Origin of the sequence: Chitinophaga cymbidii (genome assembly GCF_007992715.1) — a bacterium.
In the GTDB taxonomy this organism is placed as follows: domain Bacteria; phylum Bacteroidota; class Bacteroidia; order Chitinophagales; family Chitinophagaceae; genus Chitinophaga; species Chitinophaga cymbidii.
Window position 1 is genome coordinate 1669903 of the sequence record NZ_BKAU01000001.1, and the last position, 56553, is coordinate 1726455.

Sequence of the window (56553 nt, forward strand, 5' to 3'; positions counted from 1 at the left end):
CATGATCATCCCCAGGATGGTGAAGATGTTCAGCGTGTTGTTCGTCAATGCCAATGCCAGCAACGCCCCGATGATGGACAGCGGGATGGAGAACATCACCACGAACGGATAAATATAGTTGTCGTACAGCGCCACCATGATCAGGTATACCATCACGATGGAGATCAACAGCGCCACGCCCAGTGTGGAGAAGGAGTCGCCCTGATTCTCCGCGTCGCCGCCGAACACGTAGGATACACCGGCGGGCTTCGGCAGCTTTTCGACCACGGCGCCGAACTCCTGGGTCACGGTGCCGGAGGGGCGGCCCATTACCTGGGACTGCACGGAAACGGAAGTGTTCTTGTCACGGCGCTCCAGGTGGCTGGGGCCGGAACCTTCCGTTACGTTCGCGAACTGCGCCAGCCTGATCAGCTCGCCGCGGTTGTTCACGAAGTCGATGTTCTTCACATCGTTGATATTCTTACGGTTGAAATCATCGAACCGGATATTGATATCATATTCATATTCTCCCTGGCGGAACTTCACTTTGGAATCGTCCGCGGTACCGCTGAAAGCGGTCTGCATCGTACCACCCACTGTTTCCAGCGTGAGGCCGAGGGCGGACATCTTGTCGCGGTCCACCTGCACATTGATCTCGGGGTTCCCGTCTTCTACAGACAGCTTCACTTCGCTGGAACCTTCGATCTTCGTCAGTTCACCCATCGCCAGCTTGGCAAAGCTCATCACGCTGTCCAGGTCCGTACCCATCACCACCAGCTCCACAGGTGCGCGCTGCGCGGTACCCAGGATGCTCACCGGCGTTGTTTTCACTTTCACGCCCGGCAGTTGTTCTTTCAGTTCTTTCTTCACTTGTGCGCCGAAGATGTCCGCAGCGGGACGAAGGTGTTGGTCTACCAGCATCACGGTGATCTCCGCTTTGTAGGCGGTGGACTGGGAAGTACCAAAGCCGTCTTCAGAGGTCTGGCCCACGGTGGTGATCAGTGAGGTCACTTCCGTTTTCTTGTCCAGTATCTGCTCCGCTTTGCGGGTAGCGAGGTTCGTTTGTTCCAGGGAAGCGTCTTTCGGCATTTCCAGCATGACGATGAACTGCCCGCGGTCGCCCTGCGGAATGAACTCCCCGCCGATATAGCCGCGGCCCACCAGCTGGAAAGAAGCGATCAGCAGCAGCACCGCACCCACCAGGGTAATGGTCTTGTGCGCCAGCGCCCATTTCAGCATACCGGTCATCCACTGCGTGAATTTGTTCAGCTGCTTTTCGAACCAGAGAATGAATTTTTCAAAAAGGTTCTTGCCGGTGAGATGTTCGAGCTTGCCGAAGCGCGAAGCCAGCAGGGGCACGATCATAAAAGATGCGAGCAAGCTCAGCATGGTAGAGATCATCACCACCACGCAGAACTCCCGGAGGATCTTGCTCACCAGTTCATTCGTCAACGAGATAGGCAGGAACACCACCACAATTACCAGCGTGATGGAGGTAACGGTAAACCCGATCTCCTTCACACCGTCAAACGCCGCACGTACTTTGTTCTTGCCCATCTCCATGTGACGATAAATATTTTCCAGCACCACAATGGCGTCGTCCACCAGGATGCCCACTACGAGCGACAGGCCGAGGAGGCTCATCAGGTTCAGCGAGAAGCCGAATAATTTCATGCCGATGAAGGTAGCGATGAGGGACGCCGGGATGGAGATCATCACGAAGATCGCATTCCGCAGGCTGTGCAGGAACAGCAGCATCACCGCCGCCACGAGCAGGATCGCGATGATCAGGTCATGGATCACGGAGTCCGCGGATTCCAGTGTGAACACGGAAGCGTCGTTCGCGATCTTGATCTTCAGCTGGCTGGATGCATATTCTTTTTCGATGGATGCGATCGCTTTCTGCACTTCTTCACTTACGGTCACCGCGTTGGCGTCCGTCTGTTTCTGCACCTGCATCGCGATAGCGCTCTGGCCGTCCACACGCGCTACTCTTTCCGCATCTTTCTGACTATCCTGCACGTCTGCTACGTCCATCAGGCGCACCTGCGTACCGGTAGATGTAGTGGTCAGCACAAGGTTGCGCAGCTGCTCCACATCCTTGTATTTACCGGCAAGGCGCACGAGTATCTGTTGTTCTGTTGTTTTTACTTTACCGGTGGGGAAGTCCAGGTTCGCGTTGGTCACGATCTGGCGCACCTGCAAAATGGACAGCTTGTAGGCTTCCAGCTTTGCGGGGTCGATGTTGATCTTGATCTCTCTTTCCTGACCGCCGATGAGCGATATCTGCGCAACGCCCGGCAGGCGGGAGAGCTGCGGCTGGAGCTTTTTGTCCACCAGGTCAAAGAACACGCGGTCATCCATTTCCGCGGTGGCGGAAAGCGTCATGATCGGCAGGTCGTCCAGCGAGAATTTATTGAGGGACGGCGGTTTCGCATCACCGGGAAGGTCCGCCAGGATGGCGTTCACTTTCCGCTGCGCATCCTGCAGGGCAATGTCCACATCCGCATCATTATTCAATTCTACGGTCACGATGGACAGGCTTTCGGAGGATTTGGAGGTGAGTTTTTTGATCTTCTCCATGGAAGCCACCGCGTCCTCGATCTTTTTGGTAACGGTGCTTTCCACTTCCTGCGGCGAAGCGCCGGGATACACGGTAGCGATGGTTACGATCGGGGAAGAGAACTTGGGCAGCAGCTCATAGTTCAGCGCCTTGTAGCTGATGAAGCCCAGCAGCGTGAGAATGGTGAACAACACCACTACTACCGTCGGTCTTTTTATCGAAATCTCTGTAATCTTCATTGTAATTGGTTTGTATCCTACTTTTGCAATACGGTCACCTTCGCGCCTTCCGTGAGGTTGATCTGACCGCTGGTGATCACGGTCTCGCCTTCATTCAGTCCTTCCCTGATTTCCACTTTATCGCCGAAGATCCTGCCGGCCACTACCTTGCGGACCTTTGCGATATTATTGTCCATTACATATACCTGGTTGCTGTTCACACCGCCCACGAAAGCCGTGCGGGGGATCAGCATGGCGGCGTCCTGCTTCGGCATGTCAAAATGCGCGGTGCCGTACATGCCGGCTTTCAGCGATTTGCCATTCACGTTCGCTACTTCCATTTCCACGGGATAGCTCAGGCTGGCGTCGCCTTTGGCGGCGATGAAGGTGATCTTGCCGGTGTACGTTATCTCCGGATACACGTTGCTGCTCACTTCCACTTTATCGCCGGTCTTCAGGTGGATCACCTGCTGTTCCGGTACGGTCACCCGCAGCTTCAGGCGGGATACGTCCACGATGTCGAACATCTTGGTGCCGGGAGAAAGGTAGGCGCCCAATTCTACATATTTGGCGTTGATGGTGCCGGAGATCGGCGCTTTCACGTGCGTGTCGCGGATGCGGCGGCTGGCGGCTTCGTACTTGCTTTTCGCCAGGTCGTATTGCAGGCGCGCGTCGTCCATTTGCTTCTTTGTTACGCCACCCGTCCGGAAGGCGCTTTCATATCTTTCCTTGTCCACTTTCAGTTGTTCCAGGTTCACTTTGGCGGATTGCAGATCAGTTCCCACGATCTCGTCATCTACCCGCGCCAGCGCCTGTCCCTGTTTCACAAAACTTCCCTCATCCACATACAACTGCGTAATGCGGCCGGACACTTCGCTCATGAAGGTCAGTTCGCGGAAGGGCTCAAAGTTGCCGTTCGCGGCGAATTGCTGTTCAAATTCCGTGCGGACCACTTTTTCGGTCAGCACCGGCACATCGCCTGTATTGCTTTGTTTAACGTATTCCGTTTTTTCCGTGTTCGCCTTTTTGTTGGCGTTCAGTTTCCAGATGATGGCGGCAAGGACCGCTATTGTTAAAGTGCCGTAGATTAAAACTTTCTTCATGGCTTGCGTTAGTTTAAGAGTGATGGCAGGTTACCGTTGGATTTGATCAGTTCCAGTTCTGCGAGTTTGTATTGCAGGAGCGCTTCATTGTAGCTGTTCTGTGCTTCTGCCAGCGAGGTTTCCGCATTCAGCAGGTCCGTGAGGCTGGCGAGGCCCAGGTTGTAATTATTTTGTGTAGAGTAGTACACCTCGTCCGCCAGCGCTACGTTTTCCTTTTGCGTTTTGATGGTGCTCAGGTTATTCAGCATTTGCAGGCGGGCGTTCTCGTAGGAAGCGTTCAGGTTGATCTTGTTCTCTTCCAGCTGGCGGGCCACTTTCTGCAGTGTGTAGTTCGACTGGTTCACGCGGGAGCGCCTGGCAAAACCATCGAAGATGGGGATGCGCAAGGTTAAGCCTACAGAAGCCATGCTGAACCAGTTGGCGGTAGAGCTGCTGTTGAACAGGTCGAATTTATTGGACATCCCGTTGTATGAATAGTTGCCCTTGAAAGCGAGGCTCGGGAAGTATTCCGCGAGATAGGCTTTCTTCTGGTAGGTTTGCAGCTCTTCTGTTTTCTTCAGCAGGCGTGTTTCTGTTCTGTTATCCAGGTTGAAACCTGCAAAGTCCGCCGTGCCGGCCGCTTTCCGCTCAATATCACTCAGTTCCAGGGAAGGAAGGCCGATGGGCGTTTCAATGGGCATGCCCATCTTTTGCTTGAGCTGGTTTTCCTGTACTTTCAGCTGGTTTTCCAGCTGGCTTTTTTGTGTTTGATAGTTGACGAGGTTCACCTTGATCCTGTCCAGGTCGATCTTTTTGGCAAGGCCGTTCTCGAACTGGCTGTGGGTGGTGGATACGAGCTGCGTCAGCTTGATGATATTCGTGTCCAGCACATGCATGCGTTCTTTTTTCACCAGCAGCTGGTAATAAAGATTGGCCACGTCGTAGATCACGTTTTCTTTTGTTTGCTGCGTCTGGAGGGCGTAGTATTCCTCGCCGGACTTCGCGGCTTTCAGGCCGGTGAACACGCTCTGGTTAAAGAGCTGCTGGTTCAGTTCCGCGGAGGCGGAGGCGTTCCAGGTGGTGCCGGCTTCCACGAGGGTGGTCTTGCCCGGTTCGCCGGTGAGCTCCCCCGGCAGCACGAGCACCTGTTTCTTCAGGTTGTCCGTAAGGTTGCCGTTGGCGTTCACCTGCGGCAGAGCCTGCGCGCGGACCTCGGCGGTCTTCTGCCGGCCGATCTCTTCTTCGAGCCTGCTCACCGCCAGCCGCTGGTTGTTGTTCACCGCGTACCGGAGGCACTCCTGCAAGGAGAGTGTTTTCGTTTGTGCGTTAGCGTTATACATCCCCGCTGACGTTACCAGCAGGAAGGATACGATCCATCTTTTCATGTTTCTATACAATTATGGCGACTGTTTTAAACGATCTGGTGATGCGCGGCGAGGTATTGTTCGGCGAGCCGGTGCCCTTCGGGCGTGGCAATGCCGTGAATATAATGTTCCGTTACCTCGTACATCACTTCATGGATGTCAAACTCCGTGGCGGGGAAGTGGAGGGGGTTGAACGCAGAGTCCAGCTGCATCAGGCGCATGTGCGCGATGATGTGAATGCGGATGTTGCTGCGGTACAAGCCCTCGCGGATGCCCCGTTCCAGGTTGTCCTTGATGGTTTGTGTGATAAATTGTTGCTTAAAGTCTGTGATCTTCTTCCAGGCTGTCGGATGATATTTTTCCAGCTCGAAAAGCAGGATCGGGTTGATGCTTTTCACCAGCAGTTCTGTTTGCCGGAGGGACAGCACCAGTTCTTCCACTGCATCGTGGCCTTCGGCGCAGGCGGTTTTCATGCTGGTGCAGTGCGTATTGGTCAGGAACTCCGTGAAAGAGTCCACCAGTTCAGACTTGTCGGCAAAATGCTCATACACCGTTTTTTTGGAGATGCCGCATTCGCGGGCAATGTCCTGCATGGTGATGCTTTTGATACCGTAAGTCCTGAACAGGCGAAGCGCTGTTTCCAATATTCTGTCGCGCATCTTTTATTTTTTTAACCCTTTGATAAATATCCCGGTCAGCAAAGTTTGCCACTCGTGTATCTTCTCAAATTCTTCTTCGGAAATATCGTCTGTGATGGCGCTGTGCGATAAAACGGACAGGCGGAGCCCCATCATGGAATGAATATATAAGGTAGCCACCTGTTCCGGTTGATCTGTATGCAGCTCTCCGTTTTCCACGCCTCTGCGGATGATGCCGGTCACGATGCCGGTTTCCCGTTGGCGGGCGGCCTCGAATGTTTCGGCGGTGTTCAGCATGTTCTTCTCACGGAGCACCTTGAACAGCTCCAGGCGGCAGAACTTTTTCACAAAAGCCTGGCGGGTGAGGATCAGGCCCATCAAAGCAGCTTCGGCAGTCGGCGCTTTGGCTGCTTCTTTTTCCATCTCGTCAAAATAAAACTCGGCCACTTTTTCCAGTACCGCTACATGCAGCCCGTTCTTATCGGGGAAATAATAATATAAAGAAGCCTTTGAGCAATGCAGATCATCGGCGATCTCATTCATGGTGGTCTTCGACGCACTATAATGAGAGAACCTCTTCAGAGCCGCTTCAATGATCCGCTCGCGCATTTCATCCCTGTTATCTGTACTCATTAACTTTTTGACTTTTTTAGTTTCAAAGTCAAAATTATAACGAAATATTGAATTTGGTAAAAGCAGTTGACCATTTAACGGATTTTTAACTTTTGGATGACAAAAAGCGTTCTGGAAGTTTCCTCAGTTTTTCAGGTTGATAATCAGTTGGTTACAAACATATGTGTAAAAGGAACAAAAAAGGCGTTTCTTTCGAAACGCCTTTAAATATTATGTGTAAAATATTCACAATTACTGTAATTGCTCCAAAGTAGCTTTCAGTTTGGCCAGCATTTCGGGGATTTCCGATTTTACGCAGGTGCCTACGCTCAGGCGGTACCAGGGAGAATTTTTTGCGGAGCCGAAAGCATAGAACGGTACCACCGCCAGCTTCGCTTCATCGAGGATGTAGGAAGTAACGGCGGCCTGGTCTGCCAGTACGGTGCCGGCGGCGGTCTTCTTCCCTACCAGGTCCAGCTTAATGGTCAGGTAGATAGCGGCCTGCGGCGCAATGGCATCTACGGCGTGACCGGCTTTTTTCAGCGCGTCGAAACCTTCGTAGATCTTTACCAGCCTTTCTTCCACTTCACTTTTGAAGTGCGTGAGGTATTTATTCACGGCGTCTTTCTGCACGAGGTATTTGGCGGCGGCCTTCTGTTCAGCCATCGGGCTCCAGGCACCAACGTGGGAAAGGATCGCTTTCATCTTCGCCATTACGTGTTTGGGACCGAGGGCCCAGCCCACACGTACGCCGGTGCCGGCGAAAGCTTTACTCATACCGTCGATGAAAACGGTGTAGTTCTTCATTTCGGGGCGGAGCGATACCGGGTTGTAGTGCTGCGTTTCCCCGAAGGTCAGCACCCAGTACATCTGGTCGAACAGTACATACAGGGGTTTTTCTCCTTCCCCGCGGGACTTGTTCTCTTCCAGCACCATATCACAGATCTCTTCCAGTTGTTTTTTCGCGAACGTGGTGCCGGTGGGATTCTGCGGAGAGCAGAGGGCCAGCAGGGTGGCGCCTTTCAGCAGGGGCTTCAGTTCCGCCGCGGTAGGCATGAAGTCGTTTTCCACTTTTGTTTCCAGCACTACGTGCTCGCCTTCCAGGAAGTGCGTGTAGTGGTTGTTGTTCCAGGACGGCGTGGCGTAGATCACTTTCTCGCCGCGGTCTACGATCGTGCGGTAGGTGGCGTAGATAATGGGACGGCCGCCGCAGGAGATCACGATCTCGCTGGCAGGGTCGTAGCTCAGCCCTTCGCGTTCGGCGATGAACTCGCCTACGGCTTTGCGCAGTTCGGCAATACCGTCAGCCGGCGGGTAGTTGGTATATTTATCCCTGTACGCCTGGATGATCTCGTTTTCGAACTCCGCAGGGATCGGGAACACCTTGGGGTCAAAGTCACCGATGGTGAAATTGTAGATCTTTTCACCCTTAGCCTGCTTTTCCTTGATCTCCCCGGCCAGTTTGATAATTTCGGAACCTATCAGCGTTTCGGCTAAATGAGACAGTTTCATAACCCCAATTTTTAGTTTTTAATGAATGATGATTTTTGCGCGGCAAAAGTAACCGTTTTATTAATAATTTGAAACAATCCAGCCATATCTTTTCACTATCTTCAACCAAACAGCCATTTTAATCGATTCCATTCAACAATTACCCCTGATTCTGCATTTTTAAACAACTATGATGGCGGGATCGAATGCCGGGTATGTTCACAAAAGCGCATGAGGTGGATTGCTAAAAGATTTTATCTTTGTTTACTTACATTTGCAACAATTATTAAGTAACCTTATGAAGTTTATCGTTTCTTCCTCTACTTTATTAAAACAATTACAACAGATCAGCGGTGTTATCAACTCCAACACGGTATTGCCCATCCTGGAAGATTTCCTTTTCCTGATCGACAAGAACGAGCTCACCGTTGTAGCGACCGACCTGGAAACCGTTATGAAGGTAAAGCTGGAGGTGGAAGCCAAAGAAAGCGGCCGCATTTGTATTCCCGCCAAAATACTGATGGATTCCCTCAAGAATCTGCCGGACCAGCCGCTGACCTTTAATATCGATCTCAATTCCTTCGGCGTGGAGATCACTTCAGACAACGGCAAGTACAAGGTAATGGGCGAAAACCCGGAGAACTTCCCGAAAGAACCCGCCGCCGAAGACGCCACCAACTTCACGATGACCGCCTCCGCGCTCATCACCGCCATCAACAAAACACTTTTTGCTGTCAGCAACGACGACCTCCGGCCGCAGATGACCGGCGTGTTCTTTGAGCTGCATCCTGAAAATATCACCTTCGTGGCCACCGACGCGCACCGCCTCGTGAAGTACATCCGCACAGATGTGAAATGCCCGCAGGCCGATTCCTTCATCGTTCCCAAGAAACCACTGAACCTCCTCAAATCCGCTATCCCGGATAACGAAAGCGAGATCAGGGTTTCCTACAGCGGTAACCACTTCTTTGTGTCGCACGACAATGCGCAGATGATCTGCCGCCTCATCGATGCCCGCTTCCCGGACTACAAGGTGGTGATCCCGAAAGAGAATCCTTACCGCCTTACACTGGTGAAAAGCGATTTCCAGAACGCGCTGAAACGGGTGAGCGTATTCGCCAATAAAAGCACCAACCAGGTAGCCCTCAGCATCAGCGGCAGCGAACTGCAGCTGTCCGCGCAGGACGTTGACTTCTCCTTCGAAGGCAACGAGCGCATGAATTGCCAGTACAGCGGAGAAGACATGCAGATCGCCTTCAATGCAAAGTTCCTCATTGAAATGCTACACGCCGCGGAAGGAGATGAGATCACGATAGACCTCAGCGCCCCCACCAAAGCAGGCATCCTCCGGCCGGTGGAAAAAGCCGAGAACGAAGACCTCCTGATGCTGGTCATGCCACTACTCCTCAACAACTAAAAAAATATGCCATCCCGCTGCCAACAACAGCGGGATTTTTTTATCCCCCTTCGCCTCTCCAGACACGCCGCACCCATTAGTTAAACTTATATATTACCAAATCGACATATCTGTTCAACCCCTCCAGATAATTAACAATTTGTTATTATATAAAGGCTTCTATCAATGAATTGCTTGATTTTCCCGCAACAAAAAATCCGCTGAAACCCGCCACAATTGGGCAAAAAGTCGTAATTTTTCTTTGTAATTGTAACTGATACCTGTTCTAACCCTAGCCTACCTACGAAATACCCCTTAATAACATGATCGACTTTTTTGAACATATACCGTCGTATTACCGTACGGCCATCCTGGTTGCCGGGCTGGTGCTCCTCTGGGTTATCGAGGGCGCGATCCCCCGCTTCCGGTTTACCGGTAACAAATACCGGCACGCCGGCACCAATCTGTTCTTTACACTCACCACAGCGGCGGTGAACCTCGGCTTTGCCTTTCTTATTGTAAAAGCTTCCCAATGGACCACCGCGGAGCAGTTCGGCCTTTTATACTGGATGCCCCTGCCCCTCTGGCTGCACGCCCTGCTGGCCATCCTGATGATGGACTTCATCGGCGCTTACCTCGTACATGTTATTCAACATAAAGTAGCCTGGATGTGGCATTTTCACAAGATCCATCATACGGACAAAGAAGTGGACGCCACCACGGCGCTGCGGCATCACCCGGTGGAAAGCGTTTTCCGCGTGGGCGCGCTGTTCCTCGCCATCGTCACTATGGGCGTACCGATCTGGATGGTTATGCTCTACCAGAGCCTGTCCGCATTGATGAGCCAGTTCAATCACGCCAATATTCATTTACCGCACTGGCTGGACAAAGCGCTGAGCTGGGTCATTGTGTCGCCGGACATGCACAAGGTGCATCATAGCCGCTACCAGCCTGAAACGGATTCAAACTATGCCAATATTTTTTCGATCTGGGACCGCCTCTTTGGTACGTTTGTTACAGTGAAAGATACCACCAGCCTGCAGTACGGGCTGGATGAATACCAGGATGCGCGGTATAACCAGGTAGGTCCCTTGCTGAAAGTGCCTTTTGAAAATGTTTAGTCATTTATTTTATCACCTATATAATCGATTCAACATGCCACACACAACCAGTCTCCCTAAAATTGCGGGATATGCATCCATCTTCATCGGTGTGCTGTCTGCCGCGTTCTCTTTCGTGACCAATTCTCCGGAAGCGGCCATGTACCTGGGCGGCGGCGCAGTGATCGCCTGCCTGATCTCCGGTGTGATCGCCCGCAAGAACATTGATGAATTGCAAATGGCGGTAGCGGGACTTTTTCTGTCTATCGTAGGTTGCGCAGTAGGCGCATGGCAGGTGTATAATTTCTAGCCTGTAATGTGCGGGGCTACAAGTTCCTCTTTTCGGGTGCCGGCGTAAAAACCGTAACCTGATGAAGAAAACCTCCCGAATCCGGATCGGGGAACTTGCCACGCAACTTTAACTTATTTCTTCCCTTTGCGCTGCCGCGTGAACTTCTCCAGGTAACCCGGTACGGCGCTGGTAGGGAAAAGCACCAGCACACTATCGTTCAGCGTCTTTACCAGCATGGTATCGATCGCAGGGGCCGGATTCTCTACACCTTCCGCGTGGCTCCACAATATCAGCGTATCATGAGCAAGTTTCCATTTGTCGTACAACAGCGTATGCATGTTGATGGATACCGCTTTGCCGTTCTTCCGGAGGTCCATTCCCTGCAAAATGCTGTCAATCCCCGGCACCGGCTGCATCCACCTGCCCGGCAGTAACGTTGAATCCACTTCCGTTTTTGTTGTATCCAGTAATGTTGCTACGGAATCAGGCTCCTGCATGCCGGGATTCTCCGGGAACGTCTGGCTGTTCTCCTGCACAGTATCAGTTTCTTTTGCCGCCTGCTGTTTAGGTTGACAGGCCGCCAATATCAGCGTCAGGCCGGCGATCACACTGGGTTTGATCATACTGGAATGTTTACGGGTCAGTTACAGATGCCTCAAAGATAATGCTAAATGCCGGTCCGCATTTGGAATTTGAAAAACAAGGCGGTAGATTTACACTGCTTTAGGGGTGTTCCGGGCAACCGGAACTGAGATGATACCCTCAGTCACCTGATGCAGTTCACACTGCCGTAGGGAAAAGTAAAACTGAACTCCTTCTCATCTACATCCTTAAAGTTTATTGTTTCACCTAAACTCCTTGCAAACATGGAAGTGCTTGTAAACAATAAACTTTATGCGGTGCAGCCGGAAACAACCGTTACTGCACTCTTACAGTTTATTCAACTCTCATCGCTCAATGGCATTGCCGTCGCCATTAATCAACGGGTAGTCCCGAAGCCCGACTGGCCGGGCACGCAGCTTCATCCGGATGACCGTGTAACCATTATCCAGGCTACACAGGGCGGTTGATTTTTTTGTTGACCGGCTTCCGGTTTACAATTAAGCATCCTTGCGTCGCACTCTTCAGCGTCACGCGCAATATTCAGCGCGGAAAAACTTTCCATTTATCGCCGCCACACCACGCGGCACAATCACTATTATCATGAAAAACAGCATCAGCCGGGAACCATTTCCCGCCTCCAGGAAAATTCACGTCAGCGGCTCCCGGCACAACATCAGCGTAGCCATGCGGGAAATAACGCTCACGGATACACGTTTACATGGTCGCCACGGTGAAACCGCGCCCAACCCTCCGGTGACCGTATACGATACCAGCGGTCCATACACCGATCCTGAAGCCCACATCGACGTGCGCAAAGGCTTGCCCCGCCTCCGCGGGGAGTGGATCACCGGCCGCGGCGACGTGCAGCAGCTGGAAGATTTTACCTCCCGCTATGGCCGCGAAAGACTGGCCGATCCCGCGCTGCAGCACCTTCGCTTCGAACATCTGCGCCTGCCATATAAAGCCAAACCCGGCGGCAACGTATCACAAATGCACTACGCGCGCAAAGGCATCATCACACCGGAGATGGAATACATCGCCATCCGCGAGAACCAGCGCGCGGAGGAACTTTTTACGGCAGACAACCAGCTCTGGCATCAGCATAAAGGCAACAACTTCGGCGCCGGCATGTCCACCGGCTGGATCACACCGGAATTTGTAATGCAGGAAGTCGCCGCCGGCCGCGCCATTATCCCCTCCAATATCAATCATCCCGAAAGCGAGCCCATGATCATCGGGCGTAACTTCCTCGTAAAGATCAACGCCAACATCGGCAATTCCGCCGTTACTTCCGGCATCGAAGAAGAAGTGGAAAAAGCCGTATGGGCCTGCCGCTGGGGCGCCGATACCATTATGGACCTCAGCACCGGCAAACACATCCACGAAACCCGCGAATGGATCATCCGCAACAGCCCCGTGCCTATCGGCACCGTGCCCATCTACCAGGCGCTGGAAAAAGTGAACGGCAAGGCGGAAGACCTCACCTGGGAGCTTTTCCGCGACACCCTGATAGAACAGGCGGAGCAGGGCGTGGACTACTTTACCATCCATGCCGGCGTACTGCTGCGGTATATACCGCTCACGGCTAAACGAATGACGGGGATCGTTTCCCGCGGAGGTTCCATCATGGCAAAGTGGTGCCTCGCACATCATAAAGAAAGCTTCCTCTACACCCATTTTGATGAGATCTGCGAGATCATGAAAGCCTACGATGTGGCGTTTTCCCTCGGCGACGGCCTTCGCCCCGGCTCCATCGCAGACGCGAACGACGCCGCGCAGTTCGCGGAGCTGGAAACGCTCGGCGAGCTGACCAAAGTGGCCTGGGAACAGGATGTGCAGGTGATGATCGAAGGGCCGGGCCATGTGCCCATGCAGCTCATCAAGGAGAATATGGACAAACAGCTGAAGCATTGCCACGAAGCGCCCTTCTACACCCTCGGCCCGCTGACCACCGATATCGCACCGGGCTATGATCACATCACGTCCGCCATCGGCGCGGCCATGATCGGCTGGTTCGGCACCGCCATGCTCTGTTACGTAACGCCCAAGGAACACCTCGGGCTTCCCAACCGCGAAGACGTAAAGCAAGGCGTGATCACCTACAAGCTGGCGGCGCATGCGGCGGACCTCGCCAAAGGGCACCCCGGCGCCCAGCACCGCGATAACGCGCTCAGCAAGGCCCGCTTCGAGTTCCGCTGGGAAGACCAGTTCAACCTTTCCCTCGATCCCGATACGGCGCGCAGCTACCACGACGAAACACTGCCCGCCGAAGGCGCAAAAGTGGCGCATTTCTGTTCCATGTGCGGCCCTCATTTCTGCTCCATGAAGATCACGCAGGAAGTGCGCGAATTTGCCGCCGGCAAGGGCGTGGACGAGCAGGAAGCCCTGAAGGCCGGGATGGAAGAGCAATCAAAGGCTTTCATCGGGCAGGGAGGAGAGATCTATTCATAATGTGCCCTTAACATGCAACATATGATCTGGGTCATCACATCACCGGAACGGATAAACGAAGAAGCCATGCGCATCAATCATCTCATGTCTGAGGTGGACGTACTCCTGCTGCGCAAGGCCGGCTGGACGCCGGGTGAATACGCCGTACTCCTTGAACAGGTACAGCCACGCTACCGCCGCCGCATCATGATCGCGGAGCAGCCTGATCTGTTGCAGGAATACGGATTGATGGGACTGCACATCAGCGAGCGCACCCGGCTGGGAAGTACGCCCGAACGCCTCGCACGCTATACCGCACTCGGTTCGCCGCTCAGTACGTCCATTCATCAACCGCATTGTCCCGGTAAGATGTGGCGGCATTTGCTGTTAGGCCCGGTGTTCGACAGCATTTCCAAACCGGGATATACTGGTAAAGCAGCGCAGATGACCAACATCCCTGCCAACGCGCTGGCCATCGGTGGAATAGCGGCATCCAACGCGGGGGCCGTCAGTGCCATGGGGTTCAGCGGCGTGGCCGTGCTGGGGGCTATCTGGCAGGGGAACGGCGACCCGGCGGAGATTTGCCGGAGTATTAAAGCAGCGTGGAATGAGGGGCGGCGTGGTACCGCAACGGAACCGTTTACCCATACGGGCTCGCGATAATGCCAGCCATACGAAAAAAGGCGCAGCCGAACGGAGAAAAACAAATACGGGTCATCCTCCAACAAAAATGAGGACGATAGCAGTAACAGCATTAAAAAAATCAACGACCAGCATTCCATGGAAATGACAATGCACAAACCATACGTGATGAGCCTCGCGGGCCTCGACCCCTCGGGCGGCGCCGGCCTGCTGGCGGATATCAAGACCTTCGAGGCGCAACGCACTACCGGCCTCGGCGTCTGCACCGCATTGACCATGCAAACGGACGATGAGTTCCTCGGTGTTGAGTGGATACCGCCCCACCGGATCATCGCCCAGGCCACGCCGTTGCTGGAGAAATTCCTGGTACAGTTCTGCAAAATAGGACTGGTGGCGCATCCCGATGTACTGCTGGAAGTTTTACCCGCCCTGCGCGCCGTCCGTCCCGGGCTGCAGTTCATCCTGGACCCGGTGCTGAAAGCCTCCGCCGGATACACTTTCCACGCAGCGCTCATCCGGCAATGGGAAGCGGTGCTGCCATACATCTACCTGCTTACGCCCAACTACGAAGAAGCCATCGCCATGAGCGGAATGCCCGACGGAGAACAGGGCGCAAAAAAAATGGCTGCACACTGCGCCGTGCTGCTGAAAGGCGGTCACCGTCCGGATAAACCGGGCTGGGATAGTCTGTATAACGGCAACGGACACACGGATTTTCAGCCGTTGTCAACAGATGCCTTTCCGAAACATGGTTCCGGCTGCGTGTTGTCCGCCGCCATCACGGCATCGCTCGCCAAAGGCATGCACTTGCAGGAAGCCTGCGCGGCGGGAAAAAATTATACCCTTCATTATTTACAAAGCAGCCCCGCACTGTTGGGGCATCATCATTTTTAACATGGAACATCTTTTATACATCTCGCAGCAAACAGCCACCGCTTCGCATACGGACAATATCCGCGCCGCCTGCGACGCTGGGTGCCGCTGGATACAGCTGCGGGTAAAATCTCCGGACAATGCGCTCCGCGAACAGCTGGCACACGAAGCCAAAACCATCTGCGATGAATACGGCGCGCTCCTCTCCATCAACGATCATCCGGCCCTGGCCGCGGCAGTCAATGCCTACGGCGCCCATGTGGGTAAAGACGACATGCCGGTGCAGCAAGCCCGCGCCGTCGCCGGCACACACAGCTGGCTCGGCGGAACGGCCAATACGCTCGATGACGTGCTGACGCATGTAGCTGGTGGAGCGGATTACATCGGCATGGGGCCTTACCGGTTCACCACCACCAAAGAAAAATTGAGCCCGGTACTCGGATTGGAAGGCTATCAGCAAACAATCGCGCATTTGCGAAAGATGGACGTTCACATTCCGGTTGTGGCCATCGGCGGCATCCTGCTGGAAGACATTCCGGGGTTAAAAGCAGCGGGCGTCAGCGGCATTGCTGTATCCGGACTGATCACCCATGCGGTGAACAAAAAGCGGGTGGTAGAACAGATCAAACAGTTATGGATGGACTGAAAGCGGCGCCTTCCCGGGAAACGCAACAGCAATATTCACCTGGACGCAGAAGCCATGCGCACATCCGACCGGCACAACGCCTCGATGCACATGCTCTGTCTATTTTCAAACAGACTCACAACACGCAATCTTATGCAACAACTGATCATTGCCGGCCGAACCTTCGGCAGCCGGCTTTTCACCGGCACCGGCAAATTTGGTTCCGTCAGCACGATGGAACAGGCGATACTCGCCTCCGGCTCGGAACTGGTAACGGTAGCGCTTAAACGAATTGATGCCGGCAAACCGCAGCAGGACGATATGCTGCAGCACCTGCAACATCCGCATATTCACCTTTTGCCCAACACCTCCGGCGTACGCACGGCAAAAGAAGCGGTATTCGCGGCGCAGCTGGCGCGCGAAGCGATGGACACCAACTGGATCAAGCTGGAGATCCACCCCGATCCGAAATACCTGCTGCCGGACCCGGTGGAAACGCTGGAAGCGGCCACAGCATTGGTGAAACTCGGTTTCGTAGTATTACCCTACGTGCATGCGGACCCTGTGCTTTGCAAACGGCTGGAAGAAGCAGGCGTTGCCGCGGTAATGCCGCTCGGCGCTCCTATTGGCAGTAACAAAGGCTTGCGCACGCTGGATTTCCTGGAGATCATCATCGCGCAGAGCAATGTGCCGGTGGTGGTGGATGCGGGCATTGGCGCGCCGTCCCACGCGGCGCAGGCCATGGAAATGGGCGCGGACGCAGTGCTGGTGAACACCGCCATTGCCGTGGCGCATCAACCGGTGAAGATGGCGGCGGCATTCCGCAAAGCGGTGATAGCCGGCAGGGAAGCGTATGAAGCCGGATTGGGAAGCGTCAGCACGCAGGCGCATGCCAGCAGCCCCTTGCTGGCATTCCTGGATGAAGAGCCTTTACAATAAAAATGACCGTATGAGCTTTGAGAATATTTTCCGGCAATACGCCTGGGAAGACGTGAAAGCGTCCATCTACACAAAAACTCCGCGTGACGTGGAATCAGCGCTGGCACGGAAACACCGTACCCTCGAGGATTTCATGGCGCTGATCTCTCCCGCGGCAGCGCCATACCTGGAACAGATGGCCGCCATGAGCCGGCAACTGACGCAGCAGCGGTTCGGCAAAACCATCCAGCTGTATGTTCCGCTGTATTTGTCCAACGAATGCCAGAACATCTGTACCTATTGCGGGTTCAGCTACGACAACCAGCTCCGGCGCAAAACGCTGACGGGCGCGGAGATCCTGCAGGAAATCTCCGTGATCCGCAGCATGGGATATGAACACGTGCTGCTGGTAACAGGGGAAGCGAACCAGTCTGTAGGAATGGATTACTTTAAAAAAGTGCTGCCGGTCGTGCGCGGACATTTTTCACAGGTGTCCATGGAAGTGCAGCCGATGGACCGGGAAGACTACGAACAGCTGATCCCCCTCGGGCTGCATACCGTGCTGGTATACCAGGAAACATACCATGAAGAGGATTACCGCAAACATCATCCGAAAGGTAAAAAATCGCGCTTCGGCTACCGCCTTGAAACACCGGACAGGCTGGGGCAGGCAGGCATTCACAAAATCGGGCTGGGCGTGCTCATCGGGCTGGAAGACTGGCGCACGGACAGCTTTTTTACAGCCCTTCACCTCGATTACCTGCAACGTACCTACTGGCAAACCCGCTACAGCATTTCCTTTCCGCGCCTGCGGCCATTTTCCGGCGGCCTCGCCCCGAAGGTAGACATGCGCGACCGGGAACTGGTGCAGCTGATCTGTGCGTACCGGCTGCTGAACGAGGACCTTGAGCTGAGCCTGTCCACCCGCGAACCTGAAAAGTTCCGGGACCACCTGGTGCAACTGGGCGTTACCACCATGAGCGCCGGTTCCAGAACGAACCCCGGCGGCTATGCGGTGGACCCGCAATCACTGGAACAATTCGAGATCAGCGATGAGCGAAGCGCACAGGAAGTGGCAGCGATGATACGGGAACAGGGCTATGAAGCGGTGTGGAAGGACTGGAATGCATTTTCGGCAAAGCCATTCCTCCCGGACGAACCTCATTCATAAAACACTTGCCGCAGATTCACGCCTTCCCGCTAACTTTGCGGCATGGATCAGCAGAAGGGAAAGGTTTACACCCTGCAATTCTGGTTGCTTTGCTTCAGCAACCTGCTATTTTCGGCCAGTTTTAACATGATGATCCCCGAGCTGCCGGCTTATCTGACAAGCCTCGGCGGGGAAGATTACAAAGGGTATATCATCGGGTTGTTCACGCTTATGGCGGGATTATCCAGGCCATTCAGCGGCAAGCTCACGGACACGATCGGGCGGGTGCCGGTGATGGTGTTCGGTTCTCTCGTTTGTGTTATCTGCAGCCTGTTATACCCGCTCGTCAGCTCCGTAGGAGCTTTTCTTTTGCTCCGCTTTTTCCATGGCTTTTCCACCGGCTTCAAGCCTACCGGCACTTCCGCTTACGCGGCGGACCTCGTGCCTTACACCCGCCGCGGGGAAGCGATGGGCATCGTGGGATTGTTCAGCACCATCGGGCTTTCGCTGGGGCCCTCTATCGGCGGGCAGCTGGCGCACATGTGGGGCATCATGGCGATGTTCCGCATATCGGCTGCTTTTGCCCTGCTGTCTGTCGTAATATTGATCGGGATGAAGGAAACGTTGCATAACAGGCAGACCTTCAGTCCCACTTTATTGAAGATTTCCCGCCACGAGATATTCGAGCCGCTGGTCTGGGCGCCGGTGGTCATCACATTTCTGACTTACTTCAGTTACGGCGCGCTGCTTACCATTATCCCGGATTTCAGCGCATATCTCGGCATGGAAAACAAAGGGCTGTTCTTTACTTTCTTCACGGCCAGCTCCATTGCGATCCGGCTGCTGGCGGGCAAGGCGTCCGACCGGTTTGGCCGTGTGCCCATGCTGAAGATCTCCGCCACGCTCATGGCTGTTTCCATGTTGATGATCGGGCTGGCGCAAACGCCTGCGGCGCTGATAGCGGGCGCGTTGGTATATGGCGTGTCACTGGGTATCAATTCGCCGGCCGTAACGGCCTGGACGATCGACCTGGGAAGGCCGGAGCACCGGGGGCGTGCGTTGGGAAGCATGTATATTGCGCTGGAAGCGGGCATCGGGCTGGGCGCCTTCTGTTCCGCGGAATGGTATAACAACAAACCGGAGCATTTCTCCACCGTATTTTACATCATGGCGGCGGTGACCATATTCGCCACCATCTACCTGGTGTTCATCTACCGTAACAAATATGTGCGTTACATGCGCAGAAGCCTCAAGATCCGCTCGCGTCACTGAGCGCGGTAGATCCCTCTTTCAAACAATATCTTGCTGAGGAATACCTGCGCAATGGAGGCCGCTTTCACCCGCGCCGTGGAAGCCCGTGGCCCGGTGAACAGCTCGTCCAGCGTCTGGCTCCACAGCGTCACCCATTGATCAAAATGTTTGCCGTCTACCGGCAGCGTGCGGTGCTTGGGGAAGGGACGCCCCTGGTATTCCATGATGCCGAGCAGCTGCGCGCCCCAGAAACGGTACATCGTTTCCAGGTGCGGCCCCCAGGCATCAGGCGCGATACGCTCCTCGAAGATCGGGCCGAGCAACGCATCCTGCCTGATCTTGCCGTAAAACGTATTCACCAGCAGCTGTATATCGGCCATTGTTTCAATATCTCTCATGATAATGCAAAGTTCCGCATTTTCTGCCAATCCGGCGATGACCGTCGTCATCCCCGGGCACGATCCCGCTAACATCAATGCTTGTGCCGCACAAAACCGATCTCGTCCCGCGCGTCATTTTCCCACTGTATCATTTCATGAAGGAATTTCTCAATGTAACGGTTCACATTTTCCTCTGTAAGCTCCTCCGGCTCTATGGTTTCCAGCATTTCGGCCTTTGTCTTTTCATCGCTCATCCCATCGATACAAGGAAAGTTGATCCAGACCACGATCTGCCCGTTACGGGTTTGGGAATAGGATAAAAATCCACCTACCTTCATTTTCTGCACCAGGCTGAATTGCGACTGCTCCACAATGCCGCTCGGCTCCGCATCGAATACGAGGTAAACGGATTCCAGGTTCTGCAGAATTTCGTTGACGCCCACTTTCCATTTGAGCTTGCACTTCTCCGCGATGCCGTTAAGGTATTTCAGCAGGAAGGGTTTTGAATTGAGCTGCCAGTGCTGGCGCCTGTCCTGCGTTTTGAGCAGTGAATGCGCATATTGCGCGGCGAGGTTCGTAATATTTTCCATACGCTTGTTAAATGCATTGAGGCTGACGCAGGTAACCGGAAGCATGTATCTTCCGCGCCACTTGCATCAGCCTCAATGTCTTTTTTTATTACAGTTGTTCGTACAATTTCCTTAACCGGTCGCGGGTCATTTGCTGCTGCCAGTCCTTGCCCAGCGCGTTTTCCCACAATGGCGCCAACCCCATCGACACATCGATCATCTTTTCAAAATCATCATCAGACAATCCTTTTGTGATATGCTGCGGAATGGCTACCTGGTGCTTTTCCACCATCTGCTTGAATTCCTTCACGCCTGCCGGATAAAATTCTTCCAGCTTGTCGAACACGATGCAGTTGCCCACGCCGTGTTTGGTGCCGAGCAGATAGCTCAAGCCGTAGCTCACCGCATGCGCCACGCCTACCTGTGAATAGGCGATGCTCATGCCGCCGGCATAGGACGCCATCATCAGCTTTTCATCGGAATCATCGTCCCATACGTCTTTATGCAGGTAGATCTCCTGGCAAAGCTCCAGCGCCTTTTCTCCGTAAGAACGGCTGAAAGCGTTGAGGTACGTGCCTTCCAGGGATTCGATGCAATGAATGTAGCAGTCCATCGCGGTATAGAAACGCTGGTTGACGGGAGCGTTCTTGATCAGCTCGGGGTCCAGCACGATCTGGTCGAAGGGCGTGTAATCGGAGTTCATGCCCAGCTTTTTCGTGGGGCCCGTCAGTACCGTTGTGCGGCTCACTTCCGCGCCGGTGCCGGACAAGGTGGGGATGCCCACTTTGTATACGGCCGGTTTTTTAATGAGGTCCCATCCCTGGTAGTCCGCGGAGGAACCGGGGTTGGTCATCATCAGGGAAACGGCTTTGGCCATGTCCATCGTGGAGCCGCCGCCGATGCCGATGATGCCGCTCACTTCCCCGAACTCCGCTTTCAGCTCGTCCCGCAGGCGGTCCACATACACGGTTTTGGGTTCGTGCGTTACATCAATGAATACGACTTTATCTTTTCCGCGCAGGGGAATGCGGGAAACGAACGGCTGGTTGCCTTCAAAGAAATGATCCACAAAAAAGATCATCGGGGCGTCGCCTTTGCGGTGCGGGGCGATGATCTCGTCCAGCTGGTTAAACGCGCCGCGCCCGAAGATAACGTAGCCTACCAGCTTAAAGTTTCTGAATTTCATCTGTCAATAATTGATTTTTCAATGCCGCCTTGCGCGGGTGGCCAGGCTTCATATAACGTTTAGTGCTCTCCGTTCAGCAGCCTGGAAGCTCTTTCCAGGTCTTCCGGCGTATCTATTTCCACGCCCATGTATTCGGTCACCACCATTTTCATGGGGATGCCGTTTTCGATGTAGCGGAGGCATTCTATTTTTTCGGCGGCTTCCAGCATGCTCACGGGTGTTTTGGTGAACTGCAGCAGCGCGTTCCGGCGGAAGGCATAGATGCCGATATGTTCGTAGTACGTGGGATCTTCGGAAGTATCGCGGGGATAGGGGATCACGGAACGGGAAAAGAACAGCGCGTTGAAGTTCTTGTCTACCGCCACTTTCACGAAGTTCGGATCTTCAATGTCGTTCCAGTCGGTCATCTCCTGCATGAGCGAAGCCACCTGCACGTTTTTCCCTTCTTCTCCTTCAAATACTTTCATCAGCTTTTCCAGCGGCTCCTTTTGCGTAAAGGGCGTGTCGCCCTGCACGTTCACCACAATGTCCACATCCTCCATCGTTTCCACGGCTTCCGCGATACGGTCGGAACCGCTCGCGTGCTCGCGCTTGCTCATCACGGCCTTGCCGCCGTTCTGCACGATCTCGTCATAAATAACTTCACTGTCCGTTACCACCATCACTTCGTCAAAAACGCCGGTGCCGCGCACGGCGTCATAAGTACGCCAGATAACGGTCTTGCCGGCGAGCACGGCCATCAGCTTGCCCGGAAAACGGGTAGCTGCATAACGGGCGGGAATCAATGCTATTTTCTTCATGGGTCGGTTGGATTATAAAACGCTTTTCACTGCATTCACCAGTTTGCCCGCCTTTTCGCGCAGCTCTTCATCCGTCCAGGCGAGGCTGATAGGGAAAGAGATGCAGCGGCTGATGATCGCATCGGAAGCGGGGAATTCCTTTGTTTTGTATACTTCCATCGCTTTTGCCAGCGGCGCGGCGAAGGGATTGAGCGTGGCGCCTTCCTTAAAGTGGTTCCACTTGCGGAAGTAATGCCAGTTATTGTCGAACCAGTAGAACGCGGGCAGTCCGGCTGCTTTGATAGCGGCTGTTGCGGCGCGGGCCGTGTCTGCATCCGGCAGGAAGAAAGAAAGGTGCGTAGCGCTGTCTCCCGCTTCATCGGGGATGCGGCGGAAGGTCACCTGCGGAATTTCGCTCATGGCGGATTTCAGCACTTCCTTGTTGTTACGCAGGATAGCCAGAAAGCGGTCCAGCTTGCGGATCTGCGCCAGGCCCACGGCGGCGTGCAGTTCGGAAATGCGAAAGTTGAAGCCCAGGTGCGGGTGGCCGTCCGCGCCGCGGTCTGCCCCGCCGAGATGGTCGTGGCCATGATCCGAGTAAGCATCTGCTTTGGTGTATACCGCTTCATCGTTGGTGATGATGGCGCCGCCTTCCGCGCAGGTGATCGTTTTCACAAAGTCGAACGAGAAAGTGCCGGCGTGGCCGATCGATCCGAGGGCTTTGCCTTTGTAAGTGGCGCCGGTGGACTGACAGGCGTCTTCCAGCAGCAGCAATTTATGTTCGCGGCAAATATCCAGCAGCGCATCCATGTCCGCCATGGAACCGCACATGTGCACGGGCATTACCGCCTTGGTCTTTGGTGTAACGGCCGCTTTTACGGCTGCGGGGGCGAGGGTGAGCGTATCGTCAACATCCACCAGCACCGGCGTGGCGCCAACGGACAGCACGGCTTCAAAACTGGCTACAAAAGTGAAGGTGGGCATGATCACTTCATCGCCCGCACCGATGCCCAGCGCCGCCATGGCGGTGGTCAGGGCCGTGGTGCCGCTGGAGGTCAGCTGCGCATACTTTACATTGAACCTTTCGCAAAGCGCCTGCTCCAGCTCCTTTGCCTTCCAGATCCCTTTACGGGGACCATCAAATCCATACCGCATGTAGATGCCTGTTTCGAGGACATCATTTACTTCTTTCTTTTCTTCAGCGCCAAATAATTCAAATCCTGGCATATTGATCAATTTTTTATTTTCCGGAACAATGGTGCAAAGGTAGTACAATCAAGGTATGCATAAATGATAAAAACTGATTATCTTTTGCTAAAAATTTACCATGCGTTCATTCGTCATTATCATAGCCCTATTTGCGCTCACCGCTCAATTGCCCGCCCGTGGCCAGTCCAACGACGTTGCACGGATAAAGGCCCTGATGGATACGCAGACCCGGGCCTGGAACGCGGGGGACATTGAAGGTTTTATGACTACCTACTGGCGCTCGGACTCGCTGCTTTTCATCGGCAAAAAGGGCCTGACCTACGGCTGGCAGGCCACCCTGGAAAATTACAAAAAGAATTACCCGGATAAAACCGCGATGGGTACGCTGACTTTTGACCTGCTGGAGTTTAAAAAAATGGCGGCGGATGCGTATTTTGTAGTAGGCAAATGGACGCTCACCAGGACCATCGGCGATCTCTCGGGGCATTTTTCGCTCGTGATACGGAAGATCGGCGGGGACTGGAAGATCACTGCCGACCACAGCAGCTAAAATAAATTCTGTATGATAAAGCCCCACTTTCTCTGGTGTATTCTCGCGGCGTGGGTTCCCTGCAAGGCGCAGGACTGCGACCTGCTGATCCGCAATGCAAAGATCATCGACGGCACCGGCAACTCCTGGTATCATGGCGACCTCGCGGTGAAAGACGGACGCATCCTGCAAACAGGCCGGCTGCCATCAACGCTAACGGCTAAACGAACAATTGACGCGAGCGGGCTCGTGGCCGCGCCGGGCTTTATTGACGTGCATACGCATATCGAAGGGGATGATTTTAAAATACCCACGCGGATAATTTCATTCACGACGGCGTTACCTCCGTGATCACGGGTAACTGCGGCTCTTCACACACCGATCTCGGCAGATATTTTTTTCAGCTGGACAGTATGAAGCTCTCCATCAACGTAGGTTCGCTGATCGGCCATAACGATGTGCGCCGGACGGTGATGGGCAGCACGGACCGCGCGCCCAGCGCGGAGGAACAGCAAAAAATGGAAGCGGTGGTGGAGCAAGCGATGAAAGACGGCGCGGTGGGATTGTCTACCGGGCTGATCTACCTCCCCGGCCTGTACGCCCGCACGCCGGAAGTGGTGGGCATGGCCAAAGTGGCGGCGAAATACGGCGGCGTGTACGCCACGCATATGCGCAACGAAGCAGACGCGGTGGAAGCGGCGATCAACGAAGCGCTGACCATCGGCCGCGAAGCGGCTATTCCCGTGGAAATATCTCATTTCAAGATCGGCGGCAAACAAAACTGGGGCCGCTCGAAAGTGACGGTGGCGATGGTGGAAAAAGCAAGAAAAGAAGGGCTGGACGTAACCATCGATCAATATCCCTATACCGCCAGCAGCACCAGCCTCCGCACCATGCTGCCGGACTGGGCGCTTTCCGGCGGATCGGATTCCATTACCTGGCGGCTGAAAGAGCCTTCCATCCGCCGGCGCATTGCGGACGAAATGGTGAACCTTTATAAACGCCGGAAGCTGAAGCACCTGGATTACGCGGTGGTGGCCTATTACAAAGCAGACACTACATTGAACGGGAAAAATATCAAAGAGATCAACCAGCTCAAAGGGAAACGCTCCCGGCTCAAGGAAGAGGTGAATACCGTGCTGGACCTGCTGGCGCAGGGAAATGCGGGCATGGTGTTCCACGGCATGAGCGAAGAAGATGTAAAATACATCATGCAGTATCCGTTCAACATGTTCGCATCCGACGCGAGCATCCGGGAATATAATGTGGGCGTGCCGCATCCGCGGGGCTATGGCACCAATGCGCGGGTGCTTGGAAAGTATGTGCGGGAAGAAGGTGTGCTGCGCCTGGAAGAAGCCATCCGCCGGATGACCTCCCTCCCCGCACAGAAGTTCCGCCTGCAGCACCGGGGATTGCTGTTGCCGGGTTATGCGGCGGACATCGTGATCTTTGATCCCGCTACGGTAAGGGATCTTTCCACCTACACCGCGCCGCATCAATATTCCACCGGCTTTCAATATGTACTTGTAAACGGACAGCTTACATTGGAGAAGGGCCGCCATACCGGCGTCCGCAATGGAGCGATCTTAAAACATTAATCCTTGTCCGTACCGGGCCCGAGAGAAAGCATAATGCTGCTGATAATGGACAGCACAACGCTGAAGAGCAGCGCCCACCAGAAGTTATCTACCTTGAAACCTTTCACCAGACTGCCGGCCCACATCACGATCAACGCATTAATGACCAGCAGGAAAAGCCCCAGCGTAACCACCGTTACCGGCAGGGTGAGGATCACCAGCACTGGCTTTACGATCAGGTTCAGCAAACCCAATACGATCGCTACCAGCAAAGCAGTGGTAAAACTGTCGATAGAAACCCCGGGCAGAATATACTGCGTGAGCAATGCTGCGAGTGCGGTAACGAGTATGCGGATGAGTATTCCCATAGTCAGGCGTTTATGATACTATCAAATTACAAAAATCCGGGGCAGAATGTTCAACCCTATATCACGATCAGCTCGTAAAAATCTTCCCTGTTATAATACTGCTTCGCAAGCTGCTGGAGCTCTTCCGCCGTGATGGTCTTGATCGTACGGATATTGTTATAGAAGTAATTTTCGTCGAGATCATTCAGGATGAGGTTCTTCCAGCGCTGTATCACCTGGAAGGCGCCGTCCAGGTCGCCCAGGATGGAACCGATCATGAAATTGCGCACCAGGCTCAGCTCTTCTTCGGGAATGATCTCCTGCTGCAGCAGCTCCAGTTCCTTGTAGACTTCCGCTACCGTCGCTTCGCAAACATCGCGGCCGGCTTCCGTATGAATATTGATGGCACTGGCCTGCCGGAAATTGTAGAGCTGTGAATTGATACCGTAGGTATATCCTTTTTCTTCCCGGATATTGCTCATCAGCCTTGACCCGAAATATCCGCCGAAGATCGTGTTCAGCACGAGCATTTTTGAAAAGTCGGGATGATAGCGGTTGGGGAATGGCCGCGCGATCCGCACCGCGCCCTGCACGCCATTTTCATCGTTAAAAATGCGGTACTTCTTTTCTTCGGCGGGCAGGATGGGCAGTTCCGGCCGCAGCAGGGTGTTCTCGCCATTCCATTGGGTGCTGCCGAAATATTTGTTCAGCAGCGGAATGATGTCGTCAGGAAGATTGCCTGCCAGGAATATTTTGCAGTTGTTGTACGTGTAGTGATGCTTGTAAAATGCACGCAGCGATTCGGCCTGCAGCGCATCGTAGGCTTCCATGCTGCTTACGCGGCCATAGGGATGAAATTCTCCGAAAAGATATTTATCGATATGGCGGTTGGCCACGAACTCACATTTCTGGAGGTTCACGGCCAGCTTCTGTTTCATGTTCTGCGTGTAGATGCCCAGCTCTTCTTCGGGAAAAACGGGATCGAGTATTACTTCCTGCAGCACGGGCAGCAGCGCGGCGGCGTGTTTGGTAAGGCAATGCAGGGTAAAGGTAGCGTTCTCATGGAAAGCGTTCCTGTTGAGGTATGCGCCGTAATACTCTGTCATTTCATTGATCTCCAAAGCGGAGTGCTGGCTGCTGCCGTTCTTCATGAGGAAGTTGGTGGCGGTGGCTACCAGCGATTCCGTTTCGAACCAGCTGCCGGCGGGAAATACCAGTTCCAGCTGCAGTGTTTCCTGCTCGGCGGAGCGGATCACGTATACGGGAATGCCATTGTCCAGCGTAAACAGCTCATACGGTTTCAGCAACAATTCAAATTCAACGGCGTCTTTTATAGCGGGTGCCTGTCTTCTGTTGATCATGGTTCGTACCTAGTTTCCTGCGTAATAGTGAATGGTGTTGGAGTTCTTTTCAGAAAATATGATCTGCGCTTCGTTGTGGATGTCCGCCGTTGTCACGCGCTCATAATGTTCAAACTCCCTGTTCATGAATGCGGCATCGCCCATCAGCTCGTAGTAGGCGAGGTTGTTGGCGCGGTTGAGCAGGCCCATGTCTTCAAAAGCGAGCATGCTTTCCACGCGGTTTTTCACCTTTTGCAGCTCTCTTTCGGAAATGACTTCCTGCTGCAGCTTGTCCAGCTCCTCCTGGATGCCTTTCTCCGCATCTTTCATCTTCACCCCTTTTATCAGCTTGCCTTCGATGGACAGCAGGCCGGCATCCAGACTGCCGAAGTGGGAACAATCGATATTGCTGAACAGCTTCTTTTCTTTCACGAGCACCTGGTGCAGGCGGGACGAGCCGCCGCCGCTGAGAATGTCCGATATCAGGTCTGCCGTATAGTACCGCTGGTCCTGCCGCGGGTAGATGTGATACGTTTTGTAGAGGGCGTCCAGCGGCACTTTGCTGCTTACTTCCAGCAGGTGCGATTCTGTTTGCGCGGGCTCTACCGGGAGGTTACGCAGATATTTTTCGCCGGCGGGAATGTCGCCGAACCACTTTTCCGCGAGGGCTTTCACCTGTGCGGTGGTTACCTTGCCGGCCACGGAAAGGATAGCGTTCACGGGGCGGTAATGCCGGAAAAAGAAGGCTTTTACGTCATCCAGCCGGGCGTCTTCGATGTGCGACAGCTCCTTCCCGATGGTCATCCAGCGGTAGGGATGGCTGCGGTAGGCGAGTTCGCGCATCTTGTGCCATACATCGCCATAGGGCTTGTTGATGTAATGCTCTTTAAATTCCTCGCATACTACTTTGCGCTGCACGTCCAGGCTCTTTTCAGAAAAGGCGAGGGAGAGCATGCGGTCGCTTTCCAGCCAGAACGCGGTTTCCAGGTTCTCGGCGGGCAGCTCTATGTAATAATTGGTAAGGTCGTTGGTGGTGTAGGCATTGTTTTCGCCGCCGGCCATCTGCAGGGGCTCGTCGTATTCGGGGATGTTAACGGAACCTCCGAACATCAGGTGCTCGAACAAATGCGCAAAACCTGTCTGCGCGGGGTTCTCATCCCTCGCTCCCACATCGTACAGAACGTTTACCACGGCCATCGGCGTGGTGTTGTCTTCATGAACGATCACGCGCAGGCCGTTGGACAAAGTGAATTTATTGAAATGGATCATATGCTCATTATAAATAGAAATACGGCGCTCCCCTGTTCCAGGTTGCGCCCAAACATACAAATTTACGACAAATGACGTTAGCTACAATATGCTGCGGATGGGCAGCTTTTTGAGCAGCAGCTCTCCGTCCCGCATCAGGAGCAGGGTTGGGCGGGTGCCGATGTTCTTCAGCTGGTCCCGGTAGATCTGGAGGTTGTTCGTGAAGTTATTGTTCACGGCCAGGATGAAGTCCCCGATCCTGAAGCCGGCTTTCTCCGCGGGGGAGCCTTTTATCACATCCGTGACCTCTATCCGTCCGTCTATCAGGTAGATGATCAGCCCGGTATAAGAATAGTCGAACTGGTCGCGGAAATGCGTATTGGGCATCAGGTAAATCTCTTTGCGGGCGTAGTTGAGCGTGAGGTTGAACCGCCGCAGCAGGTCGTTCCCGATCATGCCGCCCAGCGAGGGATAAGACGTGATATTGGTCACATCGTCGAACAGATAAGTGGGCACATTGCGGAAATTGTAGGTGCCTACCCTGAATTCGCTGATGGTGGTGATGAACATCTGCATTTTGCCGCCGAGGCCCTGCGCTTCCGTGGGTATCACCTTCACTTTCCGCCGCATCAGCAGGGCGCTGTCTTTCACGAACTGGGTGCTGAGCAGCAGGCACATGCCGGCGCCGGTATCGAAATAATAACGGTGGAGCGCTTCACGCTTGCCGCTCCGCAGCGGGGAAGTGACCACGGGGATGAAAGTAAGGTTGGGCTTCATCAGGTGCCCGCCACGCGGATATTTGAAACGGCCATGCGTATATACCACGATCTCTTCCTTGTCATAATCCACCTGTACGATAAACTTGCTCAGGAAGCTGTAGCCGATGATGCCGTCTATCCGGATGCCGTATACCTGGCTGATCAGCTTGTAGTCGTTGATATGGAAATCCAGGCTGTCTATGGTGAGGCCGGGGAAGTGCAGGGAGTGGTCGTGGGCGAAAGAGATCACCTTGCTGGCGCCGAGGCCGCGCACGATCTTGTCGGACGGCGTGAGGGGGATGTTGAGCATCAGGCAGGTGCTGGTATCCAGCGAAATGCCGGCGCTGCCCGTATCCAGGAGGAACTGAAGGGTATCCGGATATTGGTCCAGCTTAGCCTGCAGCACTACTACGCCGCCATAATATTGCCTGAAGGGGAAACGGGTGACGAACTGGGCTTCGGGACCATCTTCGATGTCCTCCTGTGCCTGTGCGGTAAAACTGCACAGTAATAGGCCAAGGATACATACGTGGATAAAATTCTGGTTGCGCATAACAATAGTAGGCTCTCCCCCTTAAATTTAACATTTTACTTCCTGAATACCGCAGCGGATTTATACAAACGGCAAAATGTCCACTTTTCTTACCTTTGGTGTCAAGATGCAATTACAGGATTTATACAAGAAGGCACAGCAATTTGAGTTCCTGACGGCGGAGGAAGGCGTGTACATGTTCGAGCACGCTCCCCTGGCGGAACTGATGCAGATCGCAAATGAGCTGAGGAAGCAGCAGGTACCGCATGGCAAGGTGACCTGGCAGATAGACCGCAACGTGAACACCACGAACGTATGCACCGCCAACTGCAAGTTTTGCAATTTTTACCGGATTCCCGGGCATGCGGAGGCATATATCACGGACATTGAAGAATACAAGCGCAAGATCGACGAAACGCTCAAATACGGTGGCGACCAGCTGCTTTTGCAGGGCGGCCATCACCCGGACCTCGGCCTGAGCTTTTATGTGAATCTTTTCCGGGAGCTGAAGCAGCTGTATCCTGAATTGCGGCTGCATACCCTCGGCCCCCCCGAAGTAGCGCACATCACCAAGCTGGAAAAAAGCACGCACATTGAAGTGCTGCGCGCCTTGCAGGAGGCGGGAATGGACAGCCTTCCCGGCGCCGGCGCGGAAATACTGAACGACCGCGTACGGCGACTGATCTCCAAAGGAAAATGCGGGGCGCAGGAGTGGCTGGACGTGATGCGGGCAGCGCACAAGCTGAACATCGCCTCGTCCGCTACCATGATGTTCGGCCACGTGGAAACCGTGCTGGAACGCTTCGAGCATCTGGTGGCCATCCGCCAGGTACAGAGCGAAAAGCCCGAAGATCACTACGGCTTCACCGCCTTCATCCCCTGGACCTTCCAGGATGTGGACACCCTGCTGGCCCGTATCCGCGGCGTACATAACATGACCACTTCCGAAGAATACATCCGCATGATCGCGATGAGCCGCATCATGCTGCCGAATATCAAAAACATACAGGCGTCCTGGCTGACGGTAGGCAAGGCCGTGGCGCAGTTGTGCCTGCATGCGGGCGCTAATGACTTCGGGTCTATTATGATAGAGGAGAATGTGGTGAGCGCCGCGGGAGCGCCGCACCGCTTTACGTACAAAAGCATCCAGGATGCGATCCGCGAAGCGGGATTCGAGCCGCAATTGCGTACGCAGCTGTACCAGTTCAGGGAAATACCGCCGCAGATCGAAGAGCAGGTGATCAATTACTAACAACGTTTTTTCACCCCTTTTATTGCGTCGTTCCCAATAACAACCGATTGTTTCAAATATCCTGAAAGGGCCGCCCAGGCCCTTTTTTCATTACTTTAACAGTTCCGTCAAATTATTGTTAAAGCCGGCAGGCCCATGTATCTTTTGCCCCCTGTTCTCCGTCTAATAGGTATAAAAACACTAGAGCGATGAAGAATAAAACAAGATTTTTAAGCTTAGGAGTGCTGGCAGGACTGGTGTTATTCCTGGCTTCCTGTTCCGGCACCAAAGTCACTTCCTCCTGGAAGGACCCGGAAGTGAAGCTGGACCAGCATCAGAAGATCATGGTACTGGCACTGGTGAATGATAGACAGGACGCGCTGAGAAAGAACATTGAAGCGGAAATGGTCGCCCAGCTGAAACAACGCGGTTACGATGCCGTGCCGGCATTCGCTACCTACCGGCAGCAGGACTTCAAGGGAATGGACGAACAAAAGGCGATCCGCAAGATCCGCAAAAATAATATCGACCAGGTGCTGACCATCGTGATGAAAGATAAGTCCAAAGAAAAAAGCTACGTGCCGGGCAATGGTTTTTACGGCCCTTACCCGATGTATTACGGGCGCTTCTGGCCTTATTACGGGATGATGTACGACCGGATCTACCGTCCGGGTTACTACACCACCAACACCCGCTACTTCCTGGAAGGCAATCTCTATAGCATGAACGACAACAAGCTGTTGTACTCCGTGCAAACGGAAACTTTCGATCCTTCCTCCGCCGCAAGGATGGCCGTGGTATACAGCCAGCAGGTGGTGAAGGATATGACAAGGCAGCAGCTTATTACCAGACGTTAGCGTAGTACAGTACAGTCATAATCAAAATCAACAGGTGATCTTCCTCCGTGGAGATTGCCTGTTGGTGTTTTAAGCGGCTTTGTTTACCTTACCGGCCCTGATATGCTGGAACTTAATGTAAACGAACATACGAAGCTGCGGCAGTTGACAGTGGAGCAGGCGCCTGTGCTGTTCCAGCTGATACACTCGTCCCGCAAAAGCCTGCGGCGCTTCCTGCCCTGGGTGGATTATAATACCACGGAAGAACATTCCCTCCGGTTCATTGAGCTGATGCAGCGCAAGGCGGACGAAGAAGAAGCGGTTGCCTTCGGCATCTGGCACCATGATGTGTTATGCGGCGTGATCGACCTTCATGGATGGGACCATGCGCTGCAGAAAGCGGAGATCGGTTACTGGCTGGGACCCGGCCACCAGGGAAAAGGCATTGCCCTCAGCAGTTGCAAGACCCTTATCGGCTATGCTTTTGCGGCATTGCGGCTGAACAAGGTGGAGATCCGCTTTGTGCTGCAAAACGACAAAAGCGCACAGATCCCCATACGGCTCGGATTTACCAAAGAAGGCATCCTCCGGCAAAGCGCAAAGCTCCACGGGCACTATGTGGACATGGTGGTGATGGGAATGTTGCGGAAAGACTGGAAATATTGAAGGCCGGGATGCCCCGGCCTTCGAAAGATATCAAGGAAGCATTTTTCGATCGTCAGATATCGCAGATGCCCACCGCCTGCTTCAGGGAAGCCAGCTTGTCCGGGCGCTTCGGCACGAATTCCTGCGCTACAAAACCTTTGAACCCGGTATCATACACCGCCTGCATAATGGCGGGATAGAACAATTCCTGCGTTTCATCGATCTCGTTGCGGCCCGGCACGCCGCCGGTGTGGTAGTGCGCGATATATTGCTGGTTTTCACGGATCGTGCGGATCACATCTCCTTCCATGATCTGCATGTGATAGATATCGTATAACAATTTGAAGCTGTCTGAACCGATCGCCTTGCACAGCTCCACGCCCCATGCGGTATGATCGCACTGGTAATCATGGTGGTCCACTTTGCTGTTGAGCAGCTCCATCACCAGCACGACCTTTTTCTTTTCGGCGTAGCTGATCACTCTTTTCAGGCCGGTGGCGCAGTTTTCGATGCCCTGCTCGTCGCTCAGCCCGTCCCGGTTACCGGAAAAGCAGATGAGGTTGGTGAATCCGGCGTTGGCCGTTTCATCGATCATCTGCTCATAATATTCCACCAGCGGATCGTGATGCTCCAGGCGGTTCCAGCCGCGGGTGATACCCCAGTCCTTGTTATTGCTGGCCACCATGGCGCAGGTAAGGTCATATTTCTTTGCCGTGGCAAAGTCATTCGGCGCCAGCAGGTCGATGGACTGAATGCCCATCTCGCTGGAAGCTTTGCACAGCTCTTCCAGGGGAATGCCGTTGTAACACCAGGCACAAACGGAGTGGTTGATCTTGCCTTTCAGTTTTTCGCCGACCGCATTTTCGTGCGCGGAAACACGGTTTGCGAGCGAGGAGAGCGCAGTACTTGCTAATGCCATGGTTGCTACTTTTTTGATCGCATCCCTGCGGGAGTTATGCGTAGTCATATTCACGTGGTTTACAGAGGTGAATTTAACAGAATTTTTTAGTCTTTAAAAGTAACATTTTGGTAGGCTATTTGATTATACTATGAAAACGTGTTGTAATGGAAAGAAAAAATACCCCCAGTTTGATCGTTTGCCTGGTGATGGACCTGATCGGATGCCTGAGCTACGCGGTGCCTTTGCTCGGTGAAGTGAGCGACGTGATCTGGGCGCCGATATCCGCGATCGTCTTCTACAGACTGTTTGGCGGGCCGGTGGGGATGTTCGGCGGATTGTTCAACTTCATTGAAGAGCTGTTCCCGGGCATCGACTTTATTCCCACTTTCACGATCAGCCGCCTGGTAGTATACCTCCTGCAGCAGCGGCAATCGTACAATAACAACCTGCAGGCCGGCAAGCGGGCCTAGCTGCGCATGCTTCAGCCGCCGTGCCCCCGCATGATGTTCATGCCCGGGCCGCCCCTGCCGCGGGAAGCCCTGCCGCCGAAACGGTTCAGGAAATAAGTGAAGCTGACCATGAAATATTGCTGCAACACCATCGTTTGTGAATCCTCCACATAGTTATCCTGCACGGTCCTGGACACGCTTACATTCTGCTTCAACAGGTCGAATGCCTGTACTTTCAGCAGGCCCTGCTTCTTGCTGAACATCGATTTGGATATGAACCCGTTCAGCATGGTATATTGTACGTTGTATCCCTCGCCGCGGCCGGTATTGATGGTATAATCCACATCTGAGCCGATGGTAAATCCAAGCGGCAGATTGAGGTTCGCATCCAGGTTAAATACATAATCGAAATAATTGTAGTTGCTCGTTTTATCGATGCTGAAGCGCGCGGAATTATAGTTCACGTTGGCGCCGGCGGTGAAGTCGAACAGCTCATCATGGGTATACGTAAAATTGACGCCCTGCATGATATTGAAATTACCGGTGTAGTTCTTCTGGTTATTCACAAAGCTCACGCCGCGGTTGTAGCCGACCTGCGTGTTGGTGTTAAGGGACGCCGGCCGGTCCACGTTCTTGCTGAGCGGAAACCCGTTAACGATGTAAGCATTCATGTTGTAGCTGCCGTTCACGTTCACCGGCTGGCTGGTCTGTTTGCCGTCGCTGCTGAGGTAGGTGGCGTTCACGATCTGGTTCAATACCATACTGCCGCCTACGGAAGCAAAAAAGCTGCGCATGGTCACCGGGTCAAAATTATTGAAGCTGATATTCAGGTTGTTGGAGAAAGACGGCTTCAGGTCCGGGTTCCCCAAACGGATGTAAAGCGGGTTGGAATTATCCGGCACCGGCTGCAATTGCTCCAGCGAAGGCTGCTGCGTCTGCCCGCGATAGGATGCGCGCAGCCGGGAATTCCGGGAGAAATTGTAATTGAAGTGCGCCAGCGGCGCGAAGTTCACGGTGCTTTGCCGGATGGTGCTGTCTTTCGTGATGTTCTCGCTGTTGAGGCTGTTGAATTGCAGGTTCACGCCTACGGTGTAGTTGTATTTCAGCCGTTGTGTTTTCACGCTGAGCCCTGTCTGGTGGTTGCTGTACGTATTGTCGAACGCATTGGTCAGGCTGTCGTCGGGCATATCGTATACGCCGCTGAGCTTGTCCTTGTCAAACGTCTTCCGGTCTGTTGAGCTGTAGTTGTTCGTATAACCGTAGTTCAGCTCCAGATAGCGGTCGTTCCCCAAAGGCTCGGTGTAGCTCATGCGCACACCGAGATTGCGGCTGCTGTTGGATTGCAGCACCTTCTGATCGATCGTGTCAATGAAGCGGGTGCCTTTAATATCGTACATGGTTTGCGACTGGTTGATGGATTCCTTGTCGCTGCTGTTAAAGCCGAAAGAAAGATTCGTGCTGAAGGTGCGGCCTTTTTTATCGAATTTTTTGCGGAACAGCGCGTTGCCGTTGAAATTCGGTGAGCGGGCGGTGGACCAGTTGTAGCTTTGCCCGCTGTTCACCGTGTCCCGGTCGTTGTTCAGGGTGGTATTCCTGTTTTGCGAATAGTTGTCGCCGGAGCTGAAGCTGAAATTGGGGGTAACGATCAGGGAATGAAAAGAATCGATGTCGTATTCGATGCGCATGTTAGCGTTGTGGTTCCTGTTGTTGCTGATGGAAGAGCTGCTGTTGTCCACATAAGAAGATGAATCCGGTTTCGGCTTGTTGGTGCGCTGGCTGATGGATTCATTCTGCCGTTGCACATCGCTCATAAAATAGCTGCCGCTGACGCGGAGGTCTTTCGAAAATTCGTTGCTGTAGTTGATGCCGCCGTTCCAGTTCCGCATGAGGCCGGTGTTGTTCTGGTTGTTATTGCCGCCGTTGCCAAGTCCACGCGCGCCACCCATGCCGCCACCGCCGCCGTTGAAGCCAAAGCCGTCTGAAAATGTAAAGCCCGTGTTATTCAGGTTGTTGCCGCCGCCCATTACGGACAGCTGCTGCGTTTCGCGGAAACGGTTGAAGCTGGCGTTCACGGAAAAGCGGTCGTCTGTTCCATAGCCCGCGGAAGCGCGGCCAAATACACCTTTTCGGCGGTCCGGCTTCACGGTGAGGTTGATCGTTTTCTCCGTTTCACCGTCCGATATGCCGGTGAACTGCGCCTGTTCGCTTTTCTGGTCGATCAGCTGAATTTTATCGATGATCTCCGCCGGCAGGTTGCGGGTAGCCATTTTCGGGTCGTTGCCGAAGAAGGGTTTCCCGTCTACCAGCACTTTTTTTACAGTTTCACCGTTGGCCGTGATCTTACCTTCCTTGTCCACCTGCACGCCCGGCAGTTTTTTCAGCAGCTCTTCCACCATGGCGTTTTCTCGTGTTTTAAACGAGCCTGCGTTAAACTCGATCGTATCTTCCTTTATCACGATGGGCGGCACTACTTTCACGATCTCCACTTCATTCAGGTCCAGCCCCGTGCGCCGGAGCGCGAGCGTGCCCAGCTCCACCAGGCCGGTAGTATCCCGGATGGTGATGTTGCGGAGGAGCTGCTGGTATCCCATGTATGAAACAACGAGCAGGTAATTGCCGGGGCGGGGGCTTTTGATGGAAAAAAACCCTTTGGTGTCAGACACCACGCTGGTCAGCGCCGAAGAATCTTTCAGCGTCAGCAGGGCCACCGCCGCGTTGGGGAGCGCCTCCTTGCTGCTGTGGTCCGTCAGCCGGCCTTTGATCTGGCTTTGCTTTGTCTGTGCCCGGGCAATCGTAGAAATGGCCACTAACGCCATGATGGCGAGTAAAGCTCGTCTTTTCATATCAGGGGAATAAGGAGTAAACTGTTCTGTTGTCTTTTATTATTCGGCTGGTGTCATGGACCGGAATTTTTCCAGCTGTTCATTCTGGAAACGCTCCATGATCTGGCGTCTTTTTTCTTTTAATTCTTCGCTGCTGACTTTCTGCGCATCGGCGGGAAGGCTAACATCCGCGTCATTAACGGGTTTCAACGAAACGTTCCTGGCAACGTAGGAACGCCGGCTGCTTTCGATGGAGAGTATTACGCCCTTCTCCGGCAGCACGCCGTTAACGGGAGAGAAGGTCACCGGCAGGTCCGTTGTATACCAGATCACGAAGCTTTCCTCGCCCATCTTCGCCGTTGCCTTGTGGCAGGTATATCCGGCAATGACCTTTGTTTTGGAGGACGTTTTCAGCCTGGCGGCCGGCTTGTAGTCTTCTTCCGAGAACCAGACGGTCTTCACAACGCTGTCCTGCTTCTCCTTCAGCACGTTCAGGTATTTTTTCCTTTCCAGATCAATATACATGGAGTTACTGAGAGGAGGCCGCAGTGCGGAGGACGGGCCGCCGAAAGACCTTGTCACCGGGGCGCCGCCTCTCTCTGCCCGGGAGGCGGAGAACATCATGGGGCCGCCCATCGGGCCGCCTTCGGTTTCTACTTTCGCCATGCTGCCGGTAAAGGTGATGACCTGTTTGGTGGTGATCACGTCCGGGAGGTCCATCCCCCTTTCTCCCATGGTAGCCGCTGTGCCGGAGGTGCGGACGCCATTCTCCATCCGCACTATCCGCATTTCACTGAGGTCTATCCGGGATGTGACTTCGTATTCTATCGTTCCGGATGTGGTCTGGGCCTGTACCCCGGCGCCGGAGGCCAGGAGGAAGGCAACGAACATTGTTTTCATGGTTGCGTCGGTTTGTTTGTACTGTAAAGGTGGGGCATGCCGCCGAGGGCGCGGGTTAAGCAATCTTATTTATTGTTAATTAGTGTTAAGCGCTGACGGGAGATGGCCGGGAATTGGATAGCTTTACATGCAATGCGTAACAGAATCCGAAACATACTTATCCTGATGTGCACCTGCATACTGGGTATCTTCGCTTTCCAGGGGTATTGGCTGTACAATTCTTACGAGCTGAAGCTGGAAGATTTTCATAAAGATATCAATGATGCGCTCCGCGTGGCGGTTTTCAACAAACAGTTTGCGGATGCCAGGCGCTTTATCGGCTATAGCCAGCCGGCCATGACGGCGCGGGGAATATCGGAGCCGGGGCGCACAGCGTTCTATGTTGAAAGCCACACGATCATTGATACCACACCGCGAAGAACGGAAAAGGTACGGAGGAACGTTGGCGGACGATTTGGCCTGATGCGGGCATTGCCTGCTGATACCGGCATTCATGTAGATTCTTCCTTTTTTGAAAACGGCGCCGTGCATATCAGGGAATGGTCGCGGGCGGATACGGTTACCCGTATCTACGCGGACTCCATCGCGGAGAAAATCTCGAACATGATCATTCTGAACAGGTTCTACGACGGGCGCCTGTCCATCAAAAAGCTGGATTCCACCTACACCGCCGAGCTGGCAAGCCGCGGCATTACCACGGACTTCCGGCTGGATACCATGAAGATCTCCGACCATGAAGGATTCGGCCAACCGCGCATCCGGCAGCTCGACCCGCTGAAAACATTCCGCATCCCCTTCAATCCATTGAGCGATATTTTCGTACAGGCTTCCTTTTCCAGCCCCATGCGCCTGATACTCGGACAAATGACCGGAACCTTGCTAAGCTCCGCCGTATTGCTGATCCTCACCGTGCTGTGCTTCCTCTATATGCTCCGCACCATCCTCCGGCAGAAAAAACTTTCCGAAGTACGCAACGACTTCATCAACAATATGACCCACGAGCTGAAAACGCCCATCGCCACCGTATCCGCGGCGGTGGAGGCCATGCAGAACTTCAACGCGCTTAACGACCGGCAGAAAACGGACCAGTACCTGAACATCTCGCAGCAGGAACTGCAACGGCTGAGCGACCTCGTGGAAAAAGTACTGCACATCGCCGCGGAAGAAAAAGAAGACCTGGAGCTGTTCCGCGAACCGGTAGACCTGAACGAGCTGATCCGCAACATCATCGCCAATCACCGCCTGAAAGCCAATAAGAAAGTGGATTTCACGTATACCATGCTGGCCGATCCGATGGTGAACGTGGATAAAACGCATCTTTCCAACGCGCTCAACAACCTGGTGGACAATGCGGTCAAATATTCCGGCGATACGGCGGAAATTACCATCCGCGTATCCCGGCAGCACGACCGCCTGCAGGTGACCGTTACGGACAATGGCATCGGTATTCCGCATAACTACCTGGACAGTATCTTTGAGAAGTTCTTCCGGGTGCCTACGGGCGACCTGCATAACGTGAAGGGCTTCGGGCTGGGACTCAGCTACGTGAAAAAGGTGGTGGAAAAGCACGGCGGCAGCATCCGCGTGAAAAGCGAACCGGAAAAAGGAACCGAATTCTTACTGGAAATACCGGAAGTATGACCCAAACTATGAACGCAAGCGTTTTACTGATCGAAGATGAATGGCAGCTCGCGCAGATCGTGCAGGACAGCCTGGAAATGCGGGGCTTCCGCATGTATTGCGCCAAAGACGGGCGGGAAGGGCTGCGCCTGTACAATGAGCACAAACCGGACGTGATCGTGCTGGACATCATGATGCCGAATATGGACGGGTTCAGCTTCACCGCGGAAGTGCGGAAGACGGACAAGCAAACGCCCATTATCTTTCTCACTGCAAAATCACAAACGGCGGACCTGGTGAAGGGCTTCGAGGTCGGCGGGAACGACTATCTCAAAAAACCGTTCAGCATGGACGAGCTGATCGTGCGCATCCGCTCCCTGCTGAATCGCTTCCAACCCGCGCCGGCGGCGTCTGACGAGCATACCGTTGTCATCGGCCAGTATACTTTCAACTACACCAAGCAAACGCTTACCCGTAACAATATTTCTGAATTTCTTTCCCACCGCGAAGCGGAAGTGTTATGGCGGCTGTGCAAGCACCGGAACCAGGTGATGGAGCGAAAGCCGATCCTGATGGACCTCTGGGGCGACGATAATTTCTTCAACGCGCGCAGCATGGACGTGTTCATTACCAAATTGCGGCGTTACCTGAAAGAGGACCCGCGCATACAGATCGTGAATATCCGGGGAGTAGGGTATAAGCTGATCAGCTGAACAGGTACAGCACGTCTTCTTTCGTGAGCTTCTTGATAAAGCCGGAATCATCGGCAATGATATCTTTCACCAGCGACTTTTTACGTTCCTGCAGTTCGAGGATCTTTTCTTCCACCGTGTCTTTACAGATCATGCGGTAGGCGAAGATGCTTTTCGTTTGCCCGATACGGTGCGTACGGTCAATCGCCTGCTGCTCCACGGCGGGGTTCCACCAGGGATCAACGATGTACACGTAGTCCGCCGCCGTGAGGTTCAGGCCCACGCCGCCGGCTTTGAGCGAAATAAGGAACACGCGGCAGTCCTCGTTATTCTGGAAGTTCTGGATAGCTTTTTCACGGTCGGTGGTAGAGGTGCTGCCATCAAAATACTCGTACGGTATTTTCATGTGCGCCATCCGGTCGCGGATCAGGCCGAGCATGCCGAGGAACTGGCTAAACACCAGTACTTTGTGGTGGCCGCTGTTCTCGGCAATTTCGCGCGTCAGCTCATGCAGCTTCACGGAGTGGTTGGGGTATTTTTCCGTTTCGTTGAGGATGGCGGGCGAATCGCAGATCTGGCGCAGCTTCATCAGGCCCTGCAGGATCGTGAGCTGGCTGCGTTCCACACCCTGATCTTCTATCACGCCAAGTATCTTCGAGCGGTAGGTATTGCGGTAAGCGTCGTAAATATGCCGTTGCTCGGCGTCCATTTCGCAAAAGATCACTGTTTCGATCTTCTCCGGAAGGTCTTTCGCCACCTGCTCTTTCGTACGGCGGAGGATGAATGGATAGATGAGCTTTTTAAGATGCTCTTTTCTTTCCTCGTCCTGGAACTTGTCGATCGGCGTGGCAAATTCGTTGCGGAAGAAGTCCACGCTGCCGAGCATGCCGGGATTGAGGAAGTTCATCTGCGCATAGATGTCGAACGTATTGTTCTGCATGGGCGTACCGCTCAGCGCGATGCGGTTGCGGGTATTGAGCAGCTGTGCGGCTTTCGTTACTTTGGACTGCGGATTCTTGATGGCTTGTGATTCATCCAGCACCACATAGTCGAACTCCATCTTCATCAGCAATTGCACATCACTGCGCAATGTGCCGTAAGTGGTGATGAGCACGTCGAATTTCTGCAGCTCTTCCGCGTTGCGCAGCCGCGCGGGGCCGTGATGAATATGATAGGAGATGTCCGGCGTGAATTTCCGGATCTCGTTTTCCCAGTTGTATATCAGCGTAGTGGGACAAACCACCAGCACGAGGCATTGCCCGTTCGCATTTTTGTAATGCTGGATGAAGGTCAGCGCCTGCACGGTTTTACCAAGGCCCATATCGTCCGCCAGGATGCCGCCCCACTTCACTTCATCGAGGTAGTTGAGCCACTGGAAACCGCTTTCCTGGTAAGGGCGCAGGTTAGCCTGCACATTGGGGGGCAGGTTGATGGTCCTGATCTCGTCGAACTGCAATAGCTTCCGGCGTTTTTCATCCAGCTCCACCAATATGGCTTCATCGTCAATGAACTCGTACAGTTCATCGATCACCGAAAAATTGTATTTGCTCAGCTTGAGGCCGGCGCCTTTATCTTTTTCTTCGCCTACTTTGAAGAGCAGGGAATATTTCTTCAGCCATTCTTCCGGCAGCAAGCCCAGCGTGCCGTCCGCCAGCTGCACATAATTCTGTTTGTTGGCCAGCGCGCGCTTGATATCCCGGATGCCTACTTTCTGATCGCCATACAACACTTCCACCTGTGCATCGAACCAGTCGATGCCGGAGCTGATCTGCAGATTGGTAACCGGTTTGGCTTGTGAAAAACGGAAGTTGCGCAGGTTGTCGAAACCGAAAATGCGCACGTCCATTTCCTTCAGCGTATCAAAGAAGAGGAAGAACCAGTTGTTCTTCAGCGCTTCTTTAGACCGGAGGAAGAAATAATTGTAGTTGCTGAGATTCGCGAAATTGGTATGCAGGGTGCGCAGCTTGGCCACGAAAGCATTCTCGGCTTCTTTATTGCGATGAATAACGAGCACTTTATTACCTTCCTGCACAGTGATGCGGGTTTCATCGTTCCATTCCACTTCATGCCCGTGATAGGAGAAGCCCGGCTGAATGACGAAGGTTTCGCCCATTTCTTTCAGGTACACGCGGTTTTCCGGCACCACATCGTCTACTTCCGACAGCAGATCGGTATCAAACTGCACGGCGTAGTTCTTGCCGAGCGGCAGCATCACGTCTTTCAGGAAATCCTGCCACTCGGACGACGGCACTTTCAATGCGGCCATCTGCTGGTAACGCATAATGCTGATGCTGTCTTTCGGATTCTTGAAATGATAGATGCTTCCGTTGTGGAGGAACAGCATGGGGCTGGCCCACTGGTTGGCGGAAACATTTACCGGCTCTCCATCTATATCCACCCAGGCGGTCACTTCCACATGGCCGTCTGCTGAAGATGCTTTGAAATATGGCTGCAGGGGGTCTTCCTCCACCTGCACCTGCTGTAAATTCTTGGTTTTGAAAGGCTGTCCGTCGCGCAGCAAAAACACCAGGCGGTGCTCCGCCAGCATGGGGAACAGCTTGGCGAGCTTGGGATGCAGGTATTCCACGATCAGCTCCATGGTTTCCATGGGCAGGCCGTCTTCATTCTCATGCATGATATTATCCCAGATGCCGGCGAAAGGCGAGTTCTTGTTGAGGAACTTGCTCACTTCCGCATGCTGTATTTTTCGTACAGGCGTGATCAGGTCGCGGTCCCGTTCTTTAAATTGGTAAAAATCGACGTACTTGCCGAGGTCTACCCGGTTCACGAGTGACACGAATTCGGTTTCTTCCTCGTTGGCATCGCCGCTCACCAGCTCGGCCTGGAAGTAGGGGAAAAGGGTGTCGTTCGCATTGAGCACCACGCCGAGGCGGCGTGTAGCCGTGATCGTTTCCTCCTCGGGTGGTTCCTGCTTGGCGGGCGCGGGGCCTTCCACTTTCTTGATGGAGGGGTCCAGCACGCGCAGGAAGGGTTTGCCGTTGAGGTAGGAAAAAGAAAACTTCCCGTCCAGGTCATCGTTCAGTGAATACCCGTAAAGGGCGAGCAGCTTGTTCTTCTCTTTGTCCCAGTTGCGCAGCGTATCAAAATAAAACGGCCCGTGCGCATGCAGCAGTTGCAGGAACAGGGCGGTCTTGTGCACGCACAGCGGATGTTCGTGCTCATCGCAAACACAGTGGGTATCGAAATTGCGTTCTTCGTTACGCTGGATGATGAGGGTGTATTTTTTTCCTTCGGCTTTCAGCTCTGCTTCCACTTTTTCATCTTTGGCCGATTTGATGACGGCCTGTGTTTTGCGAAGGATCTTTTCGGCCTCGGCCATCATGCTGCTGGATGTGAGCAGCTTCAGCGTCTTCAGGTCGATCGATTTCATTTTGATCAGCGTATGCTGCTGATCGTATTGCGTTTCGTAAGATTCAAAGTGGTTCCTGTCCAGCATCTCCTGCAGCTGGAAGAGCGCGGCGGCTTCATGCCGGCAGATGTCTCCCAGGTTGTAGGGGCACTGGCACCGCACGCTCATGGTGGCGGGCTCGTGATATTTGCTGATGGAAACTTTATAGTAGTTGGCGTGCGTGTCGCTTTTTACGCGGAAGGTGGCGGACTTGAGAACAGGATCGCCTTCCAGCAGCTCAACACCGCCTGTGGCAAATATGCGTTTACCCCTTCGGATCACCTCGTCGGTGCCGTTATTGTACACATATTTTAATAAATGGGGTAGCGACATGTTCTTCCTCCCATGCCTTCTTTAGCATAAGCCGGGGTTATGAAATCTCGAAAAACGGCTCATAAAAAGGCAATCCACAAAAGTAAGCATAAAAATTCAAATCGGAGGGCTCTCAGGGGTCTATGATGACACCGGATTAAAAAAAATGTGCAACTCAAACGATAATTTATCCATTGAGCAAGGGGGTGCCGGGGCGTTACTTTTGCAAAAACACTTTTCTATGGGAAACACACTGACAAATGAAAATGCAAAAACCAGGGAGCTGGGGCTGCTGGTGCTGCGCATCGGCGTAGGCGTGCTGTTCTTTGTATTCGGATGGCTGAAGCTGGCCGGGGGAGAGCAGTTATGGCAGGGTGTCGGTAGCTCGATGGGGGTATTCGGCATAACGGCCTGGCCGGTTTTCTGGGGATTGCTGGCTACGATCGCTGAATTTTTAGGCGGCTTATTGCTGGCAGCGGGATTATTTACCCGTTTTGCAGCCCTTACGCTCGCGATCACAATGGTGGTGGCGTCTGCTTTTAAACTGAGCCTGGGCGGCGGCCTCGCGGATTTTTCTTCTCCGTTTACGATGCTGCTGGTGAATATCTTTTTCCTGCTGGCCGGTGGCGGTATTTATTCCGTGGACCACCTGCTGAAGCTGAGAAAACAATCTGCTGCGATAGCGTGAAACAGCAAGGGTAGAATAGCAGGGCTGGCCGGAATTCCGGCCGGCCCTGTTTTATTTAATATCCTGTTTATTTCTCCACCACCAGTTCACCATTCCGCAGGATGGGCAGTACATTCGCGCCATCCATCGTCAGGCAATATTTAATATCTTCTTCCAGGCCGTACTTCGCCAGCCGCTGGAAATGCGATGCCTGCTTCATAAAGCTGAAAAGATCTTCTTTAGCGGAGTGGTACAGCGTTTCAGCCGCCAGCGCGGAGTCGCAGTTCACATCAAAATGCGCCTTTATCCGGCTGACCACCGCTCCGGCAAACAAGGTATCTTCCATGTTCACCCGGTCTTTCCAGGCGGCGCAGCCCAAGATCACGTTTTGTCCCTGGCTGATGAGGTATTCGCAAACGGAAGAAATGTTGGGAAAAGAGCCGGTAACGATCTGAATGGCGTCTTTGGCCATGTGCAGCAGCTTGGTGCCGTTGGTGGTGGTCAGCACCAGCACGTTTCCGCCGATAAACTCCCGGGGATATTCAAAAGGAGAATTGCCATGCAGCAGCCCGTCCGCGATCTTGCCGTCCCGCTCCCCCGCCGTGATGGCGTTGAGCTGCTTGCCGATGCTTACGCATTCTTCCACGGTGGCTACCGGAATTACCTTGGCGGCGCCGTTGTACAGCGCGGTGCAGATGGTGGAGGTGGCGCGCAGCACATCAATAATTACAACAATACTGTTCTTTACGTCGAACAAATGCAGGAGGGCGGGTGATAAACACACTTCCAGCCTGGGTTTGGTATGCTCGTTCATGCTATGTTTTTTAATCCAGGATCACTCTCCACTTTTCACTCTCCGCATATTCCTTAATAATCTTGTTGCGTTGTTGCAGGAGCCGTTTCATGTATTTCTTCAGGTAGAGCTTTTCAACCCACCTGCCGAGGGTACCGTACGGCGTCCCGAACTCAAAAATATCTATCACCACTGTGCCATTTTCAATTTCGTGGAAATGATGCTCGTGCTTCATAAAAGTGAAATCACCTTTTTCCATTTCGTCGCAAAAGTAATGATGCTTTTGCATGGCCGTGATCCGGGTGGTCAATTCCCGCATTTTCCGCAGATGCTTTGCCCGCCAGGTAACTGTTTCGTCGTATTCTATCAGTCCGCTCGTCCGGCCTTTTACAGCCTCTTCCTGCAGGTGTTCCATGCTGCGTTTGTGCAGCGTGATGCTCCTGCTGAGGTCAAATACTCTTTTCAGCGGGGCATGAATGACCGTGGTCAGATGAATAAGCGGCATAGCAGTTAAGGTTTTAAAGATATGGTTGTTGTCTTGCTACATCAGCTTAGAAAAGGCACTTTGGACACCCTGGCTTTCAGGACTTTGTCCCGCACGGCGATATATATTTCCGTGTCCAGCGCGGCAAATGCTGTTTTCACGTACCCGAGGCCCACTGCTTTCTGCAGTGACGGCGACTGCGTACCGGAAGTTACCCGGCCGATCACGTTGCCCTCTGCGTCTTTGATCTCGTAGTCGTGGCGGGGAATGCCCTTGTCGATCATCTCGAAGCCTACCAGCTTTTGCTGTACGCCTTCCGCTTTTACCTTTTCCAGGATGGGGCGGGCGGTAAAGTCTTTCGTGAATTTGGTGATCCATCCCAGGCCGGCTTCCAGCGGGTTGGTACGATCGTCGATGTCGTTGCCGTAGAGGCAGAAGCCCATTTCCAGGCGCAGCGTGTCGCGGGCACCCAATCCGATCGGCTTGATGCCTTTGTCCGCTCCGGCGGCAAAGATCGCGTCCCACACCTTGTCTGCCGCGCCGTCCTTATCCTCAAAATAAATTTCCACACCGCCCGAGCCGGTGTAGCCGGTGGCGCTGATCAGCACATTCTCCACACCCGCGAAGGTCCCTTTCACAAAAGTGTAATATTTCAGGTTCACGATGTCCTTGTCGGTCAACGTCTGCAGCACGCTGGTGGCATTCGGGCCCTGGATCGCCAGCAGGCAGGTCTTGTCCGAAATATTATGCATCTCCACGCCTTTATCGTTGAACTGGCTGATCCAGTTCCAGTCCTTCTCAATATTGCTGGCATTCACCACCAGCATATATGCTTTGTTCTCTTCAATACAATACACCAGCAGGTCGTCCACAATTCCCCCTTCCGCATTGGGCAGGCAGCTGTACTGCGCCTTGCCGGCCGTGAGCTTCGACGCATCGTTGCTGGTCACCCGCTGGATCAGGTCCAGCGCGTGTTCCCCTTTCAGGATGAATTCGCCCATGTGGCTTACGTCAAAAACACCTACACTGTTGCGAACCGTTGCATGTTCATCATTGATGCCGGTGTAAGAGATCGGCATATTATATCCCGCGAATGGGGCCATCTTTGCTCCCAGCGCCATGTGCTTGTGCGTAAAGGGTGTGTTTTTCATCCGTTCAGTTTTTGATTTTGTTGTATCCGCTTCGTATGAAGCCGCGCAAATTTAGTATTTAAGTTTGACTATAAGATACCCCTCATTTGGCCTATTTTTGTCAAAAACCCACCTGCAGTGAAAAAGAGTTACCTGTTACTTCCGCTTGTTTGTGCGGCATTGGCGGCGTATCCGCAAAAGAAAGCAGACCGCAAGACCTTGACGAACCTGCAAGCCCACGTTTCCTACCTGGCCAGCGACAAGCTCGAAGGCCGCCGTACCGGCACCGCCGGAGAACAGCTGGCCGCGGCCTATATCGCTGAACAGATGAAAGCGGCGGGCCTCAGCCCGAAAGGCGCCGAAGGCTACCTGCAGACGTTCACCGTGCGCGAAGGGAGGGACCCCGGCGATAAAGCACGCCTGTCCGTCAACAGCCAGCAGCTCACGCCCGGCGAAGACTTCCTGCCGTTGCCTTTCAGCGCCGCAAAAGCCGCCAAAGGGGAAGTGCTGCCCGGCGTTAATGAAGTGGACAATATCTGGCTCATCAATGTAAAAGACTGGGAAGACGGCGGTAATCCGCATGCGCTTTCACAGGACAACTATATCAAAAAAGCGAAGGAAGCCAAAGAGAGCGGCGCCTCCGGCGTAGTGTTCTACAACGGCCCGGAAGAGCCCCGCACCGTGCGGAAATGGCTGGATGAAAAAACAACGGAAACACTGCCTATCCCCGCTGTATGGGCCTGCGAAAAGACCAGCAAAATGCTGAGCGCCGATGATGCCAACGGCTTCCAGGTAGATATGCAGGTGGACTTCAAACCCGTAAAGCGTACGGGCACGAACGTAGTGGGGTATGTGGACAATGGCGCGGCCACCACCGTGGTGATCGGCGCGCATTACGATCACCTGGGGCATGGGGAAGACCATAATTCCCTGGCGCCGAACGACAAGGCGATCCACAATGGCGCGGACGATAATGCCAGCGGCACCGCGGCCATGCTGGAACTGGGGCGCCTGCTGAAAGCATCCAGACTGAAAAACAACAATTACCTGCTGATCGCTTTTTCCGGGGAAGAGCTGGGGCTCTTCGGCAGTAAATACTTTTCTGAAAGCAACCTCATCCCGATAAAGGACGTGAATTACATGGTGAATATGGACATGGTGGGGCGGCTGAACAATGAAAAGGGCCTGCAGATCGGCGGCATCGGCACATCGCCGGCCTGGGGCGAGATCCTCAAAAAAAGCCTGCCGTCTTCCCTCAAAGTGCAATATGATTCTTCCGGCACCGGCCCCTCCGATCACACCTCCTTCTACCGCAAGGACATTCCCGTATTGTTCCTGTTCACCGGCACGCATGCGGATTATCACAAGCCTTCGGATGATGCGGACAAGATCAATTACAACGGCCAGCTGACCGTGCTGAAACTCGTGTACGACGTAGTGGAGCAGGCCAACGGCAAGGGCCGCCTTGCTTTCACCAAAACCCGGGAGATGCAGATGGGCGGCAGCACCCGCTTCTCCGTGACGCTCGGCATCATGCCGGATTATACTTACAGCAAGGGCGGCTTGCGGGTAGATGGCGTGTCTGACGGAAAGCCCGCCCAGAAAGCCGGCCTGCAGGCGGGTGATGTGATCGTTCAGCTGGGCGAAACAACCGTGAGCGACATAGAAACCTATATGACGGCGCTTTCAAAGTTCAAAAAGGGCGACAAAACGACCGTGAAAGTGAAGCGGGGAAACGCCGGGAAAGTTTTTGATGTTACTTTTTAAATCCTGTTTTTATAACTTGCGCCATGCGTTACCTCTTTCTATCCCTGGCAGTGCTGATTGCGTGTAACCCTACACGTGAGAGAACGGATACATCCAACTACGATGTGATCACGGAAAAATGTTATGTGCTGCGGGAGCATCCGGATAGAACGGACAGCCTTGTAAATGCGCGCCGGGACAGCATGGTACGCTTCCTAGAGCAGCATGGCTTCCCGAAGCGGTATATGAAAAAAGACAGCATGCTTTTCCGCCGCGCGAGCGGCCAGGAAGTGGAAGTATCGCTCCTCCCGCCGGCGGATGCCTGGGAATCCAATGCTATTATCGTATTCGATCCTATAAAAAACCCGTGGTTCATAAACCTTCGCAAGGGCACCGGCCAGATGAAGGATTATGTAAGCGGCCCTTGACACTGATATAAAAAACTGATCCCTTGCCTGTTCATCAACACATCCGGGTAACATCCGACGCCGTAGTGCTGCGCTTTACAGCAAAAGACGGTTTTATGGTGTTGCTCAGCAAACGCAGTATTCCACCGCACATATTCAAATGGGGACTTCCCGGCGGATTCGTACGCAACGAAGAGCCGCTGGAAGCTGCCGTGCACCGCGAGATCCGCGATGAAACCGGTTTACGCGCCGATTACCTGGAGCAGTTCCGTACCTTCGGCGCGCCGGAACGCGACCCGCGCGGCCGCGTGTTATGCGTGGCGCACATCGCGCTGATCAGACCTTCCGCCTCCCGGCTGATTCCCGGCGCGGGCAACAAGGAGGCCAAGTGGTATCCTGTACGCGAGCTGCCGCAGATGGCATTCGACCATGCGGACGTGATCGCCGCAGCGCTGGAACATCTCCGCGTGCGCCTGCGCAATGAACCGCTGGCCTTTGAAATGCTCGACGCGAAGTTTCCCGTTTCAGAGCTGGAAAAACTCTACGAATGGTTATATGACCGCCCGGTGGACCGCCGGAATTTCCAGAAAAAGATCCATAATCTTGGTTTGCTGAGCGCGGAACAGGAAAAGTTGAAGCATCCTTTGCAAGGCCGTCCCGCTCAATTATATAGCTTCAACCGGCAAAAATTCTCGGAGCTGCGGGAAAAAGGCACGCCGGTGGAAATTTTCGCATAATATCCTGATTTTCAAATTTCATGTCCTTACAACACAAAAAAATATATTTCGAAGTAATTGAATATCAAAATTTGTGTAGAAAGAACAATATTATGTTTAGAATGCTTGCCGGTATTGGGTTTCCTTCAACCGGCCTAACGAGCCCGCCTCAACGAAAATCATCCTAACTTTAGGATATGGAAAACCTCATTCTGCTGGCAGACGCTTACAAGTACTCCCATCATAAATTATATGTGCCGGGAACTTCGTTCATCTACTCTTATATGGAGAGCCGGGGAGGCCTGTTCAACGAAACGGTTTTTTACGGACTGCAATATTTCCTCAAAGCTTACCTGGCGGGACCGGTGATCTCCGCCGAAAAGATAAAGGAGGCGGGGGAGATGCTGCCGGAGGTTTTCGGCAGAACGGATGTATACGATCCTTCCCGTTTTGAATATATTTTGCGTGAGCATAACGGTCATTTGCCGGTGCGCATCCGCGCGGTGCCGGAGGGATCGGTGATTCCCGTGAAGAACGTGCTGATGACGATCGAGAACACGGACCCGGCCTGTTACTGGCTCACCAACTTCCTCGAAACCCTGCTGATGCAGGTCTGGTACCCTTCCACCGTTGCCACACTGTCACGCGAGATCAAAAAAGTGGTGAAAAAATATTACGAAGCCACGGCCGGCGCGGCTTCCTTTGCGGGCATCGACCTTGTGCTAAACGACTTTGGCTTCCGCGGCGCCAGTTCTGTAGAAGCAGCGGGACTGGGCGGCAGCGCCCACCTGGTGAACTTCAGCGGCAGCGATACCCTTGTTGCGTCTACTTTTGCAAAACGTTACTATCACGCGGAAACAGCGCCGGGGCTTTCCATTCCGGCCACAGAGCATTCCATTGTGACTTTGCTGGGAGAAGAAGGCGAGGCGGAGATATTCAAACATGTGCTGGATACCTTTCCCACCGGCGTGGTGGCCTGTGTGTCTGACTCCTACAATATATTCCGCGCCTGCGAAGCATACTGGGGCACGCAGCTGAAAGAGCAGATACTGGCCCGCGAGGGTACGCTGGTGATCCGTCCGGATTCCGGTGACCCGGTAAAGACCTTGTTAAAGGTTTTTGATATTTTGATGAACAAGTTCGGTTTTACGCTGAACGAAAAGGGCTATAAAGTGCTGCCGCCGCAGGTGCGCGTGATACAGGGCGATGGCATCAGCCACAAATCCATCCCTGAAATATATGCCGCGCTGCAGCAGGCGGGCATCAGCGCGGAAAACCTGGTGCTGGGCATGGGCGGCGCGTTGTTACAGCGGGTGAACCGCGATACGCAGGAGTTTGCGTTGAAATGTTCTTTCGCGGAGATCAACGGTCAGCCTGCAGATGTGCAGAAATCGCCGGTGGAGCTGGATGCGGAGGGTCATCTCCGCACTTCTTTCAAAAAATCGAAAGCAGGAAAGCTCAAGCTGGTGAAGGATGATGGTGTTTACAGAACGTTGCGGGAAGAGGAGGCGCCGGGGATGAAGGATTTGCTGGAAACGGTATTCGAGAACGGACGGATTGTAAAAGATCAGAATTTTGCGGATATTCGACGAAATGCATCCATTTGATCCTATGCCTAAATACTTGTTGCTGATCTTCGCGTTTATCTTGTTAATGACCGGCTTCTATTCCGGGACCGCGATCCTCGATATTCATTTTCATGATACCTATTATGTTATAGAGCACTGGTACGTACTGCCCACCATATTCCTGCTACTCCAGGCTCTGATCTATTTTTTAACGGACAAATTCCGCCAAATCTCCGCTCTTAAATACATCCATGTTGCCAGCATCTGTCTTTTCGCATGCTTCCTGCTCTACTATGATTATTACTTTGATTCCTATCCTGAACGCTATGCCGCAGGCATCAGCTTTAAGGAGATGTTCGATGCCATTCGTCTTGAGCAGGTGTTAGCACTTTTGCTTTTAGTACTGGTGCTCGGCCATCTCCTTTTTGTGATCAATCTGGTTATCGGCTTCGTCCGCGGCAAAAAACCCGCCCATCCACACAATAACGCCGCCTGATCGTACTTCCGGTTTTTTTTGCATATTGCGGCCTATGCGTAGAACCATAGCAGCAGTCTCGCTATTGATCATGACAGGCTCCGTGAAGGCACAGGACACTATCCGGGTGCGAAAAAGCAGCTTTTTTCCCCTGCCCGTCCTCGGATATTCTCCCGAAAAAGGATTTGAATTCGGCGTTGCCGCGCTATACTCCTATTACGCCGACAAGAAAGATCCTTCGCCGCTGACGCGGAACTCCACGGCCAGCGTGCTCTCCACCTTCACCACCCGCAACCAGTTCAAGTTCGATATCCGGTCCGAAAACTGGACGAAGGACAATGACTATCATTTCAAGACCAATTTCCGCTATCATAATTTTCCGCTCTATTTCTTCGGCCTCGGCGACAGCACCCGGTACGACGACCGTTCGCTGGTAGGGAACAAGCGCTACAAGCTCCTGCTGGAAGCTGAAAAGCGCATCACCAGCCATTTTTACGCCGGGCTTTCCCTGCAATACCAGCACGACCGTTTTACGGCTGATGATGAAAAGGGTATCTATCCGGAAGCGAGCCTGCAGGACAAGGAAGGCGGTTACGCCACCTTCATCGGCATCACCGGTGTGTTTGACAACCGCGATAACCAGAACTACACCACCGCAGGCAGCTTCCTTCGCTTCAACGTGGCCTATGCGCCGTCTTTCCTCAGCAAGCACGCGCTCTGGCGGCTGGAAGCAAAAGCCAACCACTTCATTCCGCTATCCCCCAAAAGCACCCTCGGCCTGAACGGCTACGGGCACTCGCTGCAAGGGGAAACGCTTCCCTTTTACCTGTTGCCCGAAATGGGAAATGATAACATCATGCGCGGATATTATACCGGCCGATACCGCGGGCAAAATTACCTGGCGGCGCAGGCGGAATACCGCTATATGGTCGATCCGAAAATGCACATCAAATTCTGGTTCATAGATATGCGCCCCACCTTTGCACTGGCGGGTTTCGCGGGAACAGGCGGCGTATTTGGCAACAGGGATTTTTCCTTATCCCGTTTAAAGCCCAATTATGGCCTGGGCATCCGCTATTTCTATGATAAAGTATCCCGCATCACCGTGCGGCTGGACTACGGCTGGGGTGAAAAGCGGCCGGGAGAGAAGCGCCAGGGAGGATTCTACCTTTCGCTGGCGGAGGCGTTCTGAGGCGCCAGCGCTAATAAAAAAGGCTGCCCGCCGGAGCAGACAGCCTGTATATAAATATTCTGGAGGATTAGCGCTTAACGTATTTCACCATTGCATAGAGGAACATCAGTCCAAACAGGATGATGAAGAACCACACACCGAAATGACCGATCTTATTGCCGATCTCATAAAAAGAGTTGAGTAATACAGTCAACATGATATACAATTTTAGGAATTTCAGCCGGCAAGTTAGCGTTTTAAACGGAAAATGCCAATGAGTTTTATCAGTTGGCGTCAGGCTTTCTCTTTCTCCAGCACCTCCGCCAGCTTGTACTCATACATGCCCACATCCTGTATCCCCGGGTTACGGGGAACGCGGGTTACTTTCAGCTTATAGATGAATCCTTTTTCAAAAGAAAATCCTTCGATCGGCTCGGAGAGTTTTTCCCATGCGGTCTTTCGCTGTTCGCCGTACTGCACTTCGTAACATTTTGTTTTGCCAAAACCGGGACCGCGGTCGCATTCGGATTCGCTTCTTACCCAAACCACCAGCGACTTTTCAGCAGGCGCCGGCCGTTCCTTTTTCACTAACGTAAGGCCGTCCGATCCATATGCCGCGCCCTGGTACACCAGGCTGCTATCCACCAGCCGGAAGCGCAGCGTATCTTTTGCCGGGTTCCCGCTCCCCACCGTCACCATGGTGATCAGCACATTCCCCTCTGTCATCGTCCAGTTGCCGATCTGCACGATCTCCGGCGTGCTGTTCATATAGTCGGTGAGCATTTCCGCGTCGCCGGTGGGTTTGAGCGTAAGGCCGATCTGCCGGCCGGGGGAGGATGCCGCGGCCAGGGTGGCTTCATAATAGCCATCCGGTGACGATGTGCTGGAAGTGATGGTGTCTTGCGCAGCGGCGGTTTTGGGGTTGTTCTGGCATCCCGAAAACGCCGCTACCGCGAGCGGCAGCAGGAAGAAATATCGTTTCATCTGTTCATATGCATTTTTACGGGTCTTCATATAAGGTATAACGCAGAAAGGGGCTTATCGTTCAATGACCGTTTCCAGCAAGGGGCTGTTATAGATATTTCCGGGCGATACCATTTTTTCATCCAGCGGGATGCTGTTGCCGTACCGTTCCCGCATGGTGGCTTTCACCAAAGGATGACTGAGGTCGTATTCCCGCATGGGCTGCAGCTTTCCAACTTCCACGCCCAGCACTTCCCGGTAGATCTTCCAGACCAGCTCCGAGCAGTAGATCCGTTCATCCGACCATTCAAAATAGCTGTCATAATTCTTCCCCATGTATTTACCGGCGGCGAGCTTCATTTGTAGGATCTCACTGGCGGTAATCAGGGAATCCGCTCCCTTCAGGCGTTTCACCGCATAATGCTCCCTGTTGCGGGCGATCCATTCATCGTAAGGCGTTTGCCGCACCGGCTGCACCGCTTCATACACATACCAGCCGCCGTTTTTCTTAAAGAGAATGCCACAGTGGCTGTATCTGGAATGTGTGGCCAGTTCGATGGCCTTGCACTGGGGTGAAATGTTGCTTTGAAAGATGATATCGCCCTCCTGCAACCGGCTGTCCTGCGCATGCAAAACAGCTGTTGTTAACAACAGTAGCGTCAGTGCGGTTATCCACTTTTGATACATTAACATGTCATTAAGATTATAACACCATAAAATCGATCACGAGGCTGCATACTTCGCCATCCTTTGCAACGCCCCAGTACGCGGGATAAATGCCGTCACCATAGCCGGTGTTGAACATGATCACGTTGAGGCGCGGGCGGGACGGAAGATAGAAATTAAAGCAACATCCTTCGGCGTCGATGTTGTTCCTGTGGCCGAACGCTTCTTCAAAAAGCGTATCGTAGATGTTGCTGTCCGGGTGCTCCCTGAAAAAACGCTCCAGGTAACGGTTATAGTGCTTTTGCGAGTGCGCGTCGCACAGGCACCCGATGCCAGCTTCCGCCCTGAATCCGTAATACTGCTGCGTACCGGTGTAACGCTGACCGGGAACAAGCGCGAGTTCCCAATGTACGGCCCGCTTGTCTGAAAACGCCAGCCTGATCAGCGCATTGCGTCGGCGGTCGCGGCGCCCCGCCAGCACAATGGAAACCGGATATTCCCCCGGCGGCATGCGCTTCGCGAAGGGCAGGGCGTCGTGCAGGCCAAGTAGCGGATCGCAGGCCACCACGAACCCGCTTGGCAACGCCAGCTTACCCAGGAAACGGCATTCCAGCAGGGTGCCATTGATCACGGCCCGCTCGAAATACGGCCCATAATCGACGTTGGCATACTGCTTCTTTTTGGCGCCGCTTCTGCGGAACAGGGCTTGCAGACATTTCATACCGTCAGTACATGCATCCCTGGTAAACAACAGGCTTCCGTACCCGCACATCACTGGCAGCGGTTATCACCAGCGAAGCATCCTCATCAAAAACTGTTTCGTCCGCTACAAAGGAGACGACTGCCGGATCACTTTGTTGCACAGTAACGGCATCATAGTCCGCCGCGGCGTTGCCCGCCTGCTGGCATGCGGCGCAAGGCAATACTGCGGCTATAAAGGAACGGTATAACATCTGTAACGGTTGTGACAAAAAGAAGTATATGATTTAAATAAGATATAGGAATGAATAAAAATACGATCAATCCCGCGGAAAAATAAACTTCTCCGGCCGTTCAACCCAGTCATAATTAATATATTAATTTTAATATTTTATTATTGTTTTATATATTTGGTATTGAAGTTGAGAAGATATCTTATGAAAAGCCCGGAATTTACCAGATGAGCCTATGCCTTTTCCGAAACGACGCCTATTTACAAACAATTAACAGTCAACACCTTAACAGGAATTTTACATCATGATGTGGTGAGTTAACAAAAGTGCCGCGTAATTTTGCCAGCGTATATGATTGGACTCAATGTGCCAACCCGAGTATCATCTGGCTTACTACGCCGATGCATACATTAGACGAACCCATCCTCTTGCAAAAGCCGCTGAGTTTAATGAGTTAAAAAAAATTTAACATGAGAATTTCTCTGGCGCGGACCTGTGCGTTCGCGAGCGCATTCGTATGGCTGTGCCTGACAGTGGCATGCAACAAAGAGCCGTTGGAAAATATTATACCGGCGCCTCCGCAACCCGTGGAAGATACTACGTTCACGATGAACAACCCGGTGAACCAGCTGCTCCTGCTCGATCTGATCAACAACGTCCGCGCAAAGGGCTGCGATTGCGGGGACACCATTATGGGCCCTGCGCCCGCTATCCGCTGGAACAAATCGCTTGAAAGAGCCGCGTACCTCCATAGCACGGACATGGATACACGTAATTATTTTGCGCATACGGACAAAGACGGCAAGAACGCCGGGTACCGAATTTCCAGCATGGGCTATCCCTGGCAGGCCTGGGGAGAGAACATCGCATTGGGCATTCTTACCGAGCGTACGGTGGTGGACGGCTGGAGCAAAAGCCCTGTGCACTGCCGGGTGCTGATGAACCCGAAGTTCACGGAAATGGGCGTTGCCAAAGTGGGCAATTTCTGGACGCAGGAACTGGCCAGCCCGAAAAGTGTGGTGCACTGACGGCTGCCCGTGGCGCCAGGCATGATGTCCTGAAGCCATATCACGCTGATTTATAATTTGTTATTTTCATTAACATCTTTTTTGCAAGGGCTGGATGATTTTTTTAACGGTTACGATTATCTTTGGTGTCTTGTTTATACTTGTTTTAGCCCTTTCCTCTGAAAAAGCCAACGTGCTTTAACCTCCTCCTATCAAGAACCCAGTACCGATTTTTTATTTAACTGGGATTTTCATGTATTTAAGTAACCGTTTTGTACCCTTTATATTTTTCATAGCGATGCTGGCCACGGCCTGCACCAAGGAAGCACC

General features: G+C 53.5%; 57 protein-coding genes and 1 riboswitch (2 of these 58 cut by a window edge). Of the genes, 29 read left to right on the top strand and 28 right to left on the bottom strand.

The annotated features are described in order from the left end of the window. From CCY01nite_RS06730 to CCY01nite_RS06755, 6 genes are all read right to left on the bottom strand, one after another. Positions 1–2781, bottom strand: partial view of an efflux RND transporter permease subunit gene (locus CCY01nite_RS06730; protein WP_146859002.1) — the 5' portion only. It extends 414 nt beyond the left edge of the window; only the first 2781 of its 3195 coding nucleotides appear in the window; it begins with the start codon at positions 2779–2781; its stop codon lies beyond the left edge, outside the window. A 17-nt stretch (positions 2782–2798) separates the two neighbouring features. Further along, entirely contained in the window at positions 2799–3863 is a 1065-nt protein-coding gene (locus tag CCY01nite_RS06735; RefSeq protein ID WP_146859004.1) for an efflux RND transporter periplasmic adaptor subunit, read from the bottom strand. 8 nt (positions 3864–3871) lie between these two features. Then, complete coding sequence (locus CCY01nite_RS06740; protein ID WP_146859006.1) at positions 3872–5227, bottom strand: TolC family protein; 1356 nt, start codon at positions 5225–5227, stop codon at positions 3872–3874. Between the two features lie 26 nt (positions 5228–5253). Beyond that, positions 5254–5865: a TetR/AcrR family transcriptional regulator gene (locus CCY01nite_RS06745; protein ID WP_146859008.1), complete on the bottom strand. Its 612-nt coding sequence runs from the start codon at positions 5863–5865 to the stop codon at positions 5254–5256. A gap of 3 nt (positions 5866–5868) precedes the next feature. Next, positions 5869–6477, bottom strand: coding sequence for a TetR/AcrR family transcriptional regulator (locus CCY01nite_RS06750; protein WP_146859010.1), 609 nt, complete (start codon positions 6475–6477; stop codon positions 5869–5871). A 231-nt stretch (positions 6478–6708) separates the two neighbouring features. Continuing rightward, on the bottom strand, positions 6709–7968 hold the full coding sequence (locus CCY01nite_RS06755) for a pyridoxal phosphate-dependent aminotransferase (protein ID WP_146859012.1): 1260 nt from the start codon (positions 7966–7968) through the stop codon (positions 6709–6711). A gap of 277 nt (positions 7969–8245) precedes the next feature. Between CCY01nite_RS06755 and dnaN the strand changes: the two genes are divergently transcribed. From dnaN to CCY01nite_RS06770, 3 genes are all read left to right on the top strand, one after another. Further along, positions 8246–9364 carry a DNA polymerase III subunit beta gene (dnaN, locus tag CCY01nite_RS06760; RefSeq protein ID WP_146859013.1) on the top strand — a complete coding sequence of 373 codons (1119 nt, stop codon included), beginning with the start codon at positions 8246–8248 and terminating at the stop codon, positions 9362–9364. 302 nt (positions 9365–9666) lie between these two features. Continuing rightward, positions 9667–10464 carry a sterol desaturase family protein gene (locus CCY01nite_RS06765; protein WP_146859014.1) on the top strand — a complete coding sequence of 266 codons (798 nt, stop codon included), beginning with the start codon at positions 9667–9669 and terminating at the stop codon, positions 10462–10464. A 34-nt stretch (positions 10465–10498) separates the two neighbouring features. After that, positions 10499–10753, top strand: a complete 255-nt coding sequence (locus CCY01nite_RS06770) for a hypothetical protein (RefSeq protein WP_146859016.1) — start codon at positions 10499–10501, stop codon at positions 10751–10753. Between the two features lie 113 nt (positions 10754–10866). Here CCY01nite_RS06770 and CCY01nite_RS06775 read toward each other — a convergent pair whose 3' ends face one another. Beyond that, on the bottom strand, positions 10867–11358 hold the full coding sequence (locus CCY01nite_RS06775; protein WP_146859018.1) for a lipocalin-like domain-containing protein: 492 nt from the start codon (positions 11356–11358) through the stop codon (positions 10867–10869). A 92-nt stretch (positions 11359–11450) separates the two neighbouring features. Then, positions 11451–11549: riboswitch (TPP riboswitch) on the top strand. Between the two features lie 52 nt (positions 11550–11601). Between CCY01nite_RS06775 and thiS the strand changes: the two genes are divergently transcribed. The 8 genes from thiS to CCY01nite_RS06815 all read left to right on the top strand — a co-directional run bounded on the left by thiS (position 11602) and on the right by CCY01nite_RS06815 (position 19248). Then, positions 11602–11805 (top strand): sulfur carrier protein ThiS, encoded by a 204-nt coding sequence (thiS, locus tag CCY01nite_RS06780; protein ID WP_146859020.1) that lies wholly within the window; start codon positions 11602–11604, stop codon positions 11803–11805. Between the two features lie 133 nt (positions 11806–11938). Further along, the gene (thiC, locus tag CCY01nite_RS06785; protein ID WP_146859022.1) at positions 11939–13789 is read left to right on the top strand and encodes a phosphomethylpyrimidine synthase ThiC; all 1851 of its coding nucleotides are present in this window, start codon (positions 11939–11941) and stop codon (positions 13787–13789) included. A gap of 12 nt (positions 13790–13801) precedes the next feature. Continuing rightward, positions 13802–14431, top strand: a complete 630-nt coding sequence (locus tag CCY01nite_RS06790; RefSeq protein ID WP_146859024.1) for a thiamine phosphate synthase — start codon at positions 13802–13804, stop codon at positions 14429–14431. Positions 14432–14560: 129 nt separating this feature from the next. After that, complete coding sequence (locus tag CCY01nite_RS06795; RefSeq protein WP_222614321.1) at positions 14561–15304, top strand: hydroxymethylpyrimidine/phosphomethylpyrimidine kinase; 744 nt, start codon at positions 14561–14563, stop codon at positions 15302–15304. Between the two features lies 1 nt (position 15305). Further along, positions 15306–15929 carry a thiamine phosphate synthase gene (locus tag CCY01nite_RS06800; protein WP_146859028.1) on the top strand — a complete coding sequence of 208 codons (624 nt, stop codon included), beginning with the start codon at positions 15306–15308 and terminating at the stop codon, positions 15927–15929. A 132-nt stretch (positions 15930–16061) separates the two neighbouring features. Then, complete coding sequence (locus CCY01nite_RS06805) at positions 16062–16847, top strand: thiazole synthase (protein WP_146859030.1); 786 nt, start codon at positions 16062–16064, stop codon at positions 16845–16847. A 10-nt stretch (positions 16848–16857) separates the two neighbouring features. Beyond that, positions 16858–17997, top strand: coding sequence for a 2-iminoacetate synthase ThiH (gene thiH / locus CCY01nite_RS06810; RefSeq protein WP_146859032.1), 1140 nt, complete (start codon positions 16858–16860; stop codon positions 17995–17997). 42 nt (positions 17998–18039) lie between these two features. After that, positions 18040–19248: an MFS transporter gene (locus tag CCY01nite_RS06815; RefSeq protein WP_146859034.1), complete on the top strand. Its 1209-nt coding sequence runs from the start codon at positions 18040–18042 to the stop codon at positions 19246–19248. On the opposite strand, the gene CCY01nite_RS06820 is transcribed toward CCY01nite_RS06815, so the two are convergent. The 5 genes from CCY01nite_RS06820 to CCY01nite_RS06840 form a co-directional block, all read right to left on the bottom strand. After that, positions 19242–19625, bottom strand: coding sequence for a group III truncated hemoglobin (locus CCY01nite_RS06820; protein WP_222614322.1), 384 nt, complete (start codon positions 19623–19625; stop codon positions 19242–19244). The genes CCY01nite_RS06815 and CCY01nite_RS06820 overlap by 7 nt on opposite strands. A 74-nt stretch (positions 19626–19699) precedes the next feature. Continuing rightward, complete coding sequence (locus CCY01nite_RS06825; protein WP_146859036.1) at positions 19700–20197, bottom strand: hypothetical protein; 498 nt, start codon at positions 20195–20197, stop codon at positions 19700–19702. Between the two features lie 88 nt (positions 20198–20285). Continuing rightward, complete coding sequence (locus CCY01nite_RS06830; protein WP_146859038.1) at positions 20286–21362, bottom strand: iron-containing alcohol dehydrogenase family protein; 1077 nt, start codon at positions 21360–21362, stop codon at positions 20286–20288. A gap of 59 nt (positions 21363–21421) precedes the next feature. Beyond that, positions 21422–22162, bottom strand: coding sequence for a 3-deoxy-manno-octulosonate cytidylyltransferase (gene kdsB, locus CCY01nite_RS06835; RefSeq protein WP_146859040.1), 741 nt, complete (start codon positions 22160–22162; stop codon positions 21422–21424). Positions 22163–22174: 12 nt separating this feature from the next. Then, the gene (locus CCY01nite_RS06840) at positions 22175–23368 is read right to left on the bottom strand and encodes a DegT/DnrJ/EryC1/StrS family aminotransferase (protein WP_146859042.1); all 1194 of its coding nucleotides are present in this window, start codon (positions 23366–23368) and stop codon (positions 22175–22177) included. A gap of 100 nt (positions 23369–23468) precedes the next feature. On the opposite strand from CCY01nite_RS06840, the gene CCY01nite_RS06845 reads away from it, so the two are divergent. The 3 genes from CCY01nite_RS06845 (at position 23469) to CCY01nite_RS06850 (ending at position 25477) form a co-directional block, all read left to right on the top strand. Then, positions 23469–23900, top strand: a complete 432-nt coding sequence (locus CCY01nite_RS06845; protein WP_146859044.1) for a YybH family protein — start codon at positions 23469–23471, stop codon at positions 23898–23900. Between the two features lie 12 nt (positions 23901–23912). After that, positions 23913–24230 carry a hypothetical protein gene (locus CCY01nite_RS26845; RefSeq protein ID WP_246129873.1) on the top strand — a complete coding sequence of 106 codons (318 nt, stop codon included), beginning with the start codon at positions 23913–23915 and terminating at the stop codon, positions 24228–24230. A gap of 62 nt (positions 24231–24292) precedes the next feature. Next, entirely contained in the window at positions 24293–25477 is a 1185-nt protein-coding gene (locus CCY01nite_RS06850; protein WP_246129874.1) for an N-acyl-D-amino-acid deacylase family protein, read from the top strand. On the opposite strand, the gene CCY01nite_RS06855 is transcribed toward CCY01nite_RS06850, so the two are convergent. From CCY01nite_RS06855 to CCY01nite_RS06870, 4 genes are all read right to left on the bottom strand, one after another. Next, entirely contained in the window at positions 25474–25824 is a 351-nt protein-coding gene (locus CCY01nite_RS06855; protein WP_146859046.1) for a phage holin family protein, read from the bottom strand. The two genes, CCY01nite_RS06850 and CCY01nite_RS06855, sit on opposite strands and share 4 nt — an antisense overlap. Before the next feature lie 56 nt (positions 25825–25880). Beyond that, a complete protein-coding gene (locus tag CCY01nite_RS06860) occupies positions 25881–27164 on the bottom strand; it encodes a M16 family metallopeptidase (protein ID WP_146859048.1) in 1284 nt (427 codons plus the stop codon). Positions 27165–27173: 9 nt separating this feature from the next. Then, positions 27174–28412, bottom strand: coding sequence for a M16 family metallopeptidase (locus CCY01nite_RS06865; RefSeq protein ID WP_146859050.1), 1239 nt, complete (start codon positions 28410–28412; stop codon positions 27174–27176). Positions 28413–28493: 81 nt separating this feature from the next. After that, complete coding sequence (locus CCY01nite_RS06870) at positions 28494–29702, bottom strand: aspartyl protease family protein (protein ID WP_146859052.1); 1209 nt, start codon at positions 29700–29702, stop codon at positions 28494–28496. Between the two features lie 106 nt (positions 29703–29808). Between CCY01nite_RS06870 and mqnC the strand changes: the two genes are divergently transcribed. The 3 genes from mqnC to CCY01nite_RS06885 all read left to right on the top strand — a co-directional run bounded on the left by mqnC (position 29809) and on the right by CCY01nite_RS06885 (position 32414). Next, the gene (mqnC, locus tag CCY01nite_RS06875) at positions 29809–30933 is read left to right on the top strand and encodes a cyclic dehypoxanthinyl futalosine synthase (RefSeq protein ID WP_146859054.1); all 1125 of its coding nucleotides are present in this window, start codon (positions 29809–29811) and stop codon (positions 30931–30933) included. Between the two features lie 188 nt (positions 30934–31121). Then, positions 31122–31769: a hypothetical protein gene (locus tag CCY01nite_RS06880; RefSeq protein WP_146859056.1), complete on the top strand. Its 648-nt coding sequence runs from the start codon at positions 31122–31124 to the stop codon at positions 31767–31769. A 102-nt stretch (positions 31770–31871) separates the two neighbouring features. Continuing rightward, a complete protein-coding gene (locus CCY01nite_RS06885; protein ID WP_146859058.1) occupies positions 31872–32414 on the top strand; it encodes a GNAT family N-acetyltransferase in 543 nt (180 codons plus the stop codon). A gap of 52 nt (positions 32415–32466) precedes the next feature. Here CCY01nite_RS06885 and CCY01nite_RS06890 read toward each other — a convergent pair whose 3' ends face one another. Further along, a complete protein-coding gene (locus tag CCY01nite_RS06890; protein ID WP_146859060.1) occupies positions 32467–33360 on the bottom strand; it encodes a hydroxypyruvate isomerase family protein in 894 nt (297 codons plus the stop codon). A gap of 98 nt (positions 33361–33458) precedes the next feature. Here CCY01nite_RS06890 and CCY01nite_RS06895 point away from each other — a divergent pair, with 98 nt between their 5' ends. Then, positions 33459–33764: a hypothetical protein gene (locus CCY01nite_RS06895; RefSeq protein WP_146859062.1), complete on the top strand. Its 306-nt coding sequence runs from the start codon at positions 33459–33461 to the stop codon at positions 33762–33764. Between the two features lie 11 nt (positions 33765–33775). Here CCY01nite_RS06895 and CCY01nite_RS06900 read toward each other — a convergent pair whose 3' ends face one another. Beyond that, positions 33776–36586 carry an outer membrane beta-barrel protein gene (locus tag CCY01nite_RS06900; protein WP_146859064.1) on the bottom strand — a complete coding sequence of 937 codons (2811 nt, stop codon included), beginning with the start codon at positions 36584–36586 and terminating at the stop codon, positions 33776–33778. Between the two features lie 39 nt (positions 36587–36625). After that, on the bottom strand, positions 36626–37465 hold the full coding sequence (locus CCY01nite_RS06905) for a GLPGLI family protein (protein ID WP_146859066.1): 840 nt from the start codon (positions 37463–37465) through the stop codon (positions 36626–36628). A 132-nt stretch (positions 37466–37597) separates the two neighbouring features. Between CCY01nite_RS06905 and CCY01nite_RS06910 the strand changes: the two genes are divergently transcribed. Together CCY01nite_RS06910 and CCY01nite_RS06915 are read left to right on the top strand one after the other, a co-directional pair. After that, positions 37598–39106 (top strand): sensor histidine kinase, encoded by a 1509-nt coding sequence (locus tag CCY01nite_RS06910; protein WP_146859068.1) that lies wholly within the window; start codon positions 37598–37600, stop codon positions 39104–39106. Then, complete coding sequence (locus CCY01nite_RS06915; protein WP_222614323.1) at positions 39103–39798, top strand: response regulator transcription factor; 696 nt, start codon at positions 39103–39105, stop codon at positions 39796–39798. Before CCY01nite_RS06910 ends, CCY01nite_RS06915 begins: the two co-directional genes overlap by 4 nt. On the opposite strand, the gene CCY01nite_RS06920 is transcribed toward CCY01nite_RS06915, so the two are convergent. Continuing rightward, the gene (locus tag CCY01nite_RS06920) at positions 39791–43519 is read right to left on the bottom strand and encodes a DEAD/DEAH box helicase (RefSeq protein ID WP_146859070.1); all 3729 of its coding nucleotides are present in this window, start codon (positions 43517–43519) and stop codon (positions 39791–39793) included. The genes CCY01nite_RS06915 and CCY01nite_RS06920 overlap by 8 nt on opposite strands. A 220-nt stretch (positions 43520–43739) precedes the next feature. Here CCY01nite_RS06920 and CCY01nite_RS06925 point away from each other — a divergent pair, with 220 nt between their 5' ends. Continuing rightward, entirely contained in the window at positions 43740–44186 is a 447-nt protein-coding gene (locus CCY01nite_RS06925; protein ID WP_186830940.1) for a DoxX family protein, read from the top strand. 67 nt (positions 44187–44253) lie between these two features. Here the strand turns inward: CCY01nite_RS06925 and CCY01nite_RS06930 are convergent, their stop codons facing one another. From CCY01nite_RS06930 to gcvT, 3 genes are read right to left on the bottom strand one after another with little or no spacing between them, the layout of a single operon-like run. After that, a complete protein-coding gene (locus CCY01nite_RS06930; RefSeq protein WP_146859074.1) occupies positions 44254–44979 on the bottom strand; it encodes a 2-phosphosulfolactate phosphatase in 726 nt (241 codons plus the stop codon). A 10-nt stretch (positions 44980–44989) separates the two neighbouring features. Further along, a complete protein-coding gene (locus CCY01nite_RS06935) occupies positions 44990–45463 on the bottom strand; it encodes an SRPBCC family protein (RefSeq protein ID WP_146859076.1) in 474 nt (157 codons plus the stop codon). A 41-nt stretch (positions 45464–45504) separates the two neighbouring features. Continuing rightward, a complete protein-coding gene (gene gcvT, locus CCY01nite_RS06940) occupies positions 45505–46593 on the bottom strand; it encodes a glycine cleavage system aminomethyltransferase GcvT (protein ID WP_146859079.1) in 1089 nt (362 codons plus the stop codon). A gap of 117 nt (positions 46594–46710) precedes the next feature. On the opposite strand from gcvT, the gene CCY01nite_RS06945 reads away from it, so the two are divergent. The 6 genes from CCY01nite_RS06945 to CCY01nite_RS06970 all read left to right on the top strand — a co-directional run bounded on the left by CCY01nite_RS06945 (position 46711) and on the right by CCY01nite_RS06970 (position 52676). Beyond that, positions 46711–48339, top strand: a complete 1629-nt coding sequence (locus tag CCY01nite_RS06945; RefSeq protein ID WP_146859081.1) for a M20/M25/M40 family metallo-hydrolase — start codon at positions 46711–46713, stop codon at positions 48337–48339. Positions 48340–48362: 23 nt separating this feature from the next. Beyond that, positions 48363–48746, top strand: a complete 384-nt coding sequence (locus tag CCY01nite_RS06950) for a hypothetical protein (protein ID WP_146859082.1) — start codon at positions 48363–48365, stop codon at positions 48744–48746. A gap of 23 nt (positions 48747–48769) precedes the next feature. Next, positions 48770–49462 carry an NUDIX hydrolase gene (locus tag CCY01nite_RS06955; protein ID WP_146859084.1) on the top strand — a complete coding sequence of 231 codons (693 nt, stop codon included), beginning with the start codon at positions 48770–48772 and terminating at the stop codon, positions 49460–49462. Positions 49463–49638: 176 nt separating this feature from the next. Next, the gene (locus CCY01nite_RS06960; RefSeq protein WP_146859086.1) at positions 49639–51048 is read left to right on the top strand and encodes a nicotinate phosphoribosyltransferase; all 1410 of its coding nucleotides are present in this window, start codon (positions 49639–49641) and stop codon (positions 51046–51048) included. A gap of 16 nt (positions 51049–51064) precedes the next feature. After that, positions 51065–51505, top strand: a complete 441-nt coding sequence (locus CCY01nite_RS06965) for a hypothetical protein (protein WP_186830941.1) — start codon at positions 51065–51067, stop codon at positions 51503–51505. Between the two features lie 34 nt (positions 51506–51539). Next, entirely contained in the window at positions 51540–52676 is a 1137-nt protein-coding gene (locus tag CCY01nite_RS06970) for a BamA/TamA family outer membrane protein (protein ID WP_146859090.1), read from the top strand. Positions 52677–52743: 67 nt separating this feature from the next. Here the strand turns inward: CCY01nite_RS06970 and CCY01nite_RS26745 are convergent, their stop codons facing one another. The 5 genes from CCY01nite_RS26745 to CCY01nite_RS06990 form a co-directional block, all read right to left on the bottom strand. Next, positions 52744–52872, bottom strand: a complete 129-nt coding sequence (locus tag CCY01nite_RS26745) for a serine-rich single-pass membrane protein 1 (protein WP_222614324.1) — start codon at positions 52870–52872, stop codon at positions 52744–52746. A 77-nt stretch (positions 52873–52949) separates the two neighbouring features. Beyond that, a complete protein-coding gene (locus CCY01nite_RS06975) occupies positions 52950–53639 on the bottom strand; it encodes a DUF4377 domain-containing protein (protein WP_186830942.1) in 690 nt (229 codons plus the stop codon). A 54-nt stretch (positions 53640–53693) separates the two neighbouring features. Beyond that, positions 53694–54311 carry a YiiX family permuted papain-like enzyme gene (locus tag CCY01nite_RS06980; protein WP_246129875.1) on the bottom strand — a complete coding sequence of 206 codons (618 nt, stop codon included), beginning with the start codon at positions 54309–54311 and terminating at the stop codon, positions 53694–53696. Between the two features lie 10 nt (positions 54312–54321). Further along, complete coding sequence (locus CCY01nite_RS06985; RefSeq protein WP_186830943.1) at positions 54322–55005, bottom strand: DUF4241 domain-containing protein; 684 nt, start codon at positions 55003–55005, stop codon at positions 54322–54324. Between the two features lie 4 nt (positions 55006–55009). Further along, a complete protein-coding gene (locus tag CCY01nite_RS06990) occupies positions 55010–55237 on the bottom strand; it encodes a hypothetical protein (RefSeq protein ID WP_146859096.1) in 228 nt (75 codons plus the stop codon). A 449-nt stretch (positions 55238–55686) separates the two neighbouring features. Between CCY01nite_RS06990 and CCY01nite_RS06995 the strand changes: the two genes are divergently transcribed. Beyond that, a complete protein-coding gene (locus tag CCY01nite_RS06995) occupies positions 55687–56244 on the top strand; it encodes a CAP domain-containing protein (protein WP_146859098.1) in 558 nt (185 codons plus the stop codon). 232 nt (positions 56245–56476) lie between these two features. Next, on the top strand, positions 56477–56553 hold the 5' end (the start) of the coding sequence (locus tag CCY01nite_RS07000) for a CAP domain-containing protein (protein ID WP_146859100.1). Its footprint extends 463 nt past the window's final position; 77 of the gene's 540 nt are visible here — the first part of the coding sequence; the start codon lies at positions 56477–56479; the stop codon falls past the right edge of the window.

Coding starts and splice junctions, on each gene's coding strand:
- CCY01nite_RS06735 (WP_146859004.1), bottom strand. CDS start 3,863: ATGAAGAAAGTTTTAATCTACGGCACTTTAACAATAGCGGTCCTTGCC.
- CCY01nite_RS06740 (WP_146859006.1), bottom strand. CDS start 5,227: ATGAAAAGATGGATCGTATCCTTCCTGCTGGTAACGTCAGCGGGGATG.
- CCY01nite_RS06745 (WP_146859008.1), bottom strand. CDS start 5,865: ATGCGCGACAGAATATTGGAAACAGCGCTTCGCCTGTTCAGGACTTAC.
- CCY01nite_RS06750 (WP_146859010.1), bottom strand. CDS start 6,477: ATGAGTACAGATAACAGGGATGAAATGCGCGAGCGGATCATTGAAGCG.
- CCY01nite_RS06755 (WP_146859012.1), bottom strand. CDS start 7,968: ATGAAACTGTCTCATTTAGCCGAAACGCTGATAGGTTCCGAAATTATC.
- dnaN (WP_146859013.1), top strand. CDS start 8,246: ATGAAGTTTATCGTTTCTTCCTCTACTTTATTAAAACAATTACAACAG.
- CCY01nite_RS06765 (WP_146859014.1), top strand. CDS start 9,667: ATGATCGACTTTTTTGAACATATACCGTCGTATTACCGTACGGCCATC.
- CCY01nite_RS06770 (WP_146859016.1), top strand. CDS start 10,499: ATGCCACACACAACCAGTCTCCCTAAAATTGCGGGATATGCATCCATC.
- CCY01nite_RS06775 (WP_146859018.1), bottom strand. CDS start 11,358: ATGATCAAACCCAGTGTGATCGCCGGCCTGACGCTGATATTGGCGGCC.
- thiS (WP_146859020.1), top strand. CDS start 11,602: ATGGAAGTGCTTGTAAACAATAAACTTTATGCGGTGCAGCCGGAAACA.
- thiC (WP_146859022.1), top strand. CDS start 11,939: ATGAAAAACAGCATCAGCCGGGAACCATTTCCCGCCTCCAGGAAAATT.
- CCY01nite_RS06790 (WP_146859024.1), top strand. CDS start 13,802: ATGCAACATATGATCTGGGTCATCACATCACCGGAACGGATAAACGAA.
- CCY01nite_RS06795 (WP_222614321.1), top strand. CDS start 14,561: ATGCACAAACCATACGTGATGAGCCTCGCGGGCCTCGACCCCTCGGGC.
- CCY01nite_RS06800 (WP_146859028.1), top strand. CDS start 15,306: ATGGAACATCTTTTATACATCTCGCAGCAAACAGCCACCGCTTCGCAT.
- CCY01nite_RS06805 (WP_146859030.1), top strand. CDS start 16,062: ATGCAACAACTGATCATTGCCGGCCGAACCTTCGGCAGCCGGCTTTTC.
- thiH (WP_146859032.1), top strand. CDS start 16,858: ATGAGCTTTGAGAATATTTTCCGGCAATACGCCTGGGAAGACGTGAAA.
- CCY01nite_RS06815 (WP_146859034.1), top strand. CDS start 18,040: ATGGATCAGCAGAAGGGAAAGGTTTACACCCTGCAATTCTGGTTGCTT.
- CCY01nite_RS06820 (WP_222614322.1), bottom strand. CDS start 19,625: ATGAGAGATATTGAAACAATGGCCGATATACAGCTGCTGGTGAATACG.
- CCY01nite_RS06825 (WP_146859036.1), bottom strand. CDS start 20,197: ATGGAAAATATTACGAACCTCGCCGCGCAATATGCGCATTCACTGCTC.
- CCY01nite_RS06830 (WP_146859038.1), bottom strand. CDS start 21,362: ATGAAATTCAGAAACTTTAAGCTGGTAGGCTACGTTATCTTCGGGCGC.
- kdsB (WP_146859040.1), bottom strand. CDS start 22,162: ATGAAGAAAATAGCATTGATTCCCGCCCGTTATGCAGCTACCCGTTTT.
- CCY01nite_RS06840 (WP_146859042.1), bottom strand. CDS start 23,368: ATGCCAGGATTTGAATTATTTGGCGCTGAAGAAAAGAAAGAAGTAAAT.
- CCY01nite_RS06845 (WP_146859044.1), top strand. CDS start 23,469: ATGCGTTCATTCGTCATTATCATAGCCCTATTTGCGCTCACCGCTCAA.
- CCY01nite_RS26845 (WP_246129873.1), top strand. CDS start 23,913: ATGATAAAGCCCCACTTTCTCTGGTGTATTCTCGCGGCGTGGGTTCCC.
- CCY01nite_RS06850 (WP_246129874.1), top strand. CDS start 24,293: ATGAAGCTCTCCATCAACGTAGGTTCGCTGATCGGCCATAACGATGTG.
- CCY01nite_RS06855 (WP_146859046.1), bottom strand. CDS start 25,824: ATGGGAATACTCATCCGCATACTCGTTACCGCACTCGCAGCATTGCTC.
- CCY01nite_RS06860 (WP_146859048.1), bottom strand. CDS start 27,164: ATGATCAACAGAAGACAGGCACCCGCTATAAAAGACGCCGTTGAATTT.
- CCY01nite_RS06865 (WP_146859050.1), bottom strand. CDS start 28,412: ATGATCCATTTCAATAAATTCACTTTGTCCAACGGCCTGCGCGTGATC.
- CCY01nite_RS06870 (WP_146859052.1), bottom strand. CDS start 29,702: ATGCGCAACCAGAATTTTATCCACGTATGTATCCTTGGCCTATTACTG.
- mqnC (WP_146859054.1), top strand. CDS start 29,809: ATGCAATTACAGGATTTATACAAGAAGGCACAGCAATTTGAGTTCCTG.
- CCY01nite_RS06880 (WP_146859056.1), top strand. CDS start 31,122: ATGAAGAATAAAACAAGATTTTTAAGCTTAGGAGTGCTGGCAGGACTG.
- CCY01nite_RS06885 (WP_146859058.1), top strand. CDS start 31,872: ATGCTGGAACTTAATGTAAACGAACATACGAAGCTGCGGCAGTTGACA.
- CCY01nite_RS06890 (WP_146859060.1), bottom strand. CDS start 33,360: ATGACTACGCATAACTCCCGCAGGGATGCGATCAAAAAAGTAGCAACC.
- CCY01nite_RS06895 (WP_146859062.1), top strand. CDS start 33,459: ATGGAAAGAAAAAATACCCCCAGTTTGATCGTTTGCCTGGTGATGGAC.
- CCY01nite_RS06900 (WP_146859064.1), bottom strand. CDS start 36,586: ATGAAAAGACGAGCTTTACTCGCCATCATGGCGTTAGTGGCCATTTCT.
- CCY01nite_RS06905 (WP_146859066.1), bottom strand. CDS start 37,465: ATGAAAACAATGTTCGTTGCCTTCCTCCTGGCCTCCGGCGCCGGGGTA.
- CCY01nite_RS06910 (WP_146859068.1), top strand. CDS start 37,598: ATGCGTAACAGAATCCGAAACATACTTATCCTGATGTGCACCTGCATA.
- CCY01nite_RS06915 (WP_222614323.1), top strand. CDS start 39,103: ATGACCCAAACTATGAACGCAAGCGTTTTACTGATCGAAGATGAATGG.
- CCY01nite_RS06920 (WP_146859070.1), bottom strand. CDS start 43,519: ATGTCGCTACCCCATTTATTAAAATATGTGTACAATAACGGCACCGAC.
- CCY01nite_RS06925 (WP_186830940.1), top strand. CDS start 43,740: ATGGGAAACACACTGACAAATGAAAATGCAAAAACCAGGGAGCTGGGG.
- CCY01nite_RS06930 (WP_146859074.1), bottom strand. CDS start 44,979: ATGAACGAGCATACCAAACCCAGGCTGGAAGTGTGTTTATCACCCGCC.
- CCY01nite_RS06935 (WP_146859076.1), bottom strand. CDS start 45,463: ATGCCGCTTATTCATCTGACCACGGTCATTCATGCCCCGCTGAAAAGA.
- gcvT (WP_146859079.1), bottom strand. CDS start 46,593: ATGAAAAACACACCCTTTACGCACAAGCACATGGCGCTGGGAGCAAAG.
- CCY01nite_RS06950 (WP_146859082.1), top strand. CDS start 48,363: ATGCGTTACCTCTTTCTATCCCTGGCAGTGCTGATTGCGTGTAACCCT.
- CCY01nite_RS06960 (WP_146859086.1), top strand. CDS start 49,639: ATGGAAAACCTCATTCTGCTGGCAGACGCTTACAAGTACTCCCATCAT.
- CCY01nite_RS06970 (WP_146859090.1), top strand. CDS start 51,540: ATGCGTAGAACCATAGCAGCAGTCTCGCTATTGATCATGACAGGCTCC.
- CCY01nite_RS26745 (WP_222614324.1), bottom strand. CDS start 52,872: ATGTTGACTGTATTACTCAACTCTTTTTATGAGATCGGCAATAAGATC.
- CCY01nite_RS06975 (WP_186830942.1), bottom strand. CDS start 53,639: ATGAAACGATATTTCTTCCTGCTGCCGCTCGCGGTAGCGGCGTTTTCG.
- CCY01nite_RS06980 (WP_246129875.1), bottom strand. CDS start 54,311: ATGTTAATGTATCAAAAGTGGATAACCGCACTGACGCTACTGTTGTTA.
- CCY01nite_RS06985 (WP_186830943.1), bottom strand. CDS start 55,005: ATGAAATGTCTGCAAGCCCTGTTCCGCAGAAGCGGCGCCAAAAAGAAG.
- CCY01nite_RS06990 (WP_146859096.1), bottom strand. CDS start 55,237: ATGTTATACCGTTCCTTTATAGCCGCAGTATTGCCTTGCGCCGCATGC.
- CCY01nite_RS06995 (WP_146859098.1), top strand. CDS start 55,687: ATGAGAATTTCTCTGGCGCGGACCTGTGCGTTCGCGAGCGCATTCGTA.